General features: G+C 61.1%; 51 protein-coding genes (1 of these 51 only partly in view). 24 read left to right on the plus strand and 27 right to left on the minus strand.

The features are described 5' to 3' along the window. Positions 1 to 49: 49 nt before the first annotated feature. On the minus strand, positions 50 to 817 hold the full coding sequence (gene istB / locus A9D15_RS07910) for an IS21-like element helper ATPase IstB (protein WP_066761576.1): 768 nt from the start codon (positions 815 to 817) through the stop codon (positions 50 to 52). Beyond that, positions 814 to 2,322: an IS21 family transposase gene (gene istA, locus A9D15_RS07915; RefSeq protein ID WP_082924210.1), complete on the minus strand. Its 1,509-nt coding sequence runs from the start codon at positions 2,320 to 2,322 to the stop codon at positions 814 to 816. Before istA ends, istB begins: the two co-directional genes overlap by 4 nt. A gap of 1,412 nt (positions 2,323 to 3,734) precedes the next feature. On the opposite strand from istA, the gene A9D15_RS17145 reads away from it, so the two are divergent. Next, entirely contained in the window at positions 3,735 to 3,842 is a 108-nt protein-coding gene (locus A9D15_RS17145) for an HNH endonuclease (RefSeq protein WP_373283508.1), read from the plus strand. A 175-nt stretch (positions 3,843 to 4,017) separates the two neighbouring features. Next, positions 4,018 to 4,626: a flavodoxin family protein gene (locus A9D15_RS07920; protein ID WP_066763774.1), complete on the plus strand. Its 609-nt coding sequence runs from the start codon at positions 4,018 to 4,020 to the stop codon at positions 4,624 to 4,626. A gap of 253 nt (positions 4,627 to 4,879) precedes the next feature. Here A9D15_RS07920 and A9D15_RS07925 read toward each other — a convergent pair whose 3' ends face one another. The 3 genes from A9D15_RS07925 to A9D15_RS07935 all read right to left on the minus strand — a co-directional run bounded on the left by A9D15_RS07925 (position 4,880) and on the right by A9D15_RS07935 (position 9,044). Continuing rightward, complete coding sequence (locus A9D15_RS07925) at positions 4,880 to 5,359, minus strand: hypothetical protein (RefSeq protein ID WP_156521706.1); 480 nt, start codon at positions 5,357 to 5,359, stop codon at positions 4,880 to 4,882. 755 nt (positions 5,360 to 6,114) lie between these two features. Then, a complete protein-coding gene (locus tag A9D15_RS07930; RefSeq protein WP_156521707.1) occupies positions 6,115 to 7,854 on the minus strand; it encodes an alpha-amylase family glycosyl hydrolase in 1,740 nt (579 codons plus the stop codon). Continuing rightward, positions 7,833 to 9,044: an alpha-amylase family glycosyl hydrolase gene (locus tag A9D15_RS07935; protein ID WP_172807494.1), complete on the minus strand. Its 1,212-nt coding sequence runs from the start codon at positions 9,042 to 9,044 to the stop codon at positions 7,833 to 7,835. The genes A9D15_RS07930 and A9D15_RS07935 overlap by 22 nt, the downstream gene beginning before the upstream one ends. A gap of 282 nt (positions 9,045 to 9,326) precedes the next feature. Here A9D15_RS07935 and A9D15_RS07940 point away from each other — a divergent pair, with 282 nt between their 5' ends. The 5 genes from A9D15_RS07940 (at position 9,327) to A9D15_RS07960 (ending at position 14,999) form a co-directional block, all read left to right on the plus strand. After that, the gene (locus tag A9D15_RS07940; protein WP_066763778.1) at positions 9,327 to 9,515 is read left to right on the plus strand and encodes a hypothetical protein; all 189 of its coding nucleotides are present in this window, start codon (positions 9,327 to 9,329) and stop codon (positions 9,513 to 9,515) included. Positions 9,516 to 9,789: 274 nt separating this feature from the next. Further along, positions 9,790 to 11,427 carry a sensor histidine kinase gene (locus tag A9D15_RS07945; protein WP_066763780.1) on the plus strand — a complete coding sequence of 546 codons (1,638 nt, stop codon included), beginning with the start codon at positions 9,790 to 9,792 and terminating at the stop codon, positions 11,425 to 11,427. 1 nt (position 11,428) lies between these two features. Next, complete coding sequence (locus tag A9D15_RS07950) at positions 11,429 to 12,046, plus strand: response regulator (protein ID WP_066763781.1); 618 nt, start codon at positions 11,429 to 11,431, stop codon at positions 12,044 to 12,046. 160 nt (positions 12,047 to 12,206) lie between these two features. Continuing rightward, entirely contained in the window at positions 12,207 to 12,737 is a 531-nt protein-coding gene (locus A9D15_RS07955) for a hypothetical protein (protein WP_066763782.1), read from the plus strand. Between the two features lie 84 nt (positions 12,738 to 12,821). Then, positions 12,822 to 14,999: a TonB-dependent receptor gene (locus tag A9D15_RS07960; protein ID WP_066763784.1), complete on the plus strand. Its 2,178-nt coding sequence runs from the start codon at positions 12,822 to 12,824 to the stop codon at positions 14,997 to 14,999. Between the two features lie 288 nt (positions 15,000 to 15,287). On the opposite strand, the gene A9D15_RS07965 is transcribed toward A9D15_RS07960, so the two are convergent. After that, on the minus strand, positions 15,288 to 15,995 hold the full coding sequence (locus A9D15_RS07965; protein WP_066763785.1) for a response regulator transcription factor: 708 nt from the start codon (positions 15,993 to 15,995) through the stop codon (positions 15,288 to 15,290). 209 nt (positions 15,996 to 16,204) lie between these two features. After that, positions 16,205 to 16,822, minus strand: a complete 618-nt coding sequence (locus A9D15_RS07970) for a polysaccharide biosynthesis/export family protein (protein ID WP_066763787.1) — start codon at positions 16,820 to 16,822, stop codon at positions 16,205 to 16,207. Positions 16,823 to 17,073: 251 nt separating this feature from the next. Between A9D15_RS07970 and A9D15_RS07975 the strand changes: the two genes are divergently transcribed. The 5 genes from A9D15_RS07975 (at position 17,074) to A9D15_RS07995 (ending at position 24,209) form a co-directional block, all read left to right on the plus strand. After that, the gene (locus tag A9D15_RS07975; protein ID WP_229660382.1) at positions 17,074 to 17,913 is read left to right on the plus strand and encodes a sugar transferase; all 840 of its coding nucleotides are present in this window, start codon (positions 17,074 to 17,076) and stop codon (positions 17,911 to 17,913) included. A gap of 329 nt (positions 17,914 to 18,242) precedes the next feature. Beyond that, positions 18,243 to 19,436: an outer membrane beta-barrel protein gene (locus A9D15_RS07980; protein WP_066763789.1), complete on the plus strand. Its 1,194-nt coding sequence runs from the start codon at positions 18,243 to 18,245 to the stop codon at positions 19,434 to 19,436. A 39-nt stretch (positions 19,437 to 19,475) separates the two neighbouring features. Beyond that, complete coding sequence (locus tag A9D15_RS07985) at positions 19,476 to 21,590, plus strand: GumC family protein (RefSeq protein WP_066763793.1); 2,115 nt, start codon at positions 19,476 to 19,478, stop codon at positions 21,588 to 21,590. Between the two features lie 98 nt (positions 21,591 to 21,688). Beyond that, positions 21,689 to 22,732: a glycosyltransferase gene (locus A9D15_RS07990; RefSeq protein WP_082924373.1), complete on the plus strand. Its 1,044-nt coding sequence runs from the start codon at positions 21,689 to 21,691 to the stop codon at positions 22,730 to 22,732. Positions 22,733 to 22,751: 19 nt separating this feature from the next. Beyond that, complete coding sequence (locus tag A9D15_RS07995) at positions 22,752 to 24,209, plus strand: hypothetical protein (RefSeq protein WP_066763794.1); 1,458 nt, start codon at positions 22,752 to 22,754, stop codon at positions 24,207 to 24,209. 28 nt (positions 24,210 to 24,237) lie between these two features. Here the strand turns inward: A9D15_RS07995 and A9D15_RS08000 are convergent, their stop codons facing one another. Next, positions 24,238 to 24,423 carry a hypothetical protein gene (locus A9D15_RS08000; protein ID WP_066763795.1) on the minus strand — a complete coding sequence of 62 codons (186 nt, stop codon included), beginning with the start codon at positions 24,421 to 24,423 and terminating at the stop codon, positions 24,238 to 24,240. 332 nt (positions 24,424 to 24,755) lie between these two features. Between A9D15_RS08000 and A9D15_RS17065 the strand changes: the two genes are divergently transcribed. From A9D15_RS17065 to A9D15_RS08020, 4 genes are all read left to right on the plus strand, one after another. Beyond that, entirely contained in the window at positions 24,756 to 24,881 is a 126-nt protein-coding gene (locus A9D15_RS17065; protein ID WP_280521075.1) for a hypothetical protein, read from the plus strand. Between the two features lie 415 nt (positions 24,882 to 25,296). After that, positions 25,297 to 27,012: a hypothetical protein gene (locus tag A9D15_RS08010; protein WP_156521710.1), complete on the plus strand. Its 1,716-nt coding sequence runs from the start codon at positions 25,297 to 25,299 to the stop codon at positions 27,010 to 27,012. 164 nt (positions 27,013 to 27,176) lie between these two features. Further along, positions 27,177 to 28,040, plus strand: coding sequence for an endonuclease/exonuclease/phosphatase family protein (locus tag A9D15_RS08015; RefSeq protein WP_066763799.1), 864 nt, complete (start codon positions 27,177 to 27,179; stop codon positions 28,038 to 28,040). 129 nt (positions 28,041 to 28,169) lie between these two features. Further along, complete coding sequence (locus A9D15_RS08020) at positions 28,170 to 29,798, plus strand: alkaline phosphatase family protein (RefSeq protein WP_066763801.1); 1,629 nt, start codon at positions 28,170 to 28,172, stop codon at positions 29,796 to 29,798. A gap of 26 nt (positions 29,799 to 29,824) precedes the next feature. Here the strand turns inward: A9D15_RS08020 and A9D15_RS08025 are convergent, their stop codons facing one another. From A9D15_RS08025 to A9D15_RS08035, 3 genes are read right to left on the minus strand one after another with little or no spacing between them, the layout of a single operon-like run. Next, positions 29,825 to 30,574 carry a hypothetical protein gene (locus A9D15_RS08025; RefSeq protein WP_156521711.1) on the minus strand — a complete coding sequence of 250 codons (750 nt, stop codon included), beginning with the start codon at positions 30,572 to 30,574 and terminating at the stop codon, positions 29,825 to 29,827. After that, a complete protein-coding gene (locus tag A9D15_RS08030) occupies positions 30,571 to 31,764 on the minus strand; it encodes a glycosyltransferase family 4 protein (RefSeq protein ID WP_082924352.1) in 1,194 nt (397 codons plus the stop codon). Before A9D15_RS08030 ends, A9D15_RS08025 begins: the two co-directional genes overlap by 4 nt. Positions 31,765 to 31,799: 35 nt before the next feature. Beyond that, on the minus strand, positions 31,800 to 32,666 hold the full coding sequence (locus A9D15_RS08035) for a glycosyltransferase family 2 protein (RefSeq protein WP_066763804.1): 867 nt from the start codon (positions 32,664 to 32,666) through the stop codon (positions 31,800 to 31,802). Positions 32,667 to 32,915: 249 nt separating this feature from the next. Here A9D15_RS08035 and A9D15_RS08040 point away from each other — a divergent pair, with 249 nt between their 5' ends. Continuing rightward, positions 32,916 to 34,523 (plus strand): hypothetical protein, encoded by a 1,608-nt coding sequence (locus A9D15_RS08040; RefSeq protein WP_156521712.1) that lies wholly within the window; start codon positions 32,916 to 32,918, stop codon positions 34,521 to 34,523. Continuing rightward, positions 34,520 to 35,416: a glycosyltransferase family 25 protein gene (locus A9D15_RS08045; RefSeq protein WP_066763807.1), complete on the plus strand. Its 897-nt coding sequence runs from the start codon at positions 34,520 to 34,522 to the stop codon at positions 35,414 to 35,416. The genes A9D15_RS08040 and A9D15_RS08045 overlap by 4 nt, the downstream gene beginning before the upstream one ends. Here the strand turns inward: A9D15_RS08045 and A9D15_RS08050 are convergent. Beyond that, complete coding sequence (locus A9D15_RS08050) at positions 35,413 to 36,897, minus strand: lipopolysaccharide biosynthesis protein (RefSeq protein ID WP_066763811.1); 1,485 nt, start codon at positions 36,895 to 36,897, stop codon at positions 35,413 to 35,415. The two genes, A9D15_RS08045 and A9D15_RS08050, sit on opposite strands and share 4 nt — an antisense overlap. A 51-nt stretch (positions 36,898 to 36,948) precedes the next feature. After that, on the minus strand, positions 36,949 to 38,013 hold the full coding sequence (locus tag A9D15_RS08055) for an NAD-dependent epimerase/dehydratase family protein (RefSeq protein ID WP_082924353.1): 1,065 nt from the start codon (positions 38,011 to 38,013) through the stop codon (positions 36,949 to 36,951). Between the two features lie 347 nt (positions 38,014 to 38,360). On the opposite strand from A9D15_RS08055, the gene A9D15_RS08060 reads away from it, so the two are divergent. After that, the gene (locus A9D15_RS08060) at positions 38,361 to 39,308 is read left to right on the plus strand and encodes a cell wall hydrolase (RefSeq protein WP_229660385.1); all 948 of its coding nucleotides are present in this window, start codon (positions 38,361 to 38,363) and stop codon (positions 39,306 to 39,308) included. A 103-nt stretch (positions 39,309 to 39,411) separates the two neighbouring features. Here the strand turns inward: A9D15_RS08060 and A9D15_RS08065 are convergent, their stop codons facing one another. From A9D15_RS08065 to glmU, 4 genes are all read right to left on the minus strand, one after another. After that, the gene (locus A9D15_RS08065) at positions 39,412 to 40,500 is read right to left on the minus strand and encodes an acyltransferase family protein (protein WP_066763815.1); all 1,089 of its coding nucleotides are present in this window, start codon (positions 40,498 to 40,500) and stop codon (positions 39,412 to 39,414) included. A gap of 41 nt (positions 40,501 to 40,541) precedes the next feature. After that, on the minus strand, positions 40,542 to 41,840 hold the full coding sequence (locus A9D15_RS08070) for a polysaccharide pyruvyl transferase family protein (protein ID WP_156521713.1): 1,299 nt from the start codon (positions 41,838 to 41,840) through the stop codon (positions 40,542 to 40,544). A 686-nt stretch (positions 41,841 to 42,526) separates the two neighbouring features. Next, the gene (gene glmS, locus A9D15_RS08075; RefSeq protein WP_066763819.1) at positions 42,527 to 44,350 is read right to left on the minus strand and encodes a glutamine--fructose-6-phosphate transaminase (isomerizing); all 1,824 of its coding nucleotides are present in this window, start codon (positions 44,348 to 44,350) and stop codon (positions 42,527 to 42,529) included. A 40-nt stretch (positions 44,351 to 44,390) separates the two neighbouring features. Further along, positions 44,391 to 45,749, minus strand: a complete 1,359-nt coding sequence (glmU, locus tag A9D15_RS08080; protein ID WP_066763820.1) for a bifunctional UDP-N-acetylglucosamine diphosphorylase/glucosamine-1-phosphate N-acetyltransferase GlmU — start codon at positions 45,747 to 45,749, stop codon at positions 44,391 to 44,393. 110 nt (positions 45,750 to 45,859) lie between these two features. On the opposite strand from glmU, the gene A9D15_RS08085 reads away from it, so the two are divergent. The 3 genes from A9D15_RS08085 to A9D15_RS08095 all read left to right on the plus strand — a co-directional run bounded on the left by A9D15_RS08085 (position 45,860) and on the right by A9D15_RS08095 (position 48,667). Continuing rightward, on the plus strand, positions 45,860 to 46,579 hold the full coding sequence (locus A9D15_RS08085; RefSeq protein WP_082924354.1) for an HAD-IA family hydrolase: 720 nt from the start codon (positions 45,860 to 45,862) through the stop codon (positions 46,577 to 46,579). Positions 46,580 to 46,739: 160 nt separating this feature from the next. After that, positions 46,740 to 47,540, plus strand: coding sequence for a lysozyme (locus A9D15_RS08090; RefSeq protein WP_229660386.1), 801 nt, complete (start codon positions 46,740 to 46,742; stop codon positions 47,538 to 47,540). Positions 47,541 to 47,611: 71 nt separating this feature from the next. Then, entirely contained in the window at positions 47,612 to 48,667 is a 1,056-nt protein-coding gene (locus tag A9D15_RS08095; protein WP_066763821.1) for a hypothetical protein, read from the plus strand. On the opposite strand, the gene A9D15_RS08100 is transcribed toward A9D15_RS08095, so the two are convergent. The 4 genes from A9D15_RS08100 to A9D15_RS08115 are packed head-to-tail and all read right to left on the minus strand — an operon-like array spanning position 48,648 to position 51,715. Next, positions 48,648 to 48,998: a DUF2794 domain-containing protein gene (locus A9D15_RS08100; RefSeq protein ID WP_066763822.1), complete on the minus strand. Its 351-nt coding sequence runs from the start codon at positions 48,996 to 48,998 to the stop codon at positions 48,648 to 48,650. The two genes, A9D15_RS08095 and A9D15_RS08100, sit on opposite strands and share 20 nt — an antisense overlap. A 28-nt stretch (positions 48,999 to 49,026) precedes the next feature. Then, positions 49,027 to 49,737, minus strand: coding sequence for a serine O-acetyltransferase EpsC (epsC, locus tag A9D15_RS08105; RefSeq protein WP_066763826.1), 711 nt, complete (start codon positions 49,735 to 49,737; stop codon positions 49,027 to 49,029). A 49-nt stretch (positions 49,738 to 49,786) separates the two neighbouring features. Next, positions 49,787 to 50,413 carry an HdaA/DnaA family protein gene (locus tag A9D15_RS08110; RefSeq protein WP_066763827.1) on the minus strand — a complete coding sequence of 209 codons (627 nt, stop codon included), beginning with the start codon at positions 50,411 to 50,413 and terminating at the stop codon, positions 49,787 to 49,789. A gap of 9 nt (positions 50,414 to 50,422) precedes the next feature. Next, a complete protein-coding gene (locus A9D15_RS08115; protein WP_066763828.1) occupies positions 50,423 to 51,715 on the minus strand; it encodes a hypothetical protein in 1,293 nt (430 codons plus the stop codon). Between the two features lie 124 nt (positions 51,716 to 51,839). On the opposite strand from A9D15_RS08115, the gene purM reads away from it, so the two are divergent. Beyond that, entirely contained in the window at positions 51,840 to 52,949 is a 1,110-nt protein-coding gene (gene purM, locus A9D15_RS08120) for a phosphoribosylformylglycinamidine cyclo-ligase (protein ID WP_066763829.1), read from the plus strand. Positions 52,950 to 52,971: 22 nt separating this feature from the next. Here purM and A9D15_RS08125 read toward each other — a convergent pair whose 3' ends face one another. Further along, entirely contained in the window at positions 52,972 to 54,030 is a 1,059-nt protein-coding gene (locus A9D15_RS08125; protein WP_066763830.1) for an AI-2E family transporter, read from the minus strand. A gap of 129 nt (positions 54,031 to 54,159) precedes the next feature. On the opposite strand from A9D15_RS08125, the gene purN reads away from it, so the two are divergent. Then, positions 54,160 to 55,137, plus strand: a complete 978-nt coding sequence (purN, locus tag A9D15_RS08130) for a phosphoribosylglycinamide formyltransferase (RefSeq protein ID WP_066764196.1) — start codon at positions 54,160 to 54,162, stop codon at positions 55,135 to 55,137. A 24-nt stretch (positions 55,138 to 55,161) separates the two neighbouring features. On the opposite strand, the gene A9D15_RS08135 is transcribed toward purN, so the two are convergent. From A9D15_RS08135 to A9D15_RS08150, 5 genes are all read right to left on the minus strand, one after another. Beyond that, complete coding sequence (locus A9D15_RS08135; protein ID WP_066763831.1) at positions 55,162 to 55,413, minus strand: HP1242/YdcH family protein; 252 nt, start codon at positions 55,411 to 55,413, stop codon at positions 55,162 to 55,164. Positions 55,414 to 55,508: 95 nt separating this feature from the next. Beyond that, on the minus strand, positions 55,509 to 56,198 hold the full coding sequence (locus A9D15_RS08140; RefSeq protein ID WP_082924355.1) for an MliC family protein: 690 nt from the start codon (positions 56,196 to 56,198) through the stop codon (positions 55,509 to 55,511). A 17-nt stretch (positions 56,199 to 56,215) separates the two neighbouring features. Continuing rightward, positions 56,216 to 56,353, minus strand: a complete 138-nt coding sequence (locus A9D15_RS16530; RefSeq protein WP_156521714.1) for a hypothetical protein — start codon at positions 56,351 to 56,353, stop codon at positions 56,216 to 56,218. 232 nt (positions 56,354 to 56,585) lie between these two features. After that, a complete protein-coding gene (ndk, locus tag A9D15_RS08145; protein ID WP_066763833.1) occupies positions 56,586 to 57,008 on the minus strand; it encodes a nucleoside-diphosphate kinase in 423 nt (140 codons plus the stop codon). A 142-nt stretch (positions 57,009 to 57,150) separates the two neighbouring features. Continuing rightward, positions 57,151 to 57,276: the final stretch of a hypothetical protein gene (locus A9D15_RS08150; RefSeq protein WP_172807496.1), read on the minus strand. It continues 372 nt past the right edge of the window; only the last 126 of its 498 coding nucleotides appear in the window; its start codon lies off the right edge, out of view — the gene reads right to left on this strand; its stop codon occupies positions 57,151 to 57,153.

A 57,276-nucleotide genomic window follows, 5' to 3' on the forward strand; every position in this document is an offset into this window, starting at 1 on the left:
GAGGGCGTAGCCCGAGCGGGGGTCGCCAACACCCGGATTGTCATTTCTGTCAGGGGTTGGGGCGTGCTTTTCGTGCCTGGCTCTGGGCCAGACGATAGCTCTCGCCATTCATTTCCAGGATGCTGACGTGGTGGGTAAGCCGGTCGAGAAGCGCGCCGGTCAGGCGCTCGGAACCGAACGTTTCGGTCCATTCGTCGAACGGCAGGTTGCTGGTGATCAGCGTCGAGCCACGCTCGTAACGCTGCGAGATCAGTTCGAACAGCAGTTCCGCGCCGGTCTTTGACAGGGGAACGAACCCCAGCTCGTCGATGATGAGGAGCTTGTATCCGGCCATCTGCTTTTGCAGGCGCAGCAGGCGGCGTTCGTCGCGTGCTTCCATCATTTCGCTGACCAGCGCGGACGCGGTGGTAAAACCGACTGTCAGACCCTTCTGGCAGGCCGCGAGGCCCAGGCCGATCGCGACATGGGTCTTGCCGGTTCCTGACGGGCCAAGGGCGATGACGTTCTCGCGCCGGATGATCCATTCGCAGCGCGCCAGTTCGAGCACCTGCATCTTGTTGAGCTTCGGGATGGCGGTAAAATCGAAGCTGTCGAGGCTCTTGGCCGCCGGGAACCGCGCGGCCTTGATCCGGCGCTCGACCATCCGCCGTTCCCGGTCGATCAGTTCCAGTTCGACAAGCCGGGCAAGATAGCGGACATGATCCACGCCCTCTGCCGCGCATTGCCGGGCCAGCTTGTCATGCTCACGCAGGAACGTCGGCAGCTTGAGCGTCTTGAGGTGATTGGTGAGCAGCAGTTCGGGAGCCGGGCTGCTCATGCCGCGTCCTTCGTCTCGCCCGACAACAGCCGCATGTACGAGCGCGCCGATGTCGTCTCCACCCTCGTCCTGGGCAGGTAGGGATAGATCGCCATATCCAGTCTGGGCACCCGGCGTTCAACCCGGCACAATACAAGGTGCTTCACCGCATCGAAGCCGATCGCGCCCATATCAAGGGCCTGCTTCACCGCGGCATGCAGATCGGCAAGCGTGAAGCTTTCCAGCAGGCGCAGCACCTGCACATACTCGCGCCGGCCATGCTTGCCCCCATGACGGTTCAGGCGCGCTTCCATCAGCCGGCGCAGCGTCACAAACGCCTCGGGCAGGTTCCAGCCTTGCAAGGGCGCGGCCTGATCGAGGGCATTGATCTTCTGTTCGATCAGGGGAAGGTAATGGACCGGATCGAAGGTCACGTCTTCGCGGCTATAGCTGCGGGGATGACGGGCAATGACCTCGCCCCGGCAGCCGATCACCACCTCGCCGACATAGCCCCTGATCCATACTTCCTGGTGGCCGAAGCGTACCGGTACCGAGTAATCATTGGTCCGGTAGCGCACCAGCGCCTGCGACGAGACCTGGCCGCTGGTCTGGTCACAGGCCTCGAACGGCGATGCCGGAAGGTCCTGCATCGCCGCCAGATCGCGTTGCAGTCTCTCGCCGATCGTCTCGTTCTCGCCGCGCAGCCGATCGTTCTGCCGTTTGCGGCATTGCTCCTCGAGCCACAGGTTGAACGCCTCCCATGTCGCGAACCGGGGGATCGGGACCATGAAGTTGCGGCGGGCATAGCCGACCAGACCTTCCACGCTGCCCTTGTCGTTCCCCTTGCCAGGGCGGCCGTAACGATCGCGGATCAGGTAGTGCGACAGAAAGGCGCTGAACAGCCTCGCGCGCCGCCGCGTGCTGTCAGGAAGGATCTTAGAGACCAGGCAGCGATCGTTGTCGTAGACGATCGAGAGCGGTACCGCGCCGAAGAACGCGAAGGCATGAACGTGGCCGTCCATCCACGCCTCGGCAACGGCCGCCGGATAGGCCCGCACGTAGCAGGCATCGCTGTGCGGCAGATCGAGCACGAAGAAGTGCGCCTTCTGCTCCACACCGCCGATCTCAACCAGAGCCTCGCCGAAATCAGCCTGTGCGTGGCCGGGGGCGTGCGCCAACGGCACGAACATCTCCCGGCTGCGCTGAACCCGCTCCCGGATGTAATCCTTGATGATCGTGTAACCGCCGGTGAAGCCATGCTCTGCGCGAAGGCGGTCGAACACACGCTTCGCCGTATGGCGCTGCTTGCGCGGAACCGACCGGTCCCCTTCCAGCCAGCCATCGATGATCGGTATGAACGCTTCCAGCTTCGGTCGCCGCACCGGGGCGCTGCGACGGTAACCGGGCGGCACCGAATACGACAGCATCTTGCGAACCGTGTCGCGCGATATGTTGAAATGCTTCGCTGCCTCGCGCTGGCTCATCCCTTCAGAACACGCCAGACGAACCCTCAGGTAAAGTTCCACGGTGTAAATCCCTCATCCCCCTCGCCGCCATCGCGAAAGGGAAAAAGTGGACGACTTTTACGCCGCCCGCAGCAGCACTTCGCCGCCGCTACCGTGGCCTAATTTTGCAGCGCCGTTCTCAAGTGCAGATGGAATGTTTCCATGGGTCTGTCCTCAAGTGTCGGACCTGGCCAGCGTCGCCACTCGACCCGCCAAGTCCGACATCGTCCCCCGGCCAGCGCATATACCACATCCGCTGACCACGGAAAAATCGCCCTCACCAATCCCCTGCGACGGGCACTGAGCCTAAGCGATCAGAGCGGACCGAGAAGATTGCAGCCCGATACTCATGTCTACTTCTCATCGAGGAGGACCGATCAGCCTTCCCGGCCCCATCGGGCTTACGTTGGGGGAATGACCCGACCCGCCGAGCGTATCACGATTTCGCTTGCACGCTTGTCAATAACGACGGGCCGTGCGGGGAACCGGCTGTGGGGTCAAAGCACGTTCAGGCGAAACCACTGTAAGACACGTGGCAGCGAAAGGTTTTCGACTGCCGGCACAGCAAAGCTCTTCGTAACCGATGGCCAACCGGCGATGGCTTTCTGATGCATCCTAACCGCAGCTATCCGCCTCTGATCTTCCAAAGACCCTTAAACCTTTGGTCCTGTTTCAGGGCGCACACGAAGTTGCCATCCTCGAAGAGTTCTGCGCGACGACCTCCATCGATAGTGCTCAGGACATTGAGGGCAGCGGCATATCCTCTCCCTCAAATTCAACAGTGCGTTCGACGCCGATGCCATCATCGGCGAGCTTTATCCTGTACGTGTGCATTGGATACGATCCCAACGCCAGACCGTTGGCTCTTGCGAAACAGAAATGCTCGACTCGTGACCGTAGATTTGACCGAGCGAAGGGGACACGCCAAGTCAGAAGCCGAAGCGTTAATTCAAATAATTTAAGGTTTAGTTTGTCATCAGGCGCTTGGAGGCGGAGATGACCCGCCGACCGAATGTTTTGCGCGCGTCCAGCCCTTCACGGCCATACATCGGTACAATGCAGCCTCCCGCTCGACCTGGTTTTGAATCTTGGCAACCTGCGCATGGCAGGATGCGAGCGCCTGATCGAAAGGTTCCGCACCAGATCCAATCCAACCGGGGTCGCTTGTCGCGCAGGCACTCAGAGCAACAATGGCGGGAATTACGCACTTCAGACGAACAAGCATGCCGACGCCTCCTCGAAAGCGGGAGAATTATGCTCGGCGGGCTGGCTGCGCAATCCGTTTCAATCTCTAAGCGCAAACCCTCGGACAAGGGAGGCAGGACACGCCGGCAGCAAGGTTATGGACGCGAGCACGCCAGGATGCGCGAGCACCTGAAGCAGACCGTCATCCTATACGAGCACTGCACCTTGGCAGCCGCAACACGGTCGGCATACACGCTGACCAAATCGTGCCGCTTGCCAAGGGCGGCACTGGCGATCGCTCGAACTACCGATGGCTCTGCGCAGGCTGTCACCGCAAGATAATTCTAAGGAATTAAATCAAGCTGAAGAGTCGATTAGGTTATTAACTAGGCGGAGAACGATCAGGTTTCCAGAATGGTGGCAAGCGTGCCTGGGACATGACGCACCGCATCGACGCACGCATCTGCCTCTCGACGGCACTTTGTCCCCTGAATTTTCGGAACATGCCGCTTGGCGTCCCGTTAAGGTTAAATGACAATCAAAGCGCTTGCTCTCAACTGCTCACTAAAGGCCGATCCGGGCCAGGCATCCTCAACCGATGTGATGATTTCGTTGCTGAAAGACGCGTTCGAAAAGCACGAAGTCGCAGTAACCCGAACCGTCCGGGTGGCATCGCTCAACATCAAGCCCGGTGTGACCTCGGACGAAGGAGACGGTGATGACTGGCCCGCCTTGCGCGAGGAGCTGCTCATTCACGACATCCTGATTTTCGGTGGCCCGATATGGATGGGTCAGGCCAGCAGCGTCGCGAAGCGGGTGCTCGAACGGCTCGATGCCTTTCTTGGTGAGACTGACGATAAGGGGCGGATGCCGAGCTTTTCCATGGTCGCTGTTGCCGCGATCGTAGGCAATGAGGACGGCGCGCACTGTTCTGCGGCGCAGCTCTTTCAGGCGCTCAACGACGTGGGCTTTACCATTCCGGCCGTGGCAGCGTGTTACTGGGTTGGCGAGGCGATGGGGTCAATAGATTTCAAGGATCTTGAAGAGGTCCCCGACAAGGTCACACAGACGGCGGCGATGGTCGCCGGCAATGCCGCGCATCTCGCCGGACTGCTTAAGCAGACCCCCTATCCTGGCTGACGTGAAGAGGTCGCGAAGGAAGAAATGAAATGCAGGAAACGCGAACCGAGAGCGATGACATCGGCCCGGCCGCATGTGCCGGATGACCCTTACTAGGGAGCGCAAACGCAGAGCAGCCTGACCAAATTTCTGTTCTCCCGGGGCACGAACAGATTCCGATGGTACTCATGCTCGCGCTGGCGACAATCAACCTAACAGCGTTCCGGGATGGCCTTCCCACGGTTAGATCGCGACGAATATTCCCACTGCTTCATCAGCGATAAGGCACAAAATCGCTAAGGAAGACGACCCCGGTATTAAAGCCTAGTGTCCTGTCCACGGTGCGAACGACGTCCTGCTTGCACAATTGGCCACCGGTGCGCTCGATCACGAGAACGTCTTTGGTGTCGAGCGAGCGAGGGTTATCAGGCCGCGCCACATAGATCGTGTCGCCAGCATCGTAGACGACGGCGGTTTCGTCGATCACCTTTAGGCGACTAGAGGCGTATGCGGAGATACAGCTTTGCGGCTCGCCGGCGGTTCGCCCGGCAAGCATCTCGGCGAGACGAGCCTCACCTCTCTCGACACTTGCTCCCATCGTCGTGGTTGCGCAGCCGGATAATGCGATGACCGCCAAGAAACCGGCTGTGGCGGTGGCGAGCGGTAGGTTGGCGGGGGATGTCATGGCAGTCCTTTCCTGGCGATGAAATTCCTGACGCGCATCGTCGACGATTCGATTGCGCAAGAAGTGCATCTGGATTCGATCTCTTTTGTCACGCTGCGGCTATACCAATAGCCACAGCAATGCAGAGCGCCGGATCTCCTGGCAGGACAGCTATCGCAACCGGCACTTCTTACTGTGAATGAAGTGCGTGTTCTAGAGGCGAACCAGCCGGCATTTATCTCAAATGCTGATGCAACGTTGGTCATGTGAAGCATTAGCCAGAAACTGGCTGCCAGCGAGACAACGAAGAAGGCCGCAGCTGCAAAACCGAAGACGATGATCTACATCTTTTGTCCCTTTTCAGAGAGATCTGGACGCTAGCATTACAACGCTCTTAACCAGGAATTGTTTCGAACTAGGAAATCCCCTGACTGGCCAAGGCTAGAACAAGCGGCCCTTCAGCTAGAGCAGTTGCCGTTGCTTGCAATCTTGCCTCTTGGTCTTTTCGGCATTGCGGCTACTCAATATGGGCCGATCGAACGGAGGAAACAAAAGAAGCCGAGCTAGCAAGTGGGGAAATTCCCAAGCAATCCTTGAGTGAAGTTAGTGAGTTCAAACCTCATGTTTGGCTTGCCCGCGCACGGTGCGAACTGGTTCCGTGTGCTGATCACGCGATTCTGAACAACTTTGCCAATGAGTTAAGGAGATCCCGACTTGGCTGATCGGGGCAGGGGAGGACGATGGCGAGAAACTTCCAAAGCCTAATTTTATAGCTCGTATGGCTATGAAAACGATGCGACCAAGTCTTGTCGAGGCTCGCTAGCCCACCGGCTTCGGATGGGCGATCACTGATCGTGACCTAGATGATCCCCCCTCTTTATAATGGCAAAGCCAAGTGGTGGTATTGAAATTCCGCGCCTTGAATTTTCTTCGACACAACCTGCCAACTTGATGAGCGCATCGTGATCATTGGTCGCAAACCATTGTTGGTCCAGGCTCACGTTGACGACGAATGTCAGACGGCGCTCGTCGTCAAAACGGTCGTAGGCGATCACCGGGGCTACATCGACATCATAGACCAGTTCGGCGCCGCACCTTACTAATGGCTCTTCGCGACGCCACGCCATCAGCTCCCGAAAGAAGTTCAGTACCGATTTTTTGTCTGCATCTTGTGCGGCTACGGATAGTTCGAAATGCTCTTGTGGCACAGGCAACCACGGTTTGTCGGCCTGCGTAAACCCTGCCTTCGTCTTCGATCGAGTCCAAGGAATTGGCGTGCGCACGCCGTCGCGGCCAGCGAAATCGGGCCAAAGGTTCTTGCCCCAAGGATCCCGTAGGTCGTCATTTTCGAGCTCAGGTTGAGGAAGGCCAAGCTCTTCTCCTTGAAAGATTATACTGCCACCCAACAATGTTGATTGCATGAAAAGCAATAACTTGGCAGCCGCGGCCCGGTCTCCTTCCTCCTCGGCAAACAAGGTCAGGTTCGAAACTGCCCGGACGGAATCGTGATTGGTGAGAACGTTCATCATCCAACCTGATCCCATGAAGCGGGCCCTTATGCTGAGCAGATCTCGCCAGTCGTTCAAAGATCTAGCAGCATTAATTAAGTCAAAGTCGTAGACAGCATGCAAACGCTCGCCGCGCATTGTGTACTTTACTGCGGTGCGGCTAGAATCGACATCGGCCAGTTCGCCGATCAACACACGCTCGGGCTCGTAGTTCCGGACCGCATCACGCATAGCTTCAATCACGGGGATTGCTTCTGGCACATCACGATCGAACAGGTGTAACTGCTTGCGGAAGGGGTTATTCGGACCGCCTCCGACCATCATGTTCGTCTCGCCGTCAGGCGCGAAGGGGTTGGGCCGTAGCCAAGGGTCGCAGCAGAGGCATTGCACCGCGTCGAGCCTGAAACCATCCACGCCGAGCTCGATCCAGTATTCAAAGATGCCGATGACAGCTTTCAGAACGTCGTCATTGCGCAAATTGAGCGCAGGCTGGCAGGTGAGAAACGGATGATAATAATACTGCGATCGGCGCGGATCCCATTCCCATGCCGAACCGCCGAAACTCGACAACCAGTTGTTGGGCGGCCCGCCATCCGATGCACTGTCGGCCCAAATGTACCAGTCGGCCTTAGCGTTATCGCGCCCCGACCGGCTTTCCAGAAACCACGGATGTTGCTCGGACGTGTGGCACGGCACAAGATCGATCAGGAGTTTTAGAGCGCGATCATGGACTGCTTCAATCAATTCTAAAAAGTCGCCCATTGACCCGAACATGGGATCGATGTTGCAGAAATCGGTGATATCGTATCCGAAGTCCTTCTGTGGCGAAGGATAGAAAGGCGAGAGCCATAGGCCATCGACGCCCAGGCTTTCGATATAGTCCAACTTTTCCAGAACGCCCTTCAGGTCGCCGATGCCGTCTCCGTTGCTGTCCTTGAAGCTGCGCATATAGATCTCGTAGAACATCGCGCCGCGCCACCACTCGACGTTCGAATGGCTCGATTTCGGATGATGCAGCATTGCTTCCGCGATCAGCGCCTCGCGTCCCGGGCGCATCAGTTCGTCGCTCCAAACCAAGCGCCATGGGCGGGAAGAACTAGTTCGCCATTTTCAACAACAGCTGCAAACCCGTGACCGTGTAACGGTTGGCCGAGCACGGCCCCATCCAGTGGGATGTGCACCTCGCAGGCGGACAGGTTGAACAGGCAACTGACATCCTGGGAATCATGCTTACGCGTGAAACCCAGGACGTTGGTCGGCACGTCGAGAAAATGCATGCCGCCCAGACGAAGAGCGGGAATGCCTTGTCGCCAGTTAAGGAACCTCCGCGTGCGGTTGAGCGTCGATCCAGGCAACGTTTCTTGCTGCCTTATCGATAGCTGCCGGTGCGGTTCAGTCATGGGCAGCCAAGGCTTCGCCTGGCTGAAACCCGCGTGCGGCTTGTCCGCATCCCAAGGCATCGGTGTACGCGCTCCGTCGCGTCCAATGAATGACGGGTAAAACTCACGGCCGTACGGGTCGACCAGATCCTCGTAAGGGATATCGGCATTCGGCAAGCCGAGTTCCGAACCTTGGTAAAGACAGGTCGCACCGCGCATGCAGGTCAGTGCAATCAGCGTGACAAGAGCCGCATCGGGTCTCTCCTCCAATCCCAAACGGGACACTGAGCGATGGAAATCGTGATTGTCCAGCGCCCAGCAGGGCCATCCGTCATTCGGGCCGAAGCGCAGGTTCTCGGCTGTGCGCCTTATCGTGGATGCGTTGAGTGTGTCGGCGCCCAGCAGCCAGTATCCATAGGCCAGCTGCAGACGGTCCGGGCCGGTATAGGCATGATGTAATGCTTCGCCATCACTCTGATGCAATTCTCCCAGCAGGGCGCGACCTTCGTATTCATTCGACAAGGCCCGCAACCTTCTAAGGAAATGCAGATTTTCAGGCTGGGCGATGTCGTTGCGATGTTCCTGCAGCGAATATGGGTTGAACATGAAGTGCGACCCGTGCGGGGCTTCTGCCGGTGGGTTGTCCTTCAGAGACCGGTCGTGAAAATAAAAGGCGCAGACATCGAGCCGGAAGCCGTCAACGCCCATCTCCAACCAGAAACGGCACACCTCGAGCACGGCCTCCTGTACTTCTTCGCAATGGTAGTTGAGGTCGGGCTGTTCGCGCAGGAAATTGTGCAGGTAATATTGCCCCCGCCGCGGTTCCCATTGCCACGAAGAACCACCGAACACTGACAGCCAGTTGTTGGGAGGTGCGCCCAGGTGCAAAGTTGGTTCTGATCTGCCAATGCTAGCCAGCGGGCGTTGGATTGGGCATATCGATTTGCATCGGAGATACCTATGGTCGAACGCTCGGAACTAGACTCAGAAGCGCGCCGCAAGGAGAAGTAGGCGCAGCGTGATGCAGATGCCCAGGCTCTTGCGAATGGGGAAATCACTCGATCAGATTTAGCAAAACGCAATGGGCTTTTCACCGCGGCTCGGATTGTTAGATTCAAAGTCAATTATAAGCGCGGCTAATCACTACGGTTGCGGGGCAGAAGAATCGATATGACGAAGAACGAAATCATCGCCATCCTCGAGCCGCGCTTCGCGTCGAAAGCTGAGGCATGCGAGTGGTATACCCATTTCCCAATCCCCGGCTTTAACGGCAAGACCACAGATCAACTTGTTAAAGATGGCCTAGGCTCCGCAGTCATCAGCTTTATCGAGAGCGTTGACGCAGGTGTTCACGCATAGGGACGACCTTAGTGCCAAACTCCCGCGATGTTCGGCTTTTGGGCCGATAACAGACTGTCCGGTGTTGGGCTGCAAGCTGTGAAAGCGGACATTGGCACCGACCACCATTATGGCCAGCACTCACTCGCTACTGCGGCCATCAGATGGGTGCACGGTTCTGCTTCAACGATTTCGATGAGATAAAGAAGGCGATTGATCTCGGATCTTGACCAATTGGGCAAGAAGCCGTCTTAACCGATAAGCCGAGAAACCAGGTTCTCAATGTTCGGAGTTGATGGCAAATGGAACGGCGCAGGTGTTGATTGCAAAGCCCAGCCGCATAACAGCCCTGGCGCGGATTACGCTGGCCAGCACATTTCTTCTGGCCATCTACGTTGATCCTTCGCAGCCCAGTGCCGCACCTGACAGCACGTACTTCATCCTTGCCCTTTATGTCGTGACGGCGGCTTTGTTTCTTGCGCTGACGTGGAACAGTTGGGCGCGCGATCAGCGCCTCGCCCTGCCTTCCCATACCATCGACCTTGCAGTCTTCGCGATCGTCGTCCTGACGACCGATGGCTACACGAGCCCGTTCTTTACCTTTTCGGTCTTCCTACTGTTGTCCGCGTCGCTGCGCTGGGGAGGGTGGGGCACCATTTGGACCGCCATTGCGGTGAATGCGATCTTCCTTGTCGCCGGCGCTATTTCCAGCGTCCTTTTCGAAATCACGCCCGACGCACAAAGAGTGCTGGTAAGGAGCGTCTATCTCGCGGTCCTTTCGCTTCTCTTCATCTTTTACACACTAGGCAGGACCGAAGGCGGCACCCTTGGCCGCCTTCAGGCGACGCTTGCCGAAACTGCGGGGCCTTCGGGCATAATGGCGGCTATCCAGGCGGAGGCCCGAATCCGCACTCGATCAACCACGGGATGGAGTTCCTTTCGGGACAGGGACGAACCGGGCGAAATCTTCGTGTTGATCGGCGCGGGGCAAGCACGTTCGACAACGAACGGCCCGTTGTTCAAATTCGACCGCCAGCCTGAAACCGCGTTCCTTTTCGATACTCGCACCGGCGATGCGATGAGTTCGAGGGACACCAAGCCGCGCAAACTGATTTCTACGCTAGAAAGGGCGCAAATAGAGGCTGTTCTGAACGATCCGGAAGGGCTGGTCATCCCTGTCTCGACCCCCGGCTTCGAAGGGATGGTCGTGGTGACCGGAAACGGCAATTTCAGCACACGGGATCTGAAGGTGGGGGCGATGTTGGCCGAGCTTGCCGAAAACCTGCTTCAACGGTGGGTGCTTTCGGAAAACGGGCGAGAGGCTTCGGCCAACCGTGTGCGTCTGTCGCTGGCCCGCGACGTGCACGATTCCGTTGCCCAAATCCTCGCGGGGCTTTCCTTCCGCCTGGAAGCGTTGCGCCGGATGGAGGAAGACCCGAACCTGCGCACGGCGATCGGCGAATTGCAGGGCGAATTGTCGCAAGAGCAAGGGCGGCTCAAAACCCTGATCTCGGCGCTCCGCCAGCCCCGCATCGAAAGGGACCGCGCCGATCTAAGGCCATCGATCGCAGCATTGGCCGAACAACTCGAAACCCAATGGCGGATATCGTGTGTTCTGGAGCCCGGCCCTGCGATCGTCGCATCGTCGATGATCGAGGAAGAACTGCTGCACATGGTGCGCGAGGCGGTCGGCAACGCGGTCCGGCATGGACGGGCAAAAACAGTTTCGATCACCCTTGGAATGGACGACGGCATTTTAAGGATGGACCTTTGCGACGACGGGCAGGGCACAGCGGGGGCTGAAGGCTTCGAACCCGTTTCCCTCCGCGAACGTGTGAGCGGATTGAAAGGGCATCTGGATGTGCGAAGCAGCGCCGAAGGCACCTGCCTTTCGATAGTCCTGCCCGATCCGCAGGCAGGCGGAGCAAGCTGACATGAGCCGCATCGTCATCGCCGATGATCATCCGCTCATGCTGTCGGGGCTGGTCGCGCTTCTTGGTCAGTCGTCGCACGACATCATCGGGAAAGCGACGAATGGTAACGAAGCCCTAATGCTCATCGAACAGCTTGAACCGGATATCGTCGTCCTTGACGCAAGGATGCCGGAGAAAAGCGGGGTCGAGGTAGTTCAGGAGCTGATCGCCAAGGTGCGGAGGCCAGCAGTCGTGGTCCTCACAGCCGATCTGAATGACGATGATCTGGTTGCGCTGATGGATGCGGGCGTTGAAGGCATCGTGCTTAAGAACGGGGGTGAACATCTTCTTGTCGATTGTCTCGACAAGGTCGCTTCCGGTCGCAATGCCATCCCGCGCGAACTTCGCAACAGGCATACCCAATTGATGGCGAGCAGGAGCCAGTCACCGCTCAACTCCCTTTCCCATCGCGACCGCGAAATCATCGCGCTTGTCCGCAAGGGCCTTCGCAACCGCGCGATCGGTGAAGAGCTTGGGCTGACCGAAGGAACCGTCAAAGTCTATCTTAACCGGATATATGAAAAGCTTTCGGTCAGCAGTCGGACCGAATTGCTCATGGTTCTTCAAACTCTCGTCTGATCGAAATGCCGCGACTTCGGCGGGTACCCTTTTGCGGAGTCCCTGTTCGGAACAAGTTTGGCGCAGTTCACCAAAGTTAATTATCGGTAACCAAACACTTAATTATTCCCTCCCTGTCCGCGGAAATGGATTCGCGTGTGGGGTGAGAAGGTTATTTCCAATGAAGAAGATCCTGATCGGTTCGGGTATTGCTGTTGCCATGATGTCGAGCGTCGCATTCGCTGCTGTCACGTTCGATGCCACCAGCGGTACGGGCTTTGTCGGCAAGGGTGATGTCCAACTGCTCTATGGCTGGAATGACCAGAAGCTTCAGCAGAATGCAGCCGGCGTTTCGTTCTCCTACGTCTCGGAAGAAACCTACAAGTACGACTGCACCTTCACGGTTGAAGTCGGCAAAGACAAGGTTCAGGAACCGCGCACGCAGCGTCGCGGTAAGACGACCGGCATCAATTCGTCGATCGCTTATGACACGCGCAAGAACTCTCAGGGCAAGGTGACCGGCTTCAACCTTCTCGGTTTCGGCGTCGAAAACTCGACTGGCGAAGTTCCGGTCGAAGGCGGCAGCTGCCCCGGCGGCCAGTTTGCCGATGGCGTGATCTCGAACGTCGAACTGATCTCCAGTAGCGGCGACGGTCTGACCGTGACTTATGGCGGCATCAGCTATCCGCTGGCTATCACGCCGACCATCTGATCGACCAACGATCGCAAGGCCTGAGCCCGGCCGTCGCAATGCTGCGGCGGCCGGGTTTCGCTTTTCGCAGATGACCGAACCGGAATGAGACGGGCTTTCGCCTGCGTTGCGTCGCTATCGGCGCTTGCGATTGCGAGTGGCGGCGTGGCTCATGCCGAGGACGGGGCGCGTTCCGATGGCGGCATCGACGGCGACCCCATCATCGTTCTTGGCACGCGTATCGTCGAACCTCTGGCCGATCTGCCGCCAGAAGACGTGCTCGACCCCGATGCCGTCGCTTCCTACGGCGCAGGCACCATCGGTGAGGTGATCGATGCGATCCAGGACGACTATGCCGATGCCGAGCCGACCATCCTTGTCGACGGGCGCCCGATCCCCGACAGGGGCGATATCGATGGCTTTCCCCCGGAAGCGATCGAACGGGTGGAAATCCTGCCGCAGGGATCGGCCGTCCGCGTGGGCGGTGCGCCGGGTGAGCGTGTCTATAACGTTGTCCTAAAACCTTCGGTGGCCAGCGTGACGGCGACCGTGTCGCACCGCATGGCGACCGAGGGCGGTTTTTCCGACGATGACCTGGAGGCGGTTCTAACCCGCGTGAAAGGGCGGGACCGGCTTAACCTGTCTCTCGCTTTTCGCGATTCCTCCCTTCTGACCGAGAGCGAACGCGACGTCGATCGTACGCCCGTCGCCGGAGTTGATGAGCGCCCCTACCGAAGCTTGCGCCCCGCATCACGCGGCATCGACATGAACGCCACGGGTTCGATGCGGCTGTTGTCATGGCTCGACCTTCAGGCTGCCGGCCGGATGAACTGGGCACGCGATGACGGTTTGAACGGATCGGCGTTCGCAGAGCCGCTGACGACGCGGTACCGTGCGCAGGGCGGTTCACTTACCACGACGTTGCTTGCCACGTCAGGCCAGTGGCAGGGTAGTGCCGGGCTGCGTGTGGCGCTGCGCGATACCCTGTTTCGGTTCGACAATCCCGAAACCGCGACGGCGACCATCGGTCGCTTTCGCTCCGGCAGCAAGTCGCGCGACCTTGGCGCAAATGTCGCGATCAACGCGCCGCTTGTGCAATTGCCCGCAGGTCTTGCTCGGCTTCGCACCTCGCTGGACGTAACACAGGTCAGGTATGACCCACGGTCAACCTATGCGAACGAATATACCCGCACCGACCGCAATTTGGCGCTGGGTCTGTCCCTGCCGGTACTTGCAGGGCCGCGGTTTGGCAGGCTGACACTCGACGGTGATTTGGGCCGCAACTGGCTTTCGGGTGGCGAACGGCTAGAACGCTGGTCGCTGGCCGCGAACTGGCAGGTCAGACCGTGGATACAGTTTACCGCCAGTACCGGACGCGCGCAGATGCCGGTCGATCCGGACCTGCTGACCACGCGTGTCTATAGCATCGACAATATCAGCGTATTCGACCCAGTCGTTGATGAAACTGTTTACGCAACGCTGATTTACGGCGGTAATCCCGAGCTCAGGACGCCGCGAACGACGACCCGCCGTTTCGCGGTCAGCGCCGCACCTGCTCGCAAGATCAATCTGCAATTGAGCACCGCTTTTGTGCAAAGCACCACTCATTACCAAATTGGCGCCGTTCCGCCGACGGGCAGTTCCTTGATCTATGCCTTCCCCGAACGTTTCGTCCGGGATGCGAGCGGTCGCCTGATCACCGTCGATTCCCGGCCGGTTAATTTCGGCGCCCATAAACAGGAAACGCTCCAGACTAGCATCGCGGCAACGATCCCGTTGAGCGGCGCGAAACAGGGTGTGGCAGCACGGCCCCAGCTTCGGCTCAATGCAAGTCATTCGATGGCTCTGTCGGACACGATCACCTTGCAGGACGGCGCTCCTGCTGTTGACCTGCTCGAAGGTGGGGTGATCGGTGTTGGCGGCGGGCGGACCCGTCACACCGCAAACGGAACTATCGCCGTTACGAAGGGAACGATGGGGCTGCAGCTCGACGGTTATTATACTGGGGTCAGCCTACTTTCGATTGGGACCGTTACCGAAAGGGACAGACTGCGATTTGGGCACAAGTTCACTATGAACTTGCGCGGATTTGTCGGACTTGGCTCGATCTTTGAGACCTCGGATCTTGCTAAAAAGGGGCGCTTGTCTGGGGTAATAGCCAATTTGACCAAGGCTCGCCGCTTGACCAGCAGTCAGGTTGGCAATGTTCCGGAGGCTTATCAGCTGATCTATTCGGATCCGATAGGACGTACGGTCGCAGTAGAATTACGCTTGGCGCTTTAGAATGCGCCAAGGCTGTTCCAAGAATTTGGGAAAGGCAAGGTGACAGTCGCTTTTGGTGTCCGGCACAACGGACCGGACAATTGATGGGCGCCCTTTGACTGCTGATGGGCCGAAAGGAGACTGTCCGGTATCGGGAGATCGGGCGCACAAAGCGGCCTTTCGGCTTACGCCCCCAATTGTGGCTTCAGGGCAGCACGTGAAGCGACAGAACGATGCAAGCCTGGTAATTGGATCGCGGGGTCAGCTTGCGGCCACCAAGGTAGACGCATCTTGATCCCATGCGGAGGATCACGCAGAGCCAATAGCCTCGTTGGAAAGCTCGGTCTGACGACGGGCCCAATTGTGCGTGGACGTCAAGGCCGATCCCTTCGAATTGGCCCAGATCGCTGCCTGCGTTCTGTTGCCGACCTTGATTTTGCGGAGGATCGCTTTCACGTGAACCTTGATCGTCGCTTCGCTCACGTCGAGCTTGCGGGCGATCAACTTGTTCGAAAGCCCTGCCATCAGGCAGCACAAGACATCCGTTTCGCGGTTGGAAAGGTTCGCACGGCTCAGCGACTCTTCGGAAGCGTCATGGCTTTCGAAAGACGGCAACTGGCTCTCGAACTCGCCGATGATCGACGAAGGAACGATCTTCTGCCCGGTAGCGACAAGTTTCAGGGAAGCCAGTAGGCTGGCGCAGTCCAGGTCCTTGATGATGTACCCGTGTGCGCCCTTGCGAAAGCAGGACAGGAGAGAGCCAAGCTCCAGCGTGTCCGCAAGGATCACCGGACGCGCCAAGGGACAGTCAGCGGCAATGCTGTCCAGGATCTCATCCCTCTTGGCATGTTCCGCAACGTCGATGACGACGAGCTCGACCTCGTCGGTCGGAGGCCATGCGGCTGCATCGAGTTCGCCGACTGCTTCGACCGAAGTGAAGTCTTCAGCCGAAAGGATTCGTACCAGACCCTCGCGAGCAATAGCATTGTGGCATATCAGCTTAACGGAACTACCCATGTTTTGACCCCCATCATGGAGAAGGCACATCACAAGGTGAGGGTTGCATCGCGACGATGAGCCGGATGCAGACCTGACAAATTCCCCGACTCACCGGATTTTGTGCGACTGCGACAGAGTGCCAAAATTATTGGTAAAAAAAAGGTGAATTTCCGTTAATAATTGTTAATCTTGATTTTTTGTCCCATTTTGGGACATAATTTTCTTTATCAGAAGAAGGACTCAGAGACCATGATCGTGTCTCCAGGTGCAATCTGCAGGACGCTTTCCTTCAGCTCCACACGCTTCGGTTCGGCCCACGTCGGCCGCTGCAGGACGACATAGCTCTTGGCGGCACGGGGTGTGTATCCACCCGCCTTCGCGATGGCCTGAAGAAGCGTCATGTCGGTGGAATAGGCATACTCACCGGGCTTCTGGACTTCCCCCAGCACATAGACTGGTCGATAGGCCAGTGTCTCGACGTTGACCTTCGGATCGAGGACGTAGCCGCCTTCGCTCAACCGCGTGCCGATCAGCGTCGCGAGCGAGGTCGAAGTCTGTCCTGCCGCCTGGACAACGCCGATCAGAGGAAGCGCCAGATTGCCGTCAGGCCCGATCATGAATTCACCGGTAAGGGTCGGTTCGTTGAAGACGCCGACCTTGACGGTCTCGCCGGCGGCAAGAGTATTCCCACGCTCCACCGCGCTATTCGCCGAAAGAGCGGAGACGGTGCCATAGTCGTTGGATGCGCAGCCGGTGAGGCCAATGGCAGAAGCGAGCCCAAGCAAGAGCGCCGGGCTCAAACGTGCAAGCGACCGCTTTGCATTGGTGTCGTGATTGATGGCCATTTCAGAACTCCTCGCAATCGGTGGACGCGCTGAAAAAGCGTTTCCCGCACGTCGAAATTGCCACGAAGTGTAAAGCGCGCCTTTTCGAAGCACCAAGGGTTCAGAGAGATTAGCCCCTGCGGGTAAGTGCTCTAGACCTTATGCCCGTTTGCCTAAACCGCTCTGTCAGACCGACAATATCGCCATCGTTAAGAGGGTAGTGTTCTTCGGAGCATGGCCATCGCAGTTACGAACTATGTCGAGGGCAGGTTTTGCTAGCCACCAACAACGACCAATTGAAACGATCTGACCTGGCATGGCCGGAGGGCGCCGTTAACCGGCCCTTTTCCGCCGGTCGGGGGGCCAATGGCACGTGTCTTCCGGCTATCGATGGGGGTGCCGTCGTGGCATCGCCATCGGCCGCGCTCTCCACCGCCACGGCTGTCGAGCCTGTCGCTGCGAGCGCGGTCGAGCAGACCGAAACCTTCGTTTTCGCCCGTTCCCAGAACGGAATCACCCGCTGCATCGATTTAACGGGCGCGGTACTGCTTCTTGTTTTCCTCCTGCCGGTCATGGTCATCGTCGCCGTTGCCATCCGGATCTTCGATCCGGGCCCGGCGCTCTACAGGCAGGCAAGGGTGGGCCGCGACGGATCGGATTTTGCCTGTCTCAAGTTCCGCTCGATGCGCTGCGACAGTGCGGAAGTCTTGCGCGCCCTGCTTGAAACGGACGCCGCGGCGTCCGCTGAATGGGCGCTAAATCAGAAGCTTGCGAACGATCCGCGCATTACACCCCTTGGGGCATTTCTGCGCGCCACGAGCCTTGATGAATTACCGCAGCTATTCAACGTGATACGCGGCGACATGAGCCTGGTTGGCCCGCGGCCGATCGTGAGTGACGAAGTCCCGCGCTATGGCCGTTTCATCGCACATTACCATGCGACAAAGCCGGGGCTTACCGGCCTTTGGCAAGTCACCGGAAGAAGCGGGACGACCTATCGTCGGCGCGTCGCGACCGACCGTTATTACGCGTGTTCGCGCACGATCGGAATGGATCTGAGGATCATGGCAGCGACCATACCCGCCGTGGTTTTTCGCAAGGGGGCGGTCTGATGGTCGGTTACAGAAGCCAGAAAAGCAACGCCCAAGCGGCAATCGCCACTGGTGCTGCAAATAGCAGTCCGCGCCCGAAGGAACGCTGCGGTCGCACAGGCTTACCCAAGATGCTCTCCGCGGATTCTGATCTTCCGAACGGCAAGGCAAGTTCCATCAAACCCCTCCATCTACCTCTTTTGGATGAGTGTGCGCATAATAGCAAAGCGGAATTGATCAACATCCGTGCACGAGCCGACTATCCCCACTTATCGTTAACAAGTGGTAAACTGCGTCGTCCATCTACCGCACTGCCGCTCAGGGCGATATGCCTGACAGCTGCGGCCGCGGTGACCCTGGCCACCCCGAACGCAGCGATCGCCCAATCGCTGGACGTCCAGAACCCCGAAGACCTGCTGGTGGACCAGACCCCGCAGGGCCTGCGGTCCGGCGCCCAGGCGTTCTATCCGCGGATCAACTTCGACCTCGCGCGTGACACCAACATCTACGACCGCGAAACGGGCAAGATCGCCGACACCTTCGTTTCGGTGCGCCCCAGCGTCAGCTATCGCCCCACTCTCGCAAGGCATGAGATCGATGTAACCGCCAGCGGGGAAGTGCGGCGCTATTTCGAACAGTCTTCGGAAAACAGCGAGCAATATGGGATCCGCGGCAGGACAAGGCTGGACCTGGCAGAGGGGATCGTCGTCCGCGGCACGGCGGAAATCGCACGGCGCGTGGAAAGCCGCGGCGAATTCGGTGACAATCCGCTGAGCGACAGCCCCATCGAATATACCTTCGCGTCAGGCGGCCTGAGTGTCGGGCGTTACGGCGGTATCCTCGAACTCGGTGCAGGGGCCAACATCAGCCGCCGCAGCTATTCCGACGTGTCGATCGGCGGGGTGGATACCGATCTTTCGTTCCGCGACGTCACGGACAAGCGGGGATTCATCGATAGCAGCATCCGGCTTTCGCCTGGCGTTCGAGCTTTCGGCGAAGCGTCGTATGAAGCGACTAGCTATGACGTCAATCCGGTGCGTGACCGCGATTCAGAGGGCTATTCGCTGCTCGCCGGGGCGCGCTTCAACGTGTCGGAACTGGTCGAGGCGGAAGTCGCGGCAGGATACGTCCACCGCAGCTATGATGACCCGACGATCCGTTCCTTCAACGGCCTCGATTTCAGGGTGCTCGGGCGGTGGAGCCCGACGCCGCGACTACAGGTCGCTGCAGTCGGTCGCCGCACGGTCGAGCGATCACCCTCGGTCGGCATTCCGGCAGTGGTGCAAAGCCGCTTCCAGCTCGAAGCCCGGCAAAGCCTTGGCTCTCGCATGATTGCCGCCCTGTCCGCAGACGTCGCGCGCTGGAACTACCAGGACAGCCCCGTCCGCGAGACCCGCTACGCTATCGACGGATCGCTTCGTGTCCGTCTTGCCCGGATGCTGAGCCTGAGCGGCGGCGCCGGTTATCGCAAGCAAACCGAAAGAGGCGGAGGTCGCTCATACGATGGCGCCACGTTCCGCATCGGACTCGCGATCATCATATGACCGTCCTTTTCCTTTCAGGTCCCCAAGAAGGTGAGTGACATGCACGGCACCCGTCTCGTCGTCCACGGCGCATCTCATGGTTCTCTCGCCGAACTCGGAAATCGCTCGATCTCCGAATCCGATGCGATCGACTTTTCCGAAAGTCTTTCCTTCATCCGGCGTCGCTTCAAACTGATCGCCGCCGTATTCGCCGTCGTCGTGGCGCTGGGCGTGCTGGTCACGTTCCTCATGCCGCCCACCTACACGGCGCGCTCGGTCGTCAGCCTGGAATCGCCATCGCCCGAAAGCCCGGGCGCTGCCGCGAACAATCCCGATCAATTGCCCAACAGCGCACTGGTCGACACGCAGATCGAGATTATCGAGTCGCGTGAAATGGCAAAGCGCGTCGCTGCCGAAGCCGGCCTGCTGGATGGCAAGAGCGAGGCCGAGAGCGAGGATGTCATCGACAGCCTTATCAATCGCGTTTCCGCGGCGCGCAGCGGTGAGAGCTACGCGATCACCATCGCCTTCGAAGGAGACACTCCGCAGGAAGCAGCCGACCGCGCCAATGAATTTGCGCGCCAGTTCGTCCAGTGGGAACTGCTTTCCACCCAGGAACGCACCGCAGGATCGATCGGCGCAATTCGCGAACGGCTGGACGAACTGCGCTCGCAGGCACAGGCCGACACCGTCGCCTTGCAGAACTATCGCATCCGCAACGACCTGCTGAGCACATCGGGCGCATCGCTCACCGAACAGGAAATCTCCAGCTACAACCAGGCGGTAACAACGGCCCGCGCTGCTGCTGCCGAAGATCAGGCCCGCCTCGCTACCGCCCGCCGCCAGCTCCGTTCAGGGTCGAGCGGCGACGATGTCGGCGAAGCACTTGGGTCGAGCGTTGTTTCGGACCTGCGGACGCAGGAATCGACGATCGCAGCGCAGGTGGCCGACCTGTCATCACGATACGGGCCCAATCATCCCGCGCTGATCGCGTCCAAGGACCAGCTGGCCGAAGTGCGCCAGCGTATCCAGGCGGAGATCGGCCGGGTCATCTCGAACCTGGAAGCGAAATCGGCCGTGTCGCAACAGCGCCTCGCCTCGCTTTCGGGCAGTCTGTCACGAGCGCGGTCGAACCTCGCCGTCTCGAACGGTGCGCTTGCCGGGCTCGATGAACTGCAGCGGAATGCGCAGGTTTCGCAGGGTCTCTACGAGGCGTACCTCAATTCGTACCAGCAACTCGTCGCTGGCGAAGGAACCGAGCGGCCGAACGCGCGCATTCTCACCCTTTCGGCGCTTCCTTCGAAGCCCAGTTCCCCCAATCTGGTGATCAACGTCCTTCTCGCGACATTCCTTGGGCTGGGTCTGGGTCTGCTTGCGGGCTTCCTTACCGATGCAGCCGATCGGACCATCACCACCCCGAGGCAGGTCGAACACGCGACCGGTCAACGCTATCTGGCCTCGATCCCCAAGCTCGATCACAAGGGCAGCGGCGTTCGCTATGTCTTCGAAGAACCGCGATCCCCGTTCGTCGAGGCGTTCCGTTCGCTCATCACTTCGGTGGAACTAACCGCCGATGGCCCGACCAAGATCATCGCGATTACATCTCCTCTCCCGCAGGAGGGCAAGTCCGTCACGTCCACCAGCCTCGCGCAGGTCCTGTCGACAGGGCACCGGCGTACGCTGCTCATCGATTGCGACTATGCCCGCCGCGGCGTTTCGCAGCTCATGAATATCGCCGACCGGGCCGGCCTGTGCGAAGTTCTGGAAGGAGCTGCGCCGGTTGAAGATGCGCTTCTGTGGGACGGAGAGAATTTCGCCATCCTGCCGATCACGCACGACAGCGAGAATATCGAGAGCCTCATCAGCGGCGATGCGTTCAGCGCCTTGCTCGAAGGGTTGCGCAGCCAGTTCGACAATATCGTGCTCGACCTTCCGCCGGTATTGCCGATCGCTTCGGCCCGCTCGGTCGCTGCCAAGGCCGACACCACGATCATGCTCGCCCGTTTCGGCAAGACGCCGGTGGATGCCCTGCAAGCCGCGATGCGGTTGATGAGCGGAAGCTGGATCAATGTCGCAGGCATCGCGATCACGCGGGTCGACATGAAGCGCAAGGGCCGCTTCGGCCGCGAGGATCCCTACTACTACTTCGAGCAGTACAAGGAATACTACGCTTGAACTCGTTCACGCCGCAGATCGTGGCCAACGCCGCGATCCCGCAACCGGCAGGCTTTTCTCAGCCGCGCGTCGCGATCGTGCACTACTGGCTGGTGTCCATGCGTGGTGGGGAACGGGTGATCGAAAGGCTGCTGGACCTGTTCCCGCAGGCCGACATCTTCACCAATGTCTATGATCCGTCCGCCGTTTCGGAAAAGATCCGCAGCCGGAAGCTGACGACCAGTTTCATTGATCGGCTGCCGGGATCGCGCAAGTTGTACCAGTACTACCTGCCGCTGATGCCGATGGCGCTCGAACAGATGGATTTGCGAGGCTACGATCTCGTCATCAGCAGCGAGTCCGGACCGGCCAAGGGCGTGATCACCGATCCCGGATCGACCCATGCCTGCTACTGCCATTCGCCGATGCGGTACCTTTGGGACCACTATCACCACTATCGGGCAGAGGCGAACCCGCTGGCCAGGATGGCAATGCCGATGATGTACAACCGGCTGCGCGCATGGGATGTCAGTTCGAGCGCGCGGGTCGACCGCATCGCGGCCAATTCGCACTTCATCCAAAGCCGCATCCGCAAGTTCTGGCGGCGCGAGGCCGAGGTTATTCATCCTCCGGTAGAAACCGATCTGTTCTCGAAGGCCGACGACATTTCCGATGCATATCTGTGGGTCGGCCAGATGGTCCCCTACAAGCGCCCCGACCTGGCCGTCGATGCGTTCAATGCCCTTGGCCTGCCGCTGACGATGGTCGGAAGCGGAAGCATGCTGAAAAGCCTGAAGGCGCGCGCGAAAAGCAACATCAGGTTTGTCGAACGGATGAACTTCGACGAACTGCGCCGCGCCTATGCCACGGCAAAGGCACTCGTCTTCACGGCCGAAGAGGATTTCGGGATCGTGCCGGTAGAAGCGATGGCATCGGGCCGCCCGGTCCTTGCATTCGGACGCGGCGGCGCGCTCGACAGTGTGAAAGAAGGCGTTTCGGGGCTCTTCTTCCCAAGACAGGATGTCGAAGCGCTGGCCGACGGGGTTGGCCGCATGGAGCTTTTCCTGCGCGACTTCGTACCTGAAGATGCCATGCGCCATGCGCGCATGAACTTCGCTCCGGAAAATTTCGACCGCAAGTTGATGGACCTCGTCTCAGCATGACCGGCTGGCCCTTCCGTCCTTGCGTCTGCCGAAGAGCAGCACGACCGTGATCCCGACCTATATCGGCCTGATCCAGCTGCTCTTCGGCACCCTCCTTCTTGTCGGAGGCTCGAGCCGGCATTGTGTCTGGTTTCTGCTGGTCTCCGCCATGTTTGGCGGCTCTGCCGCGATCCAGCTGCCCGCGCTTGGCGGGTCGTCGATCCCACCTGTCCAATTCGCGCTCCTTTTCGTGATGGCCCGCCTCGTCATTCCGGGGTCTGGCAATGCATCACAAGTCGTTACCGCTTTGCGCGAAAACGTCTTCTTGTGCATCTTCGTGATCTACGGCGTCTTTATGGCCTTCATCGGCCCGCGCCTTTTCCATGGCAGCATCGACGTGACACCTCTGCGCAACGAAGTGTCGCAGATGATCTACTACACCGAACCGCTTCGGCCGAGTTCGCAGAACATCACGACTTCGGTGTACCTGATCGGGGTTGCAGTAGTCGCCGTCGCAATGACGGTGCTGTGCCGCCTGCGCGGCGGTGCCGAGGCGCTCGTCAAAAGCGGCGTCGTGGTGGGCTGGCTACATGCCTTGACCGGCATGGTCGAGGTCGCAACACGCGGAAGCCCGGTGGGCATCGTCTTTCAAAGTCTGCGCAACGGATCGTACCAGCAATTGAGCCAGAGCGTCGGCGGCGTCGCAAGAATGAACGGCCTGTTTCCCGAGCCTTCGGCCTATGCCGCTTTCGCGTTCGGCCTCTTCGTGTTCATGGCCGAGTGCTGGTACCGGTCGGTTTTGCCCAAGCGCACAGGTAGCGCGGCGATTGTTCTCTTCATCGCCCTGATCGCCAGCACGGCCTCGACCGGTTATCTCGGGCTGGCTGCCTATGCGATATTCTTTCTCTGTCGCGCCGTCGTCTTTTCGCGCCTTGCCAATGCCAAGCGTGTGAACGAAGCCGGCATTGCCTTCATCATCGGTGCGATCATCATCGCCGCGATGCTGGCCGCTCTACCGTCATATGTCGACACCGCGAGCCACGTGCTGGACCAGATGGTATTCTCGAAGGCGGACACCGTTTCCGGAAAGCAGCGCTGGTTCTGGATGGCGCAAGGCGTCGATGCGATGCTTGCTTCGGGCGGGCTCGGGATCGGGCCGGGCAGCTTCCGCTCGTCAAGCCTGCTGACGGCAATTCTAGGCTCGATGGGGATCGTCGGGATCTTGTCGATCGTCGCCTATGCCCTCTGGGTATTCCGGCCTGCGCGGCAATCCACCTGGGGCAATTCGACCGATCTGCAGGCGAACCTGTCAGGTGCCTGCGGCACCGCCGCCTTGCTCTCGGTGATACCGGCGCTTTTCACGGCCGCATCGCCTGTGCCCGATTTCATCTTTGGTGTGCTGGCCGGGGCATCCCTCGCGCTGCGCCCGCATTTCCGAATGTCGCCGGCGAGCTCGCGGCGGCAAGTGCGTCAGGACGTAGCCCCTACAACGTTCTGACGCACGATTTCCCTGCCGGAGGCCGGACCTAGTTGTGCCTGTCCTCGAGGCTGTCCGCCAACATCCGCAAAGTCTCGGGCAGACCCTGATGGATTTCGAAGATCTGGTAGAAGTTGACGGCGGCGGCGAGCATCGAACGCGCCACGTCTTCCGGCGTGAAGCCGTGACGGGTGAGCGTTGCGTAACTGTCGATGAAGCACTGCGACGTATCCATGAACACACGCCTGGAGGCGTCCGAGAACGGATTGCCTCCAGGGCCAGGGATGTCGTCAATTGCCAAGTTCACGCTCCGGGTCCGATTGGGGGACATAAAGTTGGATGAAGCAGTCCGATCCATGCCACGGCAGAGCCATATTGGAATGCGCTTACTCCTAGCGTTCCAAAAGGTTCCCAATAAAGCGCACGACTAACCCAACCGGATTATATCCGGCGCCAATCTGCCAAAGAGGTCAGGACTGGCGTCGCAGTCTCAACATTCGGCCGAACCAACCCGAACCCCTGGCCTTGTCTGTGGTGCTGAACGAGCCGTCGAGAATGCCCATCGCGATGTCCGAAGTGGACCGCGAACGCCGGACGGGAGAGGCATCGTCGTATTGCGGATGGCTTACCGTCACGATTGCGGTTGAAGGGGGAGATCGAGGCGCGACTTCGTCGCCCGTCGGCTGGTCCTGATGTTCATGGACGAATTCGAACCAAGAGCAATCGCAATAGCCGCACCGCAGCCAGCGCCCTGGCTGCTGAACGAATTCCCGGGGGATCTGGAATTCGACGCTGCATTGCGGACAATCGACGCGCATGGCGCATCTATTAGGGGCACAATCGATGGCCGCAAGCGGAAAGGAGGTCGTGCGCCCAAATGGGCCGACGCCGACGCGGACGATGGAGGCGTTTATCCTGAGAGCGCGCGCCGACGGGCAGTTCATCGCAAGCCACTGTCGGCCTGCCTTCTCGCGGGGCTGTTCAGGTGGTGCCATTAACTCGAAAGTAAACACCTTGTGTCGCTGTGGTTCTCGGATCGGACAGAGACGGGACACTTGGAATGATCGCTCGCCCTGTGGCAAACTCGGCGCTTATGATTTGTACGCTCATGGCCCTGGCTGCTTGTGGTGGCGGCGATTCCGCCGCTGTCGTCAGCCAGCCTGTGCAGATTGGTGCGACGCCGACACCTTCCCCGACGCCCACTCCATCCCCGACGCCGACGCCTTCCGCGCCCGCCCAGACGGCAGCCGACCAGATGATTCTCGGCGTCCAGACACACTTCAGCCAGGGCTGGGGGCTCGACTCGCTCGACAAGTCGGACGATATCGGCACGCGCTTGCTTCGCGACGAGATGCCCTGGTCCTTCGGTGAAAAGACCAAGGGTTCGATCTCGTTTACCGACGCGACGGCGCAGAAGCTCGACAGTGCATGCGATCGCGGTTTCAAGCTGATCCTGACCGAGATCCCCACACACGATGCCTATGATGGCGGTTCGTTCGTTTACTCGGCCGGCGCTCAGGCGGCCTTCGCTACTTATGTAAAAGCCGTGGCGGATCGCTGGGGCGGGTGCATCGCCGCTTTCGAGATCGGCAACGAGATCAACGGCGGAAACCAGCTGTCCTTCCCGTCAGGCTACGACCCGAACGAAACGGTCGTTGCCTTGATGAAGGCGGTTCACGATGCCGTAAAGCCATCGCACCCCGGCATTGCGATTCTTGGCGGGTCGACGAACATGATCGGCACGGGGTTCCAGAAGAACCTGTTCGATGCCGGGATGCTGAAATACGTCGATGGGGTCGCAGTGCATCCCTATTCGCGGCACGCAGACGGTCTGCCGCTCGAACTGGCAAGGCTTCGCAGCACTATCGACAGCTATAGCAGCGACGCGGAAATCTGGGCGACCGAATTCGGGCACGACACTTCGGACTTCGATGAAGCGGCAGCACAGGCGCTGAAGTCGGTGACGCTCATGTCTGCGGCGCATGTCGATGTCGCTGTCTGGTATGCTCTTATTGAAGAACAGTGGTATCCCAATTTCGGGCTCTATAGCGGCGGGGCGAAGCGACCCATGGCCCATGCGATCGACTTTGCTCAGCGTTCGCTTCTCACTCGCGGGAGGGCAACACAGGTCGATGTCGGCGACGACATGATTTTCGCCTACCGCTTCGGATCTGACGCGACCGTTATCTGGGGCGCGCCGCAAACGCTCTCTGTCTCAGGCGCCACCGGGGCCTACGACTACAAGGGACAGGCTCTGGCGAACGCCGGCAGCATCGAGATATCGCCGCGACCTGTCGTCATCATGGGCAATATCACGATCCGCGCGGGGACGAGTGGCATGGTTGCCGATACCGTGATGCAGTACGGGCGCGATGCGTGGAAATATTTCGCCCGCAACGCCAGCGGCGCCTATGACGAACTGGGTTACAGGACACGCTGGTACGACAGCGTGTTCATGAGCGACTGGGACGGAACCCTCGCCCTGAAGGCGACCGGGGGCGTGCCCGCCCGTACAGGTTCGGACCCGATGCGGGTTGTATGGCGCTACACGGCACCGAAGGCGATGCAGGTCACCGTGAAAGGCTGTTTCGCCAAGTCGTCGAGCGGCGACGGTATCGACGTGTCGATTTCGCGGAATGGAACCGTCAGCACTTCGGAAATCGTGTCGAGCGGCCAGAAGATTCTGCGGACGGACTTGTCGCTGGCGCAGGGCGACCGGGTCGAATTCGTGGCAGGACCCAACCAGACGTATGGCGGTGACGATTTCAGTTTCCGGGGGCGCATCTACCTGCAGGGACAGGCGGGATCCGTCGCCTGCCCCTGACCGGCAGCCGGACGGACAGCGTGCCTTGATCGTGGTCATGCCATATAGGTCGGCGCAGGAGCCGATCTCGGAGTGACAGTTCGATTCGCCGGATACTGGTATTCATCGTCATCAGTCTGACTGCGGCCCTTGCCGCCGCATCCGTCGCGGAAGCGGTCTGGCCGATGCTGGAAATCGTGAACGTCTTTGCCCCGTGGTGGGGTTTCGCCTCGATAATCGTGCTTGGCCTGACAGCACTTCGCACCGTGGGCAGGTTGCGGGCCGCAAGCATCGCCTTGGCCATCGCGATCGGCCTGCGCCTCTTTGTCCTGCTGGGGCCGATGACCGGCGCGTCGGCGGCAACCAGCCGGCGCGAGCCGGACCTGCGCGTAATTTCCCTCAACATGTGGAAGGACAACGCGGAACCTGCGCTCGTTGCGCGGTGGCTGGGCGAACAGGACGCAGATATCGTGATCCTGCTGGAAGCGCCGATCGGGTCCGACGTGTTCGATGCCGCTTTACGCAAGCATTACCCCTATCAGTATTCCTGCACGCGAAACGAGCGATGTTCGACCCGTGTCCTGTCGAAATGGCCTGCCCTTGCGGTTCGCCATCTTGCGAACGGCGACCCGGAAAACAGGGGCGGCCTGTCGGCCCTAACTGCGCGCATCGACGTTTCAGGCGCACCTGTCACGATCGCCGCGGTCCATACCGATCGCCCATGGCCCCTTGGCCGGCGCGACAGACGCCTCGACCAGATCGAGTCAATCCTGCGCGATGCGAAGTCGCCGGTCGTGCTCGCGGGCGATTTCAATTCCGCGCCATGGACCGTCAGCCAGTCGCGCATTGCCTCTGCCGCCGGGCTCGGCACCGCGACCGGCACACTGGCGACTTGGCCGACATGGACCTCGATCGGACTGCTCCCGCTTGACCAGGCCTATGTGTCGTCGTGCATCGGCACCGTTCGCGCCGAAAGAGGCCCGGAAGTCGGATCGGATCACTATCCGCTCGTCATGGCGTTCGATCGCAGGGATTGCGCCCTGCACTAACCCCTATTGCTGATGCGCTAGTCCCAAAGATGGCCCTTGTTCGCTCTATGCTCACTACAGGCGTGACCGGGCGTTCGGTAGATTGTTCGGGATAGTGGTCGGTTCGCCGACGTTGCGGGAATGCCAGCTATGTCGAAACGTATCATCATGATCGGTCTCGACGGATTTACCGTCGAGATTGCCGACCGCCTGATCGCAGAAGGTCGCATGCCCAATCTTGCCAGGCTGCGCGCCGAAAGCGCGCGCTGGAAAGTAACCGACGAACCTTATCGCAACGCCAATCTTGCCTACGAACAGATATCGTCCGGCATGAGCCCCGACGCCTCCGGCCGATTTTCTTCAGTTGAATTCGATCCGGCGACTTATGCCGTGAAGCAGGCGGGCGCCGATAACCCGCCCTTCACCGCGGGGCTGAACGGCAAGACCGTCGTTTTCGATTCCCCGTTTTTCAACCTGTGCAAGGCTTCTAACACGGAAGGCATGGTCGGTTGGGGCGCACACGGCCACGGGATGCCCGACGGCCTGCACGCGCGGCCCGCCTCGCTGGCGCAGGAAATCACCGACAGGTTCGGCGAATATGCCGCAAAGGAATATATCTACGGTTTCTGGTGGCCCGACCCCGAACTGATGCGCAGGGCCGGCGTGGCGCTGCGCAAGGGTGTCGACCAGCGCACCGACATCATGCGCTGGCTGATCGGCGAGCGGATTACCGATTGGGATCTGGCCATTACCGTCGTGTCCGATGCCCACTCCGCCACCGAACCGATGTGGCATGGCGTAGACCCGAGCCATCCGCTTCACGGCCACCCCAGCGCTCCGGTCGCAAAGCAGTGCCTTGAAGAAATCTACGACGCCATCGACCGCCATATCGGCGCCATGCGCGAGGTTGCTCCCGATGCGACGATCGTGTGCTTCTCGGTGCACGGCATGGGTGCGAACGGCTCCGACGTTCCGGCCATGCTGCTCTTGCCCGAGGTCATGTATCGCTACGAGACCGGCAAGAAGCTTTTCGACGCCCCGACAGACTGGAAAGATGCCGAAAACGGCATCCCGATCGTGTCGCCCGGTGTCCCCTGGGACCGCATAATCCTGAACGCCATGCGAGGCGGGAAGGTCATGCGCGTAGCGGACAAGATCGAGCGAGGATACCTGCGGGCAAAGCACAAGTGGACGCACACGGCTTCGGCCGATGCGGGTTCCGACGAACCGATCCGCTTCCCGCTCAAGATGTCGGCGACCCGCTATTCTAAGTCGTGGAAGACAACACGGGCATTCGGTTACCCTTCGTTCCACGACGGCAGGATCCGCGTGAATCTCAAGGGGCGCGAGGCCCATGGGATCGTTGCGCTGAAGGATTATGCAGCGCTGCTCGACGAATATGAGACGATGCTGCGTGCGCTCTACGACCCGCGAACCGGCAAGCCCGTGATCGGCAAGATCACGCGGCCGGTGATGGACGATCCGCTGAACTGTCCCGGCAACCAGTCCGACATCGTTGCCGAATTCGAAGGTCTGCCGGTGTCATTGGGCCATCCCGTTCTGGGCAGCATCGGCCCCGCGCCCTATCGCCGCACCGGCGCGCATACGGGCGGGCCGGGCGCTCTATACATTCACGAAGGCGACGTTGCCGTTGGCGACTATGGCACCTGCAGTGCATTCGACATCGTCGCCACGGTCGGGAAAATGCTGGATCCGGACTTCGTTGCCCCGTCGGGAGAGCCTTTTTTGGTTCCGCTGTTGTCACCAAAAGCTGCCTGACGATCGCGCCGCGCCTATTTGGGCTGTCAAACCGGATCAAAAGACCATGACAGCCCCAATCTGGCTGCGTGATCGGTAAGCGCATAGACGAAGATCGCCAGGCCCGTGAGTTCGAGCGTCTCTTCGATCGTCGTCGAAATCATGAAAGGCAGCGAACCGAAGCCGTAGGTGCCTTTCATCATGCCCGACACCATCTCCACGCCGACCGCGCCGCCGACGTAGACGATGCCGGCCGCCACCATCAGCACCGCCGAGCGCCGGCTTATCGACAGCAGGAAACGCAGATAGGCAAGGCCGAGCAGCGGCAGGAACACGAAAGCCAGAATGACCCACGAATTCGTCAGGATGCTGCCGGGCACAATGTCGAGATGGCCTGAGATGAAATCCATCGTTTTTTCGTGAAGCTGGATGAACTCGTCCATCGACAATGCCAGGAAAGTAAGCGCCAGGAAGAACCAGTGGCGGTGCCAACCCATGTGCAGTTGGCGATGGGCCTCGCCGGTCATCGACAGCAGGACGGCGCAAAATGCCAACAAGGCAGAGCTGAAAAAGGTCGGAAAATTGGTTTCACTATTGAGGTCGATCAACGCGATCGCGCCAAGACCTTTCGACATACCCAGACTGAACCTGATCGCCATGCCCGCGATGCTCAGCGTGACCAAGACGCCGATAATGGCCATCAAAACGCGAAATATCGTGCCCGGACCGGCGCGAAATACGATCGTCCGCTGCCGCTTGGCCACCTCAGTCGGCAGCCAGCCAGAGGGGCGGCTCAACGAGCATATTCATTCATCGTGGCGAGCAGAGACCGCGCCGCCCCGTCCCAAGTGAAACGGGCGACCTGTTCGTGCCCTTTGGCAACGAGTTTGCGGCGCAATGCGGGGTTATGCTCCAGTCCGCGGATTGCCTGCGCCCACTCTTCAGGTGCGTGGGCATCGGCATAGAGCGCCGCCTCACCGCAGACTTCGGGTAACGCCCCGCAAGGTGCGACGATCGCGGGGCATCCGGCGCCCATCGCCTCGAGCGGGGGCAAGCCAAACCCCTCTGTGGTCGATGGACAGGCGAAGCAGAGCGCATTTTCGTAGATTGCGCGCAGTTCCTCGTCCGAAACCTTGCCGGCAAAGATGACATTCGGCCCAGGGACCGACCCGGCCGCTTCGAAATCGGCAGCGGTCGCGGCGCCGAAAAGCACGAGCCTGGTATCGGCCATTTCGGGCCGCGCGAAGCAATCGATGAGGACTCTGATGTTCTTGTGCGACTGGGTATTGGCAAGAGCGGCGACATATCGTCCGCGGCTAAGCCCAAGCGTCGGGATAATCCGGTGGTCAGCCTCTGCGGTCGCGAAGTGGTCCACTCCGTTCGGGATGACCGTCACCTTGTTGCGGCTGGCCAGCCCGAAACGGGAAAGCTGCTGGCGCGAATATTGCGAGATGGTCAGGATGCGCCTGTGGCGGCGCCCCGTGAAGAACTGGTGGAACCGGTACCAGATCCGGAACGGCATCGAATAGCTCTTGGGCGTCAGCCTGACTTGCGCATCGTGGAACATCGTCACTGCGTCGACTGACGTCACGGGGCCGACATTGCACAAGCTTAGAATGGTGTTGCCCGAACCGACCGAGGGCAGCGTCAGCTGCTCCCACGGAATGCCGCGGAACGGCCCGACCACGCGGTATGGCACGCCCAGCTTCCTTGCCCGCTCTTCCGCGTCATGCGGGATGACGAGATCGAAGCGCAGCTTCCCCTTCCACGCGGGATCAGTCAGCAGGAGGTCGTGGCAGTGGCGGATCAATTCCGCAGCGACGCGGTGGACGCCGGTGCTGGGCGCGCTGAGGAACTTGCCGTTAACCAGCACCGACCGGCAGGTATTCGGGCTGGAAGCCGGTCGCGGTTCGACCCAGCGACGCAGCAGGTCTGTTACGCCATGTGGCGCGAAGCTGCTCTGTGAATGGTCAGGAATACTGGCCATCGATCAGCTCCCGGCCTGCTCGTTCGCGGACATAGTCACAGTTCGATGATCCGGCGCGGATGGAGCCGTCGCTGCAGAAGATCGCGGAATGCCACCATGTTGCCCCTCAACCGCCCGCGGCGGTCGATGTCCTTTGGCGGGGGAATACTCTTGACGAGGTTCGCGGCAAGGTTCTTGAAAAGCAGGCCCCAGCCATGGTTCCGGCCAATCGTGCCTTTGCGCCGAAGATAGAAAATGTTTGCAACCTGCGAGTAGCCCAGCCGCAAGCCCGAGGTCCTGCCTGCAGGGCTGCCGAGGTGGATGCCGGTAAGGACTCTTGCGCGAAGCAGGCTTCCATTGCGCCCCACCCTTGTCGTGAAGTCGATGTCCTCCTGCCAGCCGTAGAGAGGCAGGTTCTCGTCGAAACGGAGGCCCTTGGCCGCGGAATAGCGGACCACCATGTTGCATCCATAGAGCGCTTCTGCCGGCTTGCTGCGCAGCCGCGCGCGTTCGCCCAGCACATCGAGCCGCCAGACAGCATCCTCGAAATCGATGGGGCCGGTCTTGGCTCCGTCGTCGACCAGATGGCCGGTCAGCCCGACGACGTTCGGCTCGCTTTCGAAGATGTGTTCGACATTGGCCAGATAGTCCGATGCAGCGACGAAATCGTCGTCGAAGAACACGATGACGTCCGTTTTGCCTTCGAGTTCGGCAAGAGCGGCGTTGCGCTGGCTGCATGCTCCCTTGGGGGCAAGCATCACGAGGGGGTCGCCGGGCATACCGGCGACTCCTTCGACATCGCTTTCCTCGTTCCCGACAACGACGATGCCGTCGGCCTTGCGCGTCTGGTGATGGAGGCGTTCGATCACCTTGCGAAGAACCGGCGCCCGGCCCGTCGTGGCGATTGCGACGTGAATGCGCATTAAGCGACCTCTTAAGTACTGATTAGAGGCCAATAAATACGTGCCGGAACGCCTTTGGCGAAGCGCCCATGCGGAGATCATCCGTAGGGGTTATTCCGCCGATACCCCTTTGGCGCGTTAACCCGAAATTGCACCAAATCCACCCCCACGAACAATTTATTCGGGCCGCGCAAACTCTATTCTCAGGGGAAAGAAATTTGGTCGCCATACGAAGAACAGGGGCAGTGCGGCATGAAATCGAGAACAATAATGGTGGGTCTTGATGGCTTTACCATGGAGTTCGCCGAGCGTCTGATGGATGCGGGACGGATGCCGAACCTGTCGCGACTGCGCGAGGAGAGTGCGCGGTGGCTTGTCGACGACAGCGAGTTCCGGAATGCGAATCTGACCTACGAGCAGATCTCGTCGGGCCTGAGGCCTGACGAGTCAAAACGCTGGTCCGCCGTCGAATTCGACCGCAAGCGCTATGCCGCGGTGCAGGCCGGCGCTGCCAACCCGCCTTTCACTTCGCTGCTCGATGCAAAGACCGTTGTCTTCGATGCCCCCTACTTCGATATTGCGCGCGATGCGAATGCACAGGGCGTCGTCGGCTGGGGCGCGCACGACCCCGGTCTTGGCGAAGGCCTTCAATCGCGCCCGGCCTCGCTGGCCGATGAAGTTCTATCGCGGTTCGGAGAGTATGCGGCCAAGGACTTCGTCTACGGGTTCCTGTGGCCGGACCCGGACCTGACCCTGAAGGCAGGCACCCTGCTGCGCGACGGCGTGGACCAGCGGACCCGGATCGTGCGGTGGCTGTTTGGAGAGCGGATCACCGACTGGGACCTCGCGATCAGCGTCGTCGCGGCCGCCCATTCGGCGACCGAGCCGATGTGGCACGGCATTGACGAGACCCACCCGCTTCATTCCCATCCCAGCGCGACTGTCGCCCGGCAGTGCCTCGAGGAAATCTACGAGGCGATCGACCGGCACATCGGCGCCATCCGCGAGATCGCACCCGATGCCACGATAGTCTGCTTCACGATGCATGGCATGGGCGCGAACAATTCGGACGTACCGGCCATGCTGCTTCTTCCCGAGCTCATGTACCGGCTGGAGACCGGCAAGACATTGTTCGAGCCCAAGCTCGAATGGGAGGCCGCGGCAGATGGGGTTCCGATCATTCCGGCTGGCGTCCCTTGGGACAGGGCGATCCTGGGTGCGATGAAGGGGGGGCAAATGATGCGCGTGCGCGATCGCTTTGAGCGCGATCTGCAGAAAATGCGCCGCAAGGTTTCAGGTGGTTCGTCATCAAGGACTGCCGAGAAGCGCGATTATCAGTTCCCGCTGAAGATGGCGGCGACCCGCTACGCCAAGGCCTGGCCCAAGATGCGGGCATTCGGTTTCCCGACGTTTCACGACGGCCGTATCCGCATCAACCTTAAGGGGCGCGAAACACACGGCCTGGTGTCACCGGCTGAGTACGAGAGCGTGGTGTCAGAATACGTTGCGATGCTCAAGACGTTGAAGGATCCCCGCACCGGCGAGGCCGCGATCGGGTCGATCTACACGCCCGTCCTGTCCGATCCACTATCGGCAAGCGACAACCAGGCAGACATAGTCGCCTCGTTCAACGGCACACCGCTCGCGCTCGAACATCCCGACATCGGGACAGTCGGTCCGGCGCCATTCCGGCGAACCGGCGCGCATACAGGCGGCCTGGGCGCCCTGTTCATCGCAGGCGAGAGCATTACGCGCGGCGAATTCGGGCAGTGCAGCGGGTATGACATCGTACCCACCGTGTGCGAACTTGCTGGAAGCAATGTCCTGACGGACCGGGTCAATTCGATTGTCCTGCCCTACCTGTCGCAAGCAGCATGAACCGGGCGGTCGGAAAAGCCCCGCCGACCTTCGTCATAAACCTGGCAAGACAGGTCGAACGGAAGAGGCGGATGCAGGCTTTGGTCGCGGCGGCGGGTGTGAAACCCGTTTTCGTGGAAGCCGTGGACGGCAGCAAGCTCAGCGCAAGTGCAATGCTGCCTTGGCGCCGCAACGAAAAGCGCGCGCTTCTGAACACCGGAGAGGTCGGCTGTCTGCTAAGCCATGTCTCGGTCTGGGAAAGAATCGTGCGCGAAGGCATCGACCATGCGGTCGTCCTTGAAGACGACCTCGTCATCTCGCCGACTTTCCGGCAAATCCTGCTGCGGATTGGTGATCTGCCGGATTTCGACCTGCTTCGGCTGGAAACCGATCGCTCGCCCATCGTGTTCCGGCATGAGTGTGAACTCGAAATCGCCGGTCACTGCGTACACAAGTTGCTACGCGGTGCGACGCGGACCGGCGGCTACGCGATTTCGCGCAGGGGTGCGCACCGGCTGCTCGCGAATTTCAACGATTTCGAACAGGCCGTCGACGTGGAGATGTTTAATCCGCGGCGCTCGGTTGTTGACCGGTTGGACATGTTACAGCTCGTCCCGGCCATCTGTGTTCAGGCCGAACTCGTGCCCGGGATCGCAATGCAGGCGCCCTACCTGTCCAGCGGTATCGATACATTGGGCCAGCGCGCCGATACGCGCCTTGGCAAGCGCAGGCCGACGAACCCGACCGCGATGGAAAGCATCCGCGCGGTGCTGAGGCCCATCAAGCGCGTTGCCGTCAATATGCTGATCCGCCCGCTGGGCCAGACCGAGCGTCCGATCCCCCTGATCGACTTCTCAAGCCCGCACTGGGCGGTGCGGAACAATACCGCCAAAAGTTCGTCCGCTCTTCGCTAGTTCGACGACCGGGCGAGCCTTGGCGGGACGAGAGTCGAGAGCCTTTCTATAATGAATTCCTCGGCACCTGCGGGTCGTCCCGACAAGATCCAAAGGACGATGTGCGTCACGCCGTAGATTGCCAACCCGCCGATGCCGGCCAGCGCGATCGCGGCGAGCTCTCCGGCGATGCTCGAATATCGGAACCATGACAGGCTTTCGAAGAGAAACAGGGCCATCGCCCCGTTCGCCGCGATAGAGCGCCAGACGAACAGGAACTGGCGCCGCCACGAGATACCCGCAACACGGACGATGATCTCCATGCTGAGCGCGGTGTGGAACAGGTTGGCAAGGGCACGCCCGATCACGGCGCCGATCAGGCCAAAAGTCATGGCGCCCAGAACCACGGCCGGGATGGCGACGAGAGCCGCCAGCATTTCGCGTTTTGCCAGCTGACGGGGCTTCTCGAGTGCAAGCAGCAGGGCCTGCGTTGGCATGGCGAGCGTCGCCAAGGCACTTGCAGGGGCGAGAATCTGGATGACCGGCACGACCTCCAGCCACTGTTCTCCCAGACCCAGTCGGACGAGGGGTTCGGCCATCAGCATCAGGAAGACGGAGATCGGCATGATGGCGGCCGCGACCATCGACTGTCCGCGCAAGTACGACTGCTGCAGACGAGCGGTATTCTCGCGGATCTTGACGAGGCTGGGATACATGACGCTGACCAACGGCATGCCGATCGCCCAGCTTGCCGTTGTCGCCACGCTACGACCCATCGAGAAAAAGCCCAATGGCGCCTTGCCCAGCACGCCGCCAATCAGGAAGCGATCGCCTTCCTGGCTCATGGTGGCCAAGGCGCGCGAAATCGACATCCAGCCTGCGAACGAGAGCAGCCTGCTCCAGTTTTCAAGTGAGAGGCGCGGCCGGTATGGTGCCCACAAATAGGTGAGGCTGGTGATGACCAGCGGCGGCATGATCGAGACGACCAGCAACGAGAAATAGGACCCTGTCTGCCAGGCTATCACGATGGCTGTCGCAAAAGAAGCTATCCGCGCGATCAGGTCGATCGTGGCGGTGGGCACATAGTTCACTTCGCGTGCGAACATGACCATCATCGGGCTGCGCAACCCCGTGAGGAACGGCGCCAGCCCCAGCAATGCGATCAGCAGAACGAGCCGCGGGTCGTCATAAAGGATCGAGATCGGAACCGACAGCGCCAGCATGATGCTGGCGATGATCGTGCCGCGAAGAAACGACAGGGTGAAGCCGGTGTCGACATCGCCGGGTCTGACCTCCTTTTCGCGGATCAGCGCGTCGACGATGGGGAGTTCCGTCGCGGCCTCCAGCACCATCAGCGTCGCCAGCGCGATCATGACCATGCCGAAATCAGCCGGGGTCAGAAATCGCGCGATTACCAGCGCGGCCAGGATGTCGAGCCCGCGCCCGATCAGCCGTGCCGAGGCAAAGATCGCGGACGATCGGAAGACCTTGTTAGCGAGCATATAGGATCAACTGCGACAGCGTGACGAAAGAGACATCGTGAATGCAGTCATTCAGCCCGCCAGGTTCTGTGCATAGCCGATTTGAGGCATGGTCCTGCGGCTGGGCGACCTGGCCGGAGGCCGCCGGATCGGCATGGAATCGAGGTTCTGGACCAGCTGGCTGAGCCCCACCCGCAAGTGGCGGGTCGGCAAGGCATCGGGGACATGGCGCGACAGCCGTCCGAAGTCGACGTCGTGGCGGCATTGATCCATTGCCGGCAGTCGCGCGGCATCGATACGCGCACCCGGAAGCACCGCCTTCAGCGCCATGCCGATCTCCAGCAAGCTCAGGCTCTCGCGCACTCTGCCGACGTTGAATATCTCTCGATGCACGAGGTCCCGGCGCGCGGTCAGCAAGGCCCCGAAAGCTCTTGCCGCGTCCTCGACATGAAGCACCGCGTGTCTTCCCGATCCGTCGCTGTTTATCGGGATTTTCCCGAGCGAGTAGGCGGTTGCCGCCAGCCGATTCATGAAGCCGCGGAAGTGCATGTTCTGGCCGAACCCGTAGACGTCGGGCAAACGCATGACCGTTGGGCTGAAGGTCGATGACGCCAGGCCGCAAATGGCGAGTTCAGCCCTGACCTTCGACCGGTAGTGATCGGTGCCGACATAGATCTCACCGTTCTCGCAGACGAAATCGTCATCCGCGTTCCATCGATAATTGGCCCATGACGCAAAGATGAAGCGCGGAACGGCCGCCTGGCACGCCCGCAAGGCAAGGCGGAGGGTATCGGACAGATCGCGCTCGAACATCGTCGCCAAACCGCAGTCAGGCTCTGGTGCGGCAAGATGGATCACGGCATCGAACCCGCTCAGCGTTTCGAGCGATTCCTCGCTTGCGAGGAATTCGCCAAGCTCACGGGAAATGGCTTCGACGGCGTCCATGCGCAGAAGAGGACATCGGGAACTGTCTGCTCGCCGGTCCAGACCGACGACATCATGGCCGTCACGAACGAGCTTCCTGACCAGTGTCGAGCCAAGATACCCCCTGTGTCCGGTTACCAAAACTTTCATGTGCGACTCCTTGGTACCCGTCGCCTTTATCGTGCGCTTCCGCCGCCAGGACTCAATCGGCATTCCGGATCGGGGCCTCGATTGAGTAGCACCTCCAAAGAGTTAGGAGCGTGCGCGGGATTGCCGCCTGAACCGCTCTCTAGTCCGCAATAGCCCTGTGATTTGCAAAGGCGGGTTTGCACAGTGCAGATGTGAAAACCCCGGTTTTTCTCTCGGCCCTACAGCACAATCCGCCTGCCGCGGCGCGCGCGGCGCCACGTGCGGTCCTGTCGACAGCGGCGGCTTTCGTTGCGCTGGCGGTACCCATGACAAACGCCGCCGACGTGCGGCCACCCTGGCCGACGGACGCAAAGTACTTGACAGCGAGCAACGAGATTTCCGAAGCCCGGCAACTGGCGGCAAAGGCCGCGATGTCCGATACCACCGAACTTGTCGGACAGGCCGATGCAACCCGGTTCAACATGGCGCGCGCGATCGACAGGGCTCCTGTCGCGATGAGCGGCTTTTCCTTCCTTGGCGGCAAGACGGATCGGGAACGGGCCGTGCAATGCCTGGCCGAAGCAGCGTTCTTCGAGGCAGGCAACGATCCTGCCGGCCAGCGCGCGGTCATGCAGGTCGTGCTCAACCGCGTAAGGCATCCGGTCTATCCTTCGACCGTTTGTGGAGTCGTTTTTGAAGGATCTACCCGGCAGACGGGCTGCCAGTTCACATTCACCTGTGACGGCTCTCGCAACCGGCGATGGTCCGAATCGGGCGTCAGCCGCGCCCGCAAGCTCGCCGCGGCCGCTCTCGACGGGTACGTAGACAAGGCCGTGGGAACGGCGACCCATTATCACGCGAGCTATGTCGTCCCTTACTGGAGCGCCTCGCTGTCAAAGATCGCGGTCGTTGGCCAACATCTTTTCTATACGTTCCCTCATACTGCCGGTTCGCGATCGTCGTTCCGATCGGGTGGAGGCAGGAACGAGCCAGCGATCCCCGGAATCGGCGACATACCCGATGAACTCGAAGTCCAGGTCCCCGCAGACCTGAAAGATGCGGCAGTAGATGTGCCGGGCATCAAGGCTGTCGGCCAACCGGTCCTTGCCACCGACATCACCGTTTTCGCGATTGTCGACCCCAACATACCGTCGGGTCGCTGGGCCGTGAACGCTCTTGCCAGCTGCGCCGGTCGTCCGGTTTGCGAAGTCTTCGCCTATACCAGCCAGGATGCGATGCAGGCGGATATGGGCCTGCCGAAGTCCCGCCGCCGGCCTGTCTTCACCTTGCTCAAGGATACTGGCGCAGGCGTCGAACAGGCGCGATGGGATTGCCGGATCTCTGCCAGAAGCAAGGCGGAAGAGTGCATGGTCAACTGACCGGACTGCGCCTCGCTCCTAAGCGCAGAGCGATACCACGTACCATTGCCGCCGCCCGAGAGCCCGCCGCGCGGGAAGCGCGATCAACGCCAAGCCGGCAATCCTAGCGGGTTATGCGAACAGGCAATTGCCGGACGCCCCGCGATTTCGTGAGCAGCGACCGGGTCGGCACGTCGAGATAACGGAAGATCAGGTGCGACGCGATTATCACCGATGGCACGACGAATATCGCGTTGTACGCCTCGACGCCTGCGACCGCGATGCCCGTGAACTTGCACATGCCCGATATGATCCACAACAGCGGGACATGGATTGCGTAGAGAGGATATGACAGGTCGCCCAGCGCCTTCGCCAGCGTCTCAAACCTGCCACTGACGGCAACCCGCGATCCGCCCAGCACGACAACGGGAAAGGCCGCCGTAATGATCAGCAGGATGGCGGGTGCGACCATGAAACGCCCCGGCACTGCAAAGACAGCGATCAGGAACGCGATACCGACGATTGGGTGATACCGCATCGCTGCCGGCACCCGGTGGCGCCAGCGATAGGCCAGAACGCCGAGACAAAAGCCCAAAGTCACACGGCCAAGCCCCTGCAGATAGGCCTCGATACCACCGTACAGAAAGGAACTTTGCAGGCCGCTGCCGAACTCAACCGAAGCCCAGTCCAGCACCGCGATCGCTGCGAAAGGCAGCGCGGCCACGATCCATCTGGACTTCATCCTGAACAGGAACGTGCAGAAAGCGAGGTAAGCCAGCATTTCGAAATGCAGCGACCAGATCGGCCCGTTGAGCGGAAACATCTCGGCCATATCTATACCGCTGCTCGGCACAAGCAGCAGGTTTTTCACGAATTGGCTGATCAGCGAAGCACTGTCGGTAGGATCGCCCTTGAGTACCCCTGCGCCGATCACGCGAACGACACCGAGGATCGCGCCCAGGATGATCATCGGATAGAGCCGGATGATCCGGGTAATGAAATACTTCTGCTTGCTGAGCCCGTCCCGCAGACGGTCGCCATAGGAATGAGCGATAACGAAGCCGCTCAACATGAAGAACAGGTCGACCGCGAGGCCGCCCGAACCGAATATAGTGTAACCGAAGCCCGAGAACCAATGCAGCAGCACGACCGCAATGGCCGCAACGCCGCGCAGCATGTCCAGATAGACGAAATGTTCCTTGGGGTTGTCCATGGGTGACTGCTCCAGTTCCGCGCAATCGGGCCGCGAGGGGGTTATTTCAGGGGGGCAAAGTTCTTCAGAGCAGATTTGCGGATCGAAGGCAGTGCTGCCACGACCTTGCTGCGCTGGGCTTCGAGATCGGCGATCCAGGCCATGATCCGTTCTCGAAAGTCGTTCGGATCGGCGAGAACCGTTTCGGCGCTTGCAAGGTTGTCGCAATCAAGCTCGCAAAGCTGCAGAAGGCCTTCCATCTTGTCCTTGTAGTCGATCCCGAAAGTTGGCGTGGCAGCGCCGATCGAGGCGATCATCAGGTGCATCCGCCCCGAGATCACGCCATCGAGCTGCGATGACAGAGCCTTGATTTCCGGCGCACTCAGCCGCCCTTCAGGGTAGAGCAGCCGTTGCGAAAATCTGCTGGTCAGCATTTCGTACAGCGGCCGCAGGCATAGCGCGTCCGAGGATGATCCCCGTTCGTCGTGATCGATAAGCAGGATTGCGATGTCGCCGGTTTTCAGCAGACCCTCGACCACCTCGGCCATCGCTTCGATAAGATCGGTCAGTGCCGACCGGTGATCGAGTTCGAGCAGCAACGGGTGGAAATTGAGGCCGAGGACCGTCCTGCCGAGGGACCGCTGTTCATCGATCCATTTGTTGAGCCTGCCTACCGAACGGTTTTCCTGCGGCTTGAGAAGGAAAGCGACATCGGCAACCTCGCGCGCCGAACAGTCGCTTGCATCCGTGAACCGGGCAAACGACACCGGATCGCGCAGGTTGACGGCTACGTTCTCGTCAATTCGGTCGAACACGGTCGTGACCAGCGGATGGAAATCGCGGCTGACACTGAAACCGGTAATGTAAGCCTCCGCCCCCGACCGTGATAGAAGATCAACCAACGCAAGGTTGCGTACCGAGAACGACGGATCGTAACTGCCATCGACGCCGTCCGCACCCATTAGGATGACCACGTCGGGCCGGATCGCCAGCGATGCGGTATAGCTGTCCGTGATGGTGCTGCCATCCTGAAGGATCGGAAGCGGTTCGAGGCCCAGTTTGCCCGCCGCCAGATCGGCATCACCGCCGACGGTCGCGACGTAGACTTTCGCGTCCGGCATCCGGCGGGTCCATTCCGCCTTGATCGCGTCAATCATGGCCTGATCGCCCGTGGATCGTGAAATCAGCACCGGGTCCGACGGGATGATCAGAACGCGGCGGTCAGCGTCGGCCCGGTCCGGAGCGTTGTCGACGAGGTATTCCCATTCATTGACGAGTTTCTGACCCTTCCACTGCAGATAGCGCGTGCGAAGGCCGAAGTGTCGCCATGCGAATTTGATGAATGATCGGATGATAGGCAATTCCTTCAAACTGCCTTAAGGTTATGAGGCGACAAGCAAATTTGACACTTGCCCATACGGGTTAGTCGCTCGAATTTATGTATGGGCACAGGTGCGATCTAACTCTTGTGGGCTATTGAGGCCAAAGCGCACGAAGTGACGAAAGCTTGTAACTCGAGTGATTTCATCGGCCGGGCAAAGCTGGATGATATCGACCCGTGCTAGGCTTTCCCGCACATGCCGAATCTAATCGCTTCAGCCATCAACAACCATGGCCGGGTCGCTCGCGGAACGGCAGTTTTCAAGCGTTTTAATCTACTAAGCCAATGGCCGAGATTTCGCCCGATGTTGATGTCAGGGTTGATGCGGACGAACGGCAGCTTTCGGGAAGGTTTAGCGCGATCTTAAATGACTGGGATGGGGCGCAGAGCTGCCATCGCTTGACTGCCGCCAGAACCTCTCAGCTTCACTTCTTTCGGCGGCATCGACCTATCGTGCGCGCACTTTGACGCGCCGCAGATCAACGACTTTAAGCAGTTCTTGCGAACATCTCGCAAAAGTGGTTTAGCCAAAAACCGCAGATTTCTGCCAAAAATCATAATTTTTGACGGAAAGTCTTTTTTGTCAAAATCGGAGAAGTGGAAATAGTTTATTGTATGTGGAAAGACTTTATTGTCTCACAACAGTGTTCCGAAGAATCGCTCCCGTCACTCGACTGTGACAGATTTGGCCAGGTTCCTGGGCTGATCGACGTCGGTGCCTTTAACGCAGGCCACGTGGTAGGCCAGCAACTGGACCGGCACTGCGTAGACCAGAGGTGCGATCAGGGGGTGGACCTTGGGCATTTCGATCGTCGCCATGCATCCCTCGCCCGCCTCGGCGATACCTTCAGCGTCGGAGATCAGGACGATCTTGCCGCCGCGGGCGCGGACTTCCTGCATGTTGGAGACTGTCTTTTCGAACAGCGGGCCTGACGGAGCCAGGACGATCACCGGCACCTTGTCATCGATCAGTGCGATAGGGCCGTGCTTCATTTCGCCGCTGGCATAGCCTTCGGCGTGGATGTAGCTGATTTCCTTCAGCTTGAGCGCGCCTTCCAGAGCCAGCGGGAAATCTGGGCCGCGGCCCAGGTAGAGCACGTCACGCGCAGGCGCGATGAGATGCGCCATGGCCTTAATGTCTTCGTCATGGTCGAGCGCGGCGTTCAGGCAGGCCGGAGCCTCGAGCAGGTGATCGACCACCTGTCGTTCCTCGGCGGCATCCATCATGCCCTTCTTCACCGCCATGTGCGCGGCAAGCGCGGCAAGGACCGCGAGCTGGCAGGTAAACGCCTTGGTCGAGGCAACGCCGATTTCAGGGCCAGCGTGCGTGGGCAGCAGCAGATCCGCCTCGCGCGCCATCGAACTGGTCGGCACGTTTACGACGACGGCGATGGTCTGCCCCGCCTCGCGGCAATGGCGCAGGGCCGCCAGCGTGTCGGCAGTCTCGCCGCTCTGCGAGATGAACAGCGACAAGCCGCCATAGGGCAGGACCGGATCGCGGTAACGGAATTCCGATGCGACATCGATGTCGACGGGCACGCGTGCGAACTTCTCAAACCAGTATTTCGCGACCATGCCCGCATAATAGCTGGTGCCGCAGGCGACGATGGTGATGCGGTCGATCGCGGTGATGTCGAAGTCGATCTGCGGCAGGGCGACCTGCCTTTCGAGCTGGCGGACATAGCTGCGCAGGGTCTGCGCCACCACGGTCGGCTGCTCGAAGATCTCCTTCTGCATGAAGTGGTGATAGTTGCCTTTCTCCGTCGCGGCGGCGGTTGCGCCGGAGTGGACGATCGGGCGATCGACGCGGTTGTTGTCCATGTCGTAGATCGCCGCGCCATCGCGCGTGATGACGACCCAGTCGCCTTCCTCCAGATAGCTGATCCGCTGCGTCAGCGGGGCGAGCGCCAGCGCGTCGGAGCCGAGGTAGGTCTCCCCTTCCCCGTATCCCACGACCAGCGGCGAACCCAGTCGCGCACCGATCAGCATGTCGGGGTGGCTTCGGAACGTGACGGCAAGCGCAAACGCACCGCGCAGGCGCGGCAGGACGGTCTGCATCGCCTCTTCCGGGGTCATCCCCTGCTCGATCCGGCGGGAGATCAGGTGCACGACGACTTCGGTATCGGTCTCGCTCTCGAACTTGCGGCCATCGGCGATCAGTTCGTCGCGAAGCTGCTTGAAATTTTCGATGATGCCGTTGTGGACCAGCGCGACTTCGGCCGTGGCGTGCGGGTGGGCGTTCGCTTCCGTCGGCGCGCCGTGGGTGGCCCAGCGGGTATGCGCGATGCCGACTTCGCCATGGGCCGGGCGCGCCTGCAGTTCTTTGACGAGGTTCGACAGCTTACCCTCCGCACGGCGACGCACGAGGCTGCCGTCATCGATCGTGCAGATCCCTGCGCTGTCATAGCCGCGGTATTCCATCCGCTTGAGGCCATCGACCAGCCGGTCCGCGACCGGCTGTGAACCGACGATACCGATAATTCCGCACATAAGGTGTCTGTCCCGTCAGGAATGGCGTGCGCGAAGAAGGTCAGTCCTTCTTCGCAGCGGCCTTTTTCTTTTTCATCGCGTCGTGGAAGCGGTCGGCCCAGCCGGGCTTCACCAGTTGTTCCGCGCGCACCATGCGCAGTTCGCCGTCAGCCACATCGCGGCTGACCGCGCTGCCCGCCGCGACGATGGCATCGGCACCGATCTTCACCGGCGCGATCAGCGCGCTGTTCGACCCGATAAAGGCACGCTCGCCAATAACGGTTTGGTGCTTGAAATACCCGTCGTAATTGCAGGTGATCGTGCCCGCACCGATGTTCGCGCCGCTGCCCACCGTGGCATCACCAAGGTAGGTAAGGTGATTAGCCTTCGCGCCCTCGCCAAGCGTCGTCTTCTTCATCTCGACGAAGTTGCCGACCTTCGAACCTTCCTTCATCACCGAACCCGGGCGAAGGCGCGCGAAGGGGCCAATTTCGCAGCCGTCTTCGACTTCCGCACCCTCAAGATGGCTGAACGAGCGGATCGTCACGTTATCGCCGATGGTCACGCCGGGGCCGAACACGACGTTCTGTTCGATCGTGACGTCCTTGCCGATCTGGGTGTCCCAGCTGAAGAACACGGTCTTGGGTGCCTTCAACGTCGCGCCGCCGTCCATCGCCTCGGCACGCTTGAATTCCTGCCACTGAGCCTCGGCCTCGGCCAGTTCGGCACGGCTGTTCACGCCGGTAACTTCACGGTGGTCCTCACACTCGACAACGGCGCAGTTGCGTCCGTCCTCGTTGGCAAGGTTCACGATGTCGGTGAGGTAGTATTCGTGCTGTGCGTTCGTATTGCCGACGCGGGAGAGCAGTTCGAAAAGCTCCTTGCCCTTCACCGCCATGACGCCCGAATTGCAAAGGGTGCAGGCACGCTCCGCCTCGTTCGCGTCCTTGTGCTCAACCATCTTCTCGATCCGGCCGAACTTGTCGGAAATTACGCGACCATACCGCAGCGTGTCTGGCGGGCGGAAACCGAGCACGACGACAGCGGGCGCATCGTCTGCGTGCAGCCTGTCGAGCATCGAGACCATCGTTTCCGGCTTCACGAAAGGCACATCGCCGTAAAGGATCAGCACGTCGCCCGTGAAACCCTCCAGCATGGGTTCGGCCTGCTGTACCGCGTGGCCGGTGCCAAGCTGCGGTTCCTGAACCGCGTATTCGACATTCGTGCCAAGCGCGTCCTGCACCTGTTCACGATATTCGCCGACGACGACAACCGTTTTGGCAGGGTCCAATTTGGCCGCGCTGTCGAGAAGGTGGTGGATCATCGCGCGTCCGGCAACCGGATGCAGCACCTTGTGCAGCGCGCTGTTGAGGCGGGTTCCCTTGCCAGCGGCAAGAATTACGGTGGCGACTTCTTTCATCGACTCCCCGAAGGTTACATTTCCGTCCGAGCGAGGCTGCCGGTGGTCCGGCCAAGCCTTGCCAGCTTTCGGTTGCGCTTTCCAGTGGATCGGGCCTAGGTCCACAGCCGATGGATGACCAACCCCGCTCCCTTTCCGCGTCCCGTTTTGCCAACCCCGCCAAGACGCTCCGGTTCCGCACCGTGGGCTTCGATCTTGACGGGACACTGCTGGAAACGGCGCCGGATATTGCCGCCGCACTCAATCACGCGCTGAAAATCGCAGGACGGCCGGCGCTTTCCTATGACGAAGTGCGCCCGATGATCGGCGGCGGGGCGAAGCGTTTGCTTGCCCGCGCCTTGGCGGGAGCGGACGGGGGCCGAGTGCCCGGCGACGTGCTCGACCCGCTCTATACCGAACTGCTCGATCACTATCGGCGCAACATCGCGGTAGAAACGCGCCCTTATGACGGGCTGCTTAGCGCACTGGATCAGCTGGCCGATGCTGGAATCGCGGTGGGCGTTGCGACCAACAAGCTGGAATCGCTCGCCCGCGAGCTGCTGAGCCAGCTCGGCATGGCGGATCGTTTTGCCTGCGTGATCGGCGGCGATACGCTGGGCACCGACAGGGCCAAGCCCGAACCCGACATGCTGCATGAACTGGAACGCCGGTGCGGCGGGCCGACCGCCTTCGTGGGCGATTCCATTTACGACACGCGCGCTGCCAAGGCCGCGGGGCAACCGTGCGTCGCGGTCAGCTTCGGCTATCGCAACGAACCGGTCGAGGAACTGGGCGCTGACCGCGTGATCGACCATTACGACGATCTGATCGGAGCGCTCGCCACTCTCTGAACTGCACCAGCTTTGCGCCGGGCCGAGGAACGGTCGGGCGCTCCCACCCGTTTTTATAGTTGAGGGTTGGACGGAAACGCGTTTCCGCGTCATTGCGGCGTCGCCTGCGAATTCTGCCGGGGTCATTCGCTCTTGAAACGAATACCTTGAAGGAAGAATTTTGGCCCTGAATAATATTGCGACCGTCGAATCGAATGCCCTGCGACGAAGCGAGCTTCCCGCAGCGGCCCCCTACACCCCGCTCGCAGACAGCCTGCCCAGCCTGCGCCGCCGCCTGAGCATCCGTCAAAAGCTGCGTAACCTGCACCAGCGCCGCATCGCGCGCAGCCGCATCCGCATGAAGAAGCGCAAGGCCGCGCTGGCCATTTCGGTCAGCACGCTGGGCTTTGGTGCGGGCGGTATGGTCGTCCCGCCCGAACCGCCGGGTGATGAGAGCGCATCGTCCCTGTTCGAACAGACCGCCGAAGGCCGCCGCCACGCCGCGACTTATCGTGCGAGCAAGGAATTGCGCGATGCGATGATGCAGGAAGAAGGCATCCGCTACACCGTCTATCGCGACGTCGCAGGGTACCCGACCGTGGGTATCGGACACCTCGTCACGACCACCGATCACCTGCGCGTCGGTCAGACGATTACCCGCGAACGCGTGATGAAACTCTACGAAAAGGACCTGCGAAAGGCCGAACTGGCCGTGACCCGCCTTGTCGGGGCGACACCGCTGCACCAGCACGAATTCGATGCGCTGGTCGATCTCGTCTTCAATGTCGGCGAAGGTAACGTGTCCGAGGATCGCAGCCCGCGCCTTAATCAGGCCTTGTCGGAGCGCGACTACGACGCGATTGCGCGCGAACTCGAATATACAACTGCCGCAGGACGAATTGCCGAAGGGCTGATCTATCGCAGCGAGCGCCGCACCGCGATCTTTCAGCAGGCCTCTTACGAGGGCCCCCGAACGGCCTGATACCACTTGATTGACCGCCCCTGCCATCAAGGCATAAGCTCCTGTTCCGACGGGCGAAAGGGGGGCACGGGATGTATAGCGACGAGGATCTAAATTCAGCCGTGGCGGCAGGAGCCATCTCCTCCGAAGCTGCAAACGCGCTGCGCGCCCATGTCGCCGATCTACGCCAGATCGCCCACGGGGACGAGGAAAGCTTCCGTCTCCTCAATAGTTTCAACGACATTTTTGTAACTGTTGCCGCCGTGATCCTGCTGATCGCGATGGGTACACTCGGTTCGATCATATTCGCACCGCTCGGCCCTCTTTTCGTTGGTGCGGCGGCTTGGGCGCTTGGGGAATATTTTGCCCTGCGCCGCCGGATGGCCCTGCCCTCGGTGGTGCTGACCGTCGCCTTCATCGGTTCAGTTGTCGCGCTGCCGATTGCCGTTGCCAAACTTGGCCTGCCGCGAGCTGCTGTCGACACATGGGGTTTTATTATCGGAGGCCTCTTCGCCACCGGAGCGGCCTGGCTGCACTGGAAACGCTTCAAGGTTCCGATTGCAATTGCAGGCGGAACCGCAGCTGCAGTGCTGTTGATGGTGATGGCGGCGGCAGCAGTCGCGACCGGTTACAACGGCGACGTCGACGAAGACGTCATCCTGCCCGTCGTCACCATCGGCGGCCTTATCGTTTTCGCCTTCGCCATGTGGTGGGACATGCAGGATCGGCAGCGCACGACGCGGCGCAGCGACGTCGCCTTCTGGTTGCACCTGCTTGCTGCGCCGCTGATCGCGCATCCGCTGTTCACGATGTTCGGAGTGTTCAAAGGGACAGCCCTTGGCCCGGCGGGCGCGATCGCGATCCTTGTCATCTATATCATGCTGGGCTTCGTGGCGCTGGCGATCGACCGGCGCGCGTTGCTGGTCTCGGCCCTCGCCTACGTGCTGGCGGCAGTGGGCGAATTGATCGAAAACTTCGGCGCGGTAGAGGCCGGCTTTGCGGTCACGATGCTGGTCATCGGTTCCGCCCTCCTGCTGCTTTCCGCCGCCTGGTCGCAGATCCGTGCGGCAGTCGTGTCGCTGCTTCCCGCCAGCCTCGCTGCCATGCTTCCGCCGGTGGAAACCGCCGCTAGTCCTCTACCAGCTTGACGAGGCGGCGTTCGATAGGCGCCAGAACCCCGGCCAGTTCATGCCCGCGCTTCAGAACCTGCCCGGCCTCGCCATAGAGCGTGTACATGCCCTGCTTCTGGCGTAGCGAGGGGCGTTTTTCGATCCGCACCTCGGGCCGTTCCGCTGTGCGGCGGAAAGCGGCGAAGTGCGCTGCGTCCTTTTCGAAATCCATCGCATAGTCGCGCCACTTTCCGGCAGCGACCATCCGGCCATAAAGGTCGAGGATGCGGGTCAGTTCGTCGCGGTCGAAGCCTACCTGCTGCGGCTGCCCGCGCATGGGGCCGAGCGGGAGCGATACGACATTGTTCATTCAGGGCGGCCCACGCTTGGCCCGGCCATCATGCGCCGGTCGTCCCGTCGCTGTCTTGCCGCGCCGCGATGCGCGAAGGCTCGGGGCTTTCTTCGCGAATGCGTTCAAGCTCGCTCTTCAGCATAGCGATCTGGGCCTCCAGATCGTCCAGACGCGGCGAAGGCTCGCACGGGTCCTTGCACGGCGTGCCATAGGGCATGAATTCGCGCTGGTAGGTTTCTGCCGTCACCAGTGTCGACCGCGCCTTCACGCCGACCATCGTTGCGCCTTCGGGCACATCCTCTGTCACGACTGCCGCCGCGCCGATGCGGGCACGCTTGCCGATCGTCACGGGGCCCAGGATCTGCGCGCCGGACCCGATGATCGAACCGTCCTCAAGCGTGGGGTGACGTTTGCCGGCGATGCCGTTGGTGGGGTTGGTGCCGCCCAGCGTGACGCACTGGTAGATCGTGACATTGTCGCCAATCTCCGCCGTTTCGCCGATGACTGTGAAGCCGTGGTCGATGAACAGGTTCTGTCCGATCTTCGCCCCGGGGTGAATATCGATCGCGGTCAGAAAGCGCGCGAAGTGGTTCACGAAACGTGCGGCAAAAAACATCTCCGCCTCGAAAAACCAGTGCGCGATGCGATGCATGCCCAGCGCGAGCACGCCCGGATAAAGCAGGATTTCCCAGCGCGAACGCGGTGCCGGATCGCGTTCGCGAACGCTGTCCAGATAGGCGGTCAATTGCTCGAACATAGTGCGCATAATCCCATCTCGCCGGACGAATGGCAAGTTTTCGCCCTCTTCAGAACAGGTCGGCCTGTTCTGGACCATCGCCCCGCCCCGCCAGTCTTTCCAGCGCCTCGCGCCAGATCGCCTGTCGTGCCGGAACCTTCCGTTCAAGGCTCAGGCGGTCGATCTCGGCCACAAGCGCCTCTACCGCGGCGAAGCTGCGCTCGACCCGCGGTACGAGGTAGGTGGTGGCCCCTTCCTCCAATGCAAGCCCGCGCTGCGCGGCGTGTGCCTCGATCAGACGGGCGATCATATCGTCGTCGGGCGCATCGATCGACAGGCGAAGCGCCGCGCCAAGCCGTGATCCAAGATCGGGCAGCGTTATCTTCCACTCCGAAGGCACCGGCCTTCCGATGAGCAGCAGCGGGCGCCCGCTTTCCTGCGTACGGTTCCAGGCGTGGAACAGTTCGTCCTCCGCCATGTGCTCGGCATCGTCGATGGCCGTGCCGATCCCGCCGAACCATCGTGCCAGCAGCGATTTGCCCGAACGCGGCGGGCCGGACAGGATCGCGGTGCGAAACGGCCAGTGCTCGGCGTCCCCGCAAGCGCGCAACACGCTTTCATTAGCATTGCCGATAACGATCGTCTGCTCACGCAGGATACCCGTCAGCGGCAGGACGATCTGTACGGGGCGGGCCATGCCCTGCCCTCAGCGGCTGATGCGAAGCGCGTCCGCGCCCTGCGTGACTTGCCAGCCCCGCGCACGAAGCGCCCCGGCCAGTGCCGAGATGTCGCCCGAATAGGCCACTTGCAGGACCGAGGTTCCGCCGATCGCGAGGCTGGACGTCGTCGAACCGGTGACACCCGGCGTCGAGTTCAGCGCCCGCAACGCCGCATCGAACGAAGCCGGATCGGGCGTCGCGATCTGCACCGCGATGCTGATACCCTGCGGCTGCGCGGTCTGCAGCGGCGTGGGCGTGTCTTCGGCGGCGCTCTGCGCGGCAGGAGCATCACCGGCATCGTCATCGCCAAGCGCACCGGTCAGCGCGGCAAGCAGATCGGGGTCGATCGTATCCTGCTCGACATTCAGCGTCTTGTCCGCGCCCAGCTTTCCTTCGTTAAAGGCGCCGGTGTAGATCGAATCCATCCGCTTCACCGCCTCTGCCAGCATACGTGGCAGGTCCTCGTCGCTCTCGGCCGTCATGGTGAAAGTGCCGAGGAACCTGTTGTCCGCGCCATAGCGGGCCGTGAAAGTCCCTTCGACGGGACCGCCGGGATACTGACGTTCAAGGCGGGCAACGGGAAAGATCACGTTGGCCGCGCCGAATTCGTCGAGGATCGTGCGCCACCATGCGCGGCTGCGACGGCCCATCTGGCCCGCAGTCAGCAAAAGCGATTCGCCGCCGCCGCCATTGGGCCGCACGTAATCGATCGGACTTTCGGAATCGCGGTGTTCGGCCCATGCGCGCTGCCACGGGGTACGCATTTCATAAAGCTGACCGACGCCGCCCTGGTAGATAATCGGGATGACGAGCTGCGGCGCGGATCGCGCGCGGCTGCTCGCGGTGCCGAAAGTCTCGCCGGTGCGGGCGCGGTCGAAAATCACGCCCAGCGTCGCGACATAGCGGCGCGGGCCGATCTGTTCGCGCTCGACGACGACGGCAGACACCATCGATTCGAGCCGCGAATCGGGAAGCTCGGGCGCTTTCTCACCGTCATGGGTGCGCGCATAGAGCACTTCCCACGCCTTGCGCTGCGCCTCGCGCCAGCCCTTTTCGCGGGCTTCTGCGGCGGTCTTGCCGGTGACGTTCACCTCAATCCCGCCAACCTCGAAGTCGCCGGTATTGGCGAGCGGGGCAATGCCGCGCTCCCCTTCGACCTGCGCGACCAGCCGCCAACCGGCGAAAGCCGCCAGAATCAATGCGATGGCGACAATCGCCACGCGCCAGCGCGATGCGCGAACGCCCCAAAGGGCAGCGTTTGCGGGAAGGGAAAAGGCCATGGACGAAGGAGCGTCAGCCGCGAAGATCGAAAGCGGGAAAAACCATCACGAGCCTCTTTGCCGAAATGGCCGTGGAAATCCAAGCGGGAAAGCGATAATCGCCCCTCAAGCCACGAGAGATTGCATGACCGACACCCCCGAACAGAACGACGAATCGTACACTTACGCCAAGGCCGGCGTCTCCATCGCCGCGGGCAACGCGCTGGTGAAGGCCATCGGCCCGCTGGCCAAGAGTACCGCCCGCCCCGGCGCGACGAGCGAGCTTGGCGGCTTTGGCGGGTTCTTCGATCCGAAGGCCGCAGGGTATAAAGACCCGCTGCTCGTTGCCGCGAACGACGGTGTCGGCACCAAGGTCAAGCTGGCCATCGATCACGACCGTCACGACAACATCGGCATCGACCTTGTCGCCATGTGCGTGAACGACCTGATCGTTCAGGGCGCGGAACCGCTGTTCTTCCTCGACTACTTCGCGACCGGCAAGCTGGAAACCGGCATTGCCGAACGTGTCGTCGCCGGTATCGCCGAAGGCTGCAAGATCGCCGGCTGCGCCCTGATCGGCGGCGAGACCGCGGAAATGCCCGGTATGTATGCCGACGGCGATTACGACCTGGCCGGCTTCTGCGTCGGCGCGGTGGAGCGCGGCGAGCAGCTTACCGGCGACAAGGTGGCAGAGGGTGACGTCCTGCTCGGCCTGTCGTCATCCGGCGTGCATTCCAACGGCTATTCGCTGGTTCGCAGGCTGGCGGCGGACAAGGGCTGGAAGCTCGACCGCCCGGCCCTGTTCGACAACGAAATCCTGCTGATCGACGCGCTGATCGCGCCGACCCGCATCTACGTGAAGCCGCTGCTTAAGCCGATCCGCGATGGCCGCATCCATGCGCTGGCCCATATCACCGGCGGCGGCCTCCTCGAAAACGTGCCGCGCGTCCTTCCCGAGGGACTGCACGCGCATATCGACGTCGGCGGCTGGGTGCAGCCGCGTCTGATGGCTTTTCTGCAGGCGCAGGGAAATATCGAGCCGGAAGAAATGGCCCGTACCTTCAACTGCGGCATCGGCATGGTGCTGGCGGTCGCAGCGGACGAGGTCGAGGGTCTGAAGGCCGATCTCGAAGCCGCGGGCGAGGAAGTCCACGTCATCGGCGCGATCCGCGCTGGCGACAAGGGCTGCACCGTCGCTGGCCGCGAAGGCGAATGGGCCGCGCGCGAGAGCTGGAGCGCAACGCACCTCGGCTAACAGCAAGGGGCCGAGCCTCGGTTCAGTCCTCTTTCACTTCGGCAGGGACGCCGTCGATGTCTTCGCCCAGCGTGTCGCGCAGGTACAATTCGCGCACGCCAACGTAAGCCACGATCAGAAGCGCGCCTGCGAAGAACACGCCGTAGATGCCGAACACGGCCCCTGCGCCAAGGATCACGAACAGAGTCAGCGCCGGCGGGATGTTCACGACCTGCCGGTTGACGAGCGGGGTGATCATCCACGCCTCGATCACGCGGATCACAACGAAGGCGACCAGCGTAAAGGTCAATACGTCTCCGCCCTGCGCCGCCGCGATGGCGATGGCCGGAAGCATGGCGACGACCGGGCCGACATAAGGCACGAATTCGCTAATTCCGCCCAGCAGACCGAGCGCGGCCCATTGCTCGACACCTGCAAGGTACAGACAGCCGCCGATCAGGATGCCCATCGCGGTCATTGAGATCAGCTTGGCCTTGAGCCAGAGCCGCAGCGCCAGCGCCATTTCATCCAGCGCGCGGCCCATCGTGCCCCGCCCGCCATGCGGCGTCAGCATGATGATCGCGCGGCGATAGGGGCCGGGATTGGCAGCGATGAACATGCCGCCGACCAGCACGATCAGGAAATTGAGCAGCACTTCGCCGGTACCTGTGATGAGCAGGCCCAGCCGGTCCGCGATGGCGCTGCCCGCAACGGCTGCGCGGACCGCCTTGACGACCGCGGCCCCCACCGGATTGCCGCCCACCGCCCTTTCGATCGCGGCAACAGTTTCGGGAAGATTGTCGATCAACCCCGCCACCTGCACTCCGAACTGGACGGTCAGCAGGTAGCCCATGAGCCCCACGATCGCGAGGCACAGGACGATACCGATACCCAGCGCCACGTCCTTGTTGCGCATGCCGGCTTTCTGCAGCAGTTCGCCCGCGCTCTGGAACACGACGGCGGCCAACGTCGCCCCGAACACCAGCAGCAACAGGTCCGCCGCGCGCCAGAACACGATGAGGACCGCCGCGATGGCGATCGTATAGGCCAGGCGCCGCAAGTAGGGCGCGTCTTCCTGACGGGGGCGGAAAGGTGCGTTCATCAGGCCATTGCCTGCCAGCGCACCGGCGCGTAGGGACTGCGGCTTCGTCGGTTGGGGAATGCGATCATCTTCGTTTCAACCCCTGATACCGCAACCCTGTTCCACACCGGCAAGGGCCAGCCTGCGATGATGCCTCAAACTGCCAGCCATCCCCGCGCGAGGGTTGCCGTCCTGATTTCGGGCACCGGATCGAACATGGCCGCGCTGCTTTATGCCAGCCGCCGCGACGATTGCCCCTACGAAATCGTGCTTGTCGCATCGAACGATCCCGAGGCAAAGGGGCTGCTGCTGGCCGAGGCAGAGGGCGTTGCCACTTTCGCCTTGCCGCACAAGGGCATGAAGCGCGCCGAACACGACACTGCTATGGAAAAACAGGTGCTGGCATCGGGCGCGGAATATATCGCTCTGGCCGGTTACATGCGGATCCTCAGCCCCGAATTCGTATCCCGGTGGGAGGGGCGGATGCTCAACATCCATCCCTCGCTGCTGCCGAAATACAAGGGTCTCGACACCCATGCCCGCGCGATCGAGGCGGGCGATAGCCATGCGGGCTGTTCGGTTCATCTCGTGACGGCGGAACTCGATGACGGGCCGGTTCTGGGCCAGACGCAGGTCGCGATCATGCCCGGCGACACGCCCGATACGCTGGCAGGCCGCGTGCTCTATGCCGAACACCAGCTCTATTCGCGGATGCTGGAGGAGCTGGTCTCGCGCCCCTACCGCGCCGACTGGCTGCTCGCGAAAGTGTCGGAACTGGCGCTGTCCCTGCCCGAGGCAGAGGCGCGCGAAAGCCACGGCGCGCCCGGATGGCGCACCGGCGGCAAGAGCGGCAAGTTTTTTGCCCATTTCAACGACCAGCATCACGGCGAACCGCATGTAGCGGTGCTGGTGAAGACCGACGGGCCGGACGAACTGGCCGCGCTGGTAGAGCGTGATCCCGACATCTGGTTCCGCCCCGCCTATTACGGGGCCAGCGGCTGGGCCGGCCTCATCCTCAACCGCCCGGGTGTGGACTGGGATCACGTGCGTTCGTGGCTGGAGCGCAGCTGGCGCACCGTTGCACCCAAGCGCCTTACCAGCCTGATCGACGCGGCCGACCAGTTCTGATCGGCCGCGCCGGTTCCTAATCGCTCAGGCTGCAGTCTTTTCCCTCGCGATCAGCGCCGCGACTTCGTCGAGAAGCCGCAGACGTTCCTTCTTGAGTTCTTCGGCGCGTTCGTCCGACGCTGCCTCGACCTCCGCCTCGATCCGGTGGATGTCGCGATTGACCGTGTGATAGCGCACCGAAAGGTTCGCGAAATGCGCGTTGTGCAGCTTCAGCTTGTGCAGGATTTCGTGGTCTTCGGGAAACTCTGCGCCGAGCTCGTGCGGGGTATTCGACATCGGTCCTCCATCCATCTCGAGTTGATGAAAGGATGATGCGCCGCTTGCAGGGCACGCTCCTTGCGCGCGATCAAATGACCGGCGAAAAAAGTGCCTCAGCCGATTTCCTCTATCCTGCAGGTCATCTCCGCTTCGCCCGGCGGCGTGAACATTGCGTCGTCGCCCTTGGTGAACAACGTCGAGGCCTGACCCTCCCAGGCGCCTTCGTATCTCGCACCAGAACCGCTGGGGACTTGCACCAACGCCAGCGAACGGTCGAGCCATTGCAGGAAAACCACGCCCGGGTCGGCCTGGATGAAGGTGGCCGAAATGCCAAAGTCCGCGCCGTCGCAGGCAAGCGCCAGCGGACCGTTGGAGATGCCCTTCTCGTCCTCTTGGCGGCTGTCGTAGAAACCCTGCCGTAGCTCGTGGATGCGCTGGGCATAGCTGGTCGTCACGCACTGCAGTTTGTTTGTCGCCTTCCAGCAATCGTCACGCCCGCCGATCCAGCCGCGCTGCATCGTGGTAAGCTCCTGCAGCCGCTCTTCCGATGCATAAGTGCCGGTTTCGGCGAGCGAATAGACGCGCTGCAACTCGTTATCCATGCGCGCCAGCATCGGCGTGTTGCAGATCAGGTCGGTAATCTCGCCATCGGACATCTTGCAGTCGAAGCTGGGCGAAGTCGGTGTGTCGACCGGTGAGGCGGCCGCCGTTTCTGCACCTTCTTGGGCGGCATCATCGGACTGGTCGCCGCATCCGGCCAAGGCCAGCGCGGCAAGCGGAGCGAACTTCAGATAACCCATCATGTCCTCCTACCCGGCAGTCATTCCGCCCTGGCAGCGAGCCAGCGCAATGCACCGTAATTGATGAGGATTCCCATAACGCACAGCACCGTCACCAGTATGACCTGCCCGTCAGGCACATAAGGCACCAGCAGGCTCCACGGCAGGGACAGCAGCATCGCGAAAGTGGATCGCAGGAGGCCGGACAGACCGAGAGCGAATGCCTGATCGAACCACGGTGCAGCTCAGGCCAGCAGACCGACGAGCAAGTAGAACACGGCCAATCGCGTAATCATGTCTGATCCCCCTCGGGTCCGAAGGGTCGCGATTTGTGCGAATCATGCAAGAAAAAAGGCCGCCCCCGCGACGGGGACGGCCTTTTTTGTCAGGATAACCTGCTTGCCGCAGCGATCAGCCGACGATTTCTTCCGGCTTGAAGAAGAAATCGATCTCGATCTTGGCATTTTCTTCGCTGTCCGAACCGTGGACCGAGTTCGCTTCGATCGATTCGGCGAATTCCTTGCGGATGGTGCCTTCGGCAGCGTCGGCCGGGTTGGTGGCGCCCATGACGTCGCGGTTGCGCTTAACGGCATCTTCGCCTTCGAGAACCTGCACGACGACCGGGCCGCTGATCATGAATTCGACCAGTTCACCGAAAAAGGGGCGTTCCTTGTGGACCGCGTAGAAGCCTTCGGCCTGCTCGCGGGTCATGTGGATGCGCTTCGAGGCAACGACGCGAAGGCCCGCATCTTCCAGCTTCTTGGTTACGGCGCCGGTCAGGTTGCGACGGGTGGCGTCGGGCTTGATGATCGAAAAGGTGCGGGTAGCCGCCATGGTCTTGATCCTCGGTATGGATAAAATTGAAACAGGAAAATCGCGCGCAAAGGCGCGTTGCGCGCGCCCCTAGCGCCGCTGGGCGCGCGGCACAACCCTTCTCGCAGGTCGGGCTTTAGCCTTCGCGCAGGTCGGGCGTAAGTTAGAGACCGCGCCCGGCGGTCAGCTGCACGGTGGTCGGGCTATCGTCCCCGTTGGCGACCACATTGAATTCACGGCCGTCGGCGGTCTTGCCGGAAACGATCCTCAACGCGTCGGTCGAAACCTC

The organism is Croceicoccus pelagius, assembly GCF_001661915.1.
In the GTDB taxonomy this organism is placed as follows: domain Bacteria; phylum Pseudomonadota; class Alphaproteobacteria; order Sphingomonadales; family Sphingomonadaceae; genus Croceicoccus; species Croceicoccus pelagius.

What these genes read in the sequence shown, in the direction of transcription:
- purM (WP_066763829.1), top strand. Translation starts at nt 51,840, where the DNA reads ATGACCGACACCCCCGAACAGAACGACGAATCGTACACTTACGCCAAG.
- A9D15_RS16530 (WP_156521714.1), bottom strand. Translation starts at nt 56,353, where the DNA reads ATGCTGCTGTCCCTGCCGTGGAGCCTGCTGGTGCCTTATGTGCCTGAC.
- A9D15_RS08140 (WP_082924355.1), bottom strand. Translation starts at nt 56,198, where the DNA reads ATGATGGGTTATCTGAAGTTCGCTCCGCTTGCCGCGCTGGCCTTGGCC.
- A9D15_RS07970 (WP_066763787.1), bottom strand. Translation starts at nt 16,822, where the DNA reads ATGGCCATCAATCACGACACCAATGCAAAGCGGTCGCTTGCACGTTTG.
- A9D15_RS08060 (WP_229660385.1), top strand. Translation starts at nt 38,361, where the DNA reads ATGTCCGATACCACCGAACTTGTCGGACAGGCCGATGCAACCCGGTTC.
- A9D15_RS07925 (WP_156521706.1), bottom strand. Translation starts at nt 5,359, where the DNA reads ATGCACTTCTTGCGCAATCGAATCGTCGACGATGCGCGTCAGGAATTT.
- A9D15_RS07965 (WP_066763785.1), bottom strand. Translation starts at nt 15,995, where the DNA reads ATGGGTAGTTCCGTTAAGCTGATATGCCACAATGCTATTGCTCGCGAG.
- A9D15_RS08040 (WP_156521712.1), top strand. Translation starts at nt 32,916, where the DNA reads ATGGTGGGTCTTGATGGCTTTACCATGGAGTTCGCCGAGCGTCTGATG.
- glmS (WP_066763819.1), bottom strand. Translation starts at nt 44,350, where the DNA reads ATGTGCGGAATTATCGGTATCGTCGGTTCACAGCCGGTCGCGGACCGG.
- A9D15_RS08085 (WP_082924354.1), top strand. Translation starts at nt 45,860, where the DNA reads ATGGATGACCAACCCCGCTCCCTTTCCGCGTCCCGTTTTGCCAACCCC.
- glmU (WP_066763820.1), bottom strand. Translation starts at nt 45,749, where the DNA reads ATGAAAGAAGTCGCCACCGTAATTCTTGCCGCTGGCAAGGGAACCCGC.
- A9D15_RS08100 (WP_066763822.1), bottom strand. Translation starts at nt 48,998, where the DNA reads ATGAACAATGTCGTATCGCTCCCGCTCGGCCCCATGCGCGGGCAGCCG.
- A9D15_RS08135 (WP_066763831.1), bottom strand. Translation starts at nt 55,413, where the DNA reads ATGTCGAATACCCCGCACGAGCTCGGCGCAGAGTTTCCCGAAGACCAC.
- A9D15_RS07990 (WP_082924373.1), top strand. Translation starts at nt 21,689, where the DNA reads ATGCGTGGTGGGGAACGGGTGATCGAAAGGCTGCTGGACCTGTTCCCG.
- A9D15_RS08055 (WP_082924353.1), bottom strand. Translation starts at nt 38,013, where the DNA reads ATGCCGATTGAGTCCTGGCGGCGGAAGCGCACGATAAAGGCGACGGGT.
- A9D15_RS08065 (WP_066763815.1), bottom strand. Translation starts at nt 40,500, where the DNA reads ATGGACAACCCCAAGGAACATTTCGTCTATCTGGACATGCTGCGCGGC.
- A9D15_RS17065 (WP_280521075.1), top strand. Translation starts at nt 24,756, where the DNA reads ATGTCCGAAGTGGACCGCGAACGCCGGACGGGAGAGGCATCGTCGTAT.
- A9D15_RS08125 (WP_066763830.1), bottom strand. Translation starts at nt 54,030, where the DNA reads ATGAACGCACCTTTCCGCCCCCGTCAGGAAGACGCGCCCTACTTGCGG.
- A9D15_RS08050 (WP_066763811.1), bottom strand. Translation starts at nt 36,897, where the DNA reads ATGCTCGCTAACAAGGTCTTCCGATCGTCCGCGATCTTTGCCTCGGCA.
- epsC (WP_066763826.1), bottom strand. Translation starts at nt 49,737, where the DNA reads ATGTTCGAGCAATTGACCGCCTATCTGGACAGCGTTCGCGAACGCGAT.
- A9D15_RS07950 (WP_066763781.1), top strand. Translation starts at nt 11,429, where the DNA reads ATGAGCCGCATCGTCATCGCCGATGATCATCCGCTCATGCTGTCGGGG.
- A9D15_RS07960 (WP_066763784.1), top strand. Translation starts at nt 12,822, where the DNA reads ATGAGACGGGCTTTCGCCTGCGTTGCGTCGCTATCGGCGCTTGCGATT.
- A9D15_RS07920 (WP_066763774.1), top strand. Translation starts at nt 4,018, where the DNA reads ATGACAATCAAAGCGCTTGCTCTCAACTGCTCACTAAAGGCCGATCCG.
- A9D15_RS08035 (WP_066763804.1), bottom strand. Translation starts at nt 32,666, where the DNA reads ATGCGCATTCACGTCGCAATCGCCACGACGGGCCGGGCGCCGGTTCTT.
- A9D15_RS08110 (WP_066763827.1), bottom strand. Translation starts at nt 50,413, where the DNA reads ATGGCCCGCCCCGTACAGATCGTCCTGCCGCTGACGGGTATCCTGCGT.
- A9D15_RS08115 (WP_066763828.1), bottom strand. Translation starts at nt 51,715, where the DNA reads ATGGCCTTTTCCCTTCCCGCAAACGCTGCCCTTTGGGGCGTTCGCGCA.
- purN (WP_066764196.1), top strand. Translation starts at nt 54,160, where the DNA reads ATGCCTCAAACTGCCAGCCATCCCCGCGCGAGGGTTGCCGTCCTGATT.
- A9D15_RS07955 (WP_066763782.1), top strand. Translation starts at nt 12,207, where the DNA reads ATGAAGAAGATCCTGATCGGTTCGGGTATTGCTGTTGCCATGATGTCG.
- A9D15_RS07940 (WP_066763778.1), top strand. Translation starts at nt 9,327, where the DNA reads ATGACGAAGAACGAAATCATCGCCATCCTCGAGCCGCGCTTCGCGTCG.
- A9D15_RS08030 (WP_082924352.1), bottom strand. Translation starts at nt 31,764, where the DNA reads ATGGCCAGTATTCCTGACCATTCACAGAGCAGCTTCGCGCCACATGGC.
- A9D15_RS08010 (WP_156521710.1), top strand. Translation starts at nt 25,297, where the DNA reads ATGGCCCTGGCTGCTTGTGGTGGCGGCGATTCCGCCGCTGTCGTCAGC.
- A9D15_RS08015 (WP_066763799.1), top strand. Translation starts at nt 27,177, where the DNA reads ATGCTGGAAATCGTGAACGTCTTTGCCCCGTGGTGGGGTTTCGCCTCG.
- A9D15_RS08020 (WP_066763801.1), top strand. Translation starts at nt 28,170, where the DNA reads ATGTCGAAACGTATCATCATGATCGGTCTCGACGGATTTACCGTCGAG.
- A9D15_RS07985 (WP_066763793.1), top strand. Translation starts at nt 19,476, where the DNA reads ATGCACGGCACCCGTCTCGTCGTCCACGGCGCATCTCATGGTTCTCTC.
- A9D15_RS08000 (WP_066763795.1), bottom strand. Translation starts at nt 24,423, where the DNA reads ATGGATACGTCGCAGTGCTTCATCGACAGTTACGCAACGCTCACCCGT.
- A9D15_RS08095 (WP_066763821.1), top strand. Translation starts at nt 47,612, where the DNA reads ATGTATAGCGACGAGGATCTAAATTCAGCCGTGGCGGCAGGAGCCATC.
- A9D15_RS07945 (WP_066763780.1), top strand. Translation starts at nt 9,790, where the DNA reads ATGGCAAATGGAACGGCGCAGGTGTTGATTGCAAAGCCCAGCCGCATA.
- A9D15_RS08045 (WP_066763807.1), top strand. Translation starts at nt 34,520, where the DNA reads ATGAACCGGGCGGTCGGAAAAGCCCCGCCGACCTTCGTCATAAACCTG.
- istB (WP_066761576.1), bottom strand. Translation starts at nt 817, where the DNA reads ATGAGCAGCCCGGCTCCCGAACTGCTGCTCACCAATCACCTCAAGACG.
- ndk (WP_066763833.1), bottom strand. Translation starts at nt 57,008, where the DNA reads ATGGCGGCTACCCGCACCTTTTCGATCATCAAGCCCGACGCCACCCGT.